Genomic DNA, 57,332 nt, shown 5'->3' with positions numbered 1-57,332 from the left:
TAGATCAAGCTGTAATTAATGACCGTACTTCCTATGGTGGCGTGGTTTTGACCTCTTCTATAAATGCTGATAAAGACAATTCAACTCCAGCAATTCCGCTGAGCAATTTATTTAGAACAATTACTGGTAACTCTGCAAATGAAAATTTACTTTCTAGAAGTGCTTTGCATGATTCAAATGTAGAGTGTGCTTTAGATTCTGAAGGGTGTGATCTTGGTGATGACTTAATGAGTGATCAATTAGTGATCCAATATAGACCTCAATATATAGAAGTGGATGGTGAATGGTTTGGTGGTTTTGATTGTGAGGGAAACCCTATTCAGTTTGCTATAAATTTACCTAAAAGAATTATTGTACAGCGTTATTTTTTGCGGACAGACACGAATGCTTCTGCAGATGAGCCGAACCAAACTTTGGCGTTAGCTTGTGATGCTGGTTGGTATGCTGAGCCACATGTGAATGCGAGTGGCACACGAGTAAACCCAACAACTGTAACGGGTTTTGGCGGAGATGGTGAAATTATTATGAAGCGAGTGGATCATTTTCGTGTATTGCTAGGAATAGAAAACAATAGTCGTTATCAATATATTCCAGTAGATGAGTATATGGCACTCGCTGCACCTAAGCCACGTATTCTATCGTTACAGATAGGCGCGTTAGTGCGTTCTGCACAAACGGTTGGGCGTGATAATTTAATTAGAGATGACCAGCAATTTAGAGTGTTAGACCAAACAGTTTCGGTCACAGTGCCTACAAATACTAATGCAAGATATGTTCGTCAGGTTGTTTCTCAGACTGTTGCATTGCGCAACACTTTTGGAGGGCGTGGGCAATGAAGTTTAGACAACAGGGCTCTACCCTAATTATTGTTCTGATTTTTTTGGTGGCAATTACCATTATTGGAACTTTAGCGATTCGTCAAAGTATGGTTGGGCTGAATATCGCAACCAATAGTCAGGTGCAACAATTACTTGTACAAAACTCTGATGCAGCTTTTTTTAATGTAGAGGAAGAGCGTAATTTACTTCGCAGTTTAGCTTCTAACGGCATGTTTGGATTTATAGATACGCCTAATAGAAAGGATGTGGAGATGGTGTTTTGTTTTAGGGGAACAAACACTGATTTCTTTAACTTAAATCAGGCAAGTTTAATGCAGTGGCGCGAAGGTGATACGACGCCAACCAACGATATGATGGGGACTAATGGTTATTGTGATGTTGAGAAAACAGGTAATTTCTTTACCAGTGGTCGTAGAGTAACAATGACTCAGGTTGCGGTTAAGTTTCCAAGTAGTATGCCTGACACAGATCCTTTTTTTGGTGCACTTTATAACACTGATGAGGAGGTATTAAAGCGTCTGGAGGCGGTGAAAGTTGTAAAAGTATTTGCTGTGTCTATTACGCCTGGCATTAGCAATGTAGATCGCACTCGTATTAACGAATGCTTACAACAGCGTATGAATGAAGTGACGATTCCTGATGGTACAACAGTGAATGAAAATGCACCTGAGAGATTAAGTGTAACCGAGTGTCTAGACAGTTTAAATATTCCTTTTGCCTCACATGTCAATGAGTATGTTATTGCTCAAGACTTTAGTTAATATTGGAGTAAGAAAATGAATAAAATGAAGAAAAATGCTTTGCACAAAGCTTATATTCGGACTCTACTTGCCACCAGTATTAGCGCCGTGGTGACGGGTACAACTTTAAGTGGTATTGCACAGGCAAGTGATATTGATATTTATCAGACTGCCAAGTCTGGGGATATTACCCTAATGTTTATGTTGGATATTTCTGGGAGTATGACATCTCAGCATAGTTCCAATACATTTGCTAGACCCGCCTGTGAGTTGGCAACGAATCAGAGTATGACGCCAAGATCAGCACTGGAAACGCCTATTGTAGGTGGCCCAACATATCGACGCCAATGGTGTGAGCGAAATGGAAGGCGGTATGATGACCGAATTACACGTGTAAAGGATGGGATGATGGATTTACTTTTTGGTAATCCAGCGAAAGGTATTTCTAGACTTTCAGATGATAAAATTATTGGTTTATCAACTTTAGGTGCTAATAATGGTCGTCGCATTGGAACCTCTGGAGCCCAAAGTTATCAAAATGGCGCCATAGTAGTACCAGCTAGACGCTTAGATGATAATGTTGGCGGGAAAACGCAACGACAAATTCTAATAGATACTATTGTTGAGCTAGAAGCAAACTCAGCAACACCTACTGCGCGTTCGTATGCAGAAGCTGTTGCATATATGATGGGGAGGAACACGGCAGGGCAAACAGGAAATGGCTGGCAATACTCTGATGCTAGTACAAAAAAAGGTGTAACAACTAATACTAATGGAGCATATAATCCACCAGCATCTTTGACACAAACTGCACAAGCAAGACAATGTAGCGGACAAGGAATATATGTTTTAACTGATGGTGAGCCGACTATTTATGATAATACGCAAGGATTAATCAGAACAGCCTTAGGTAATACTGGTTTTTCATGTAGTGGAGATTGGGACTGTATTCATAAATTAAGCATTGACCTATTAGATCCGACAAAGAATGCTCAAGGTTTAAAGTTTAAAACGGCCGTGGTAGGTTTTGGTGGTGATTTTAATGATGTAACTTCTTTTGATAAAAATAAAACACAAGCTGACAATTTAGCGGCTTTAGGAGTGATAAATACAAATGTTAAAAGAGCAGCCTATTGGGGAATTATTGGAGAAGGCGGTTGGTATTCAGGTAATGAGTCACAAGATGTCGTAAATAGCGTAAATGATTTTATTAGCAGCTTAAGTACAGAAATCCCTTCGGTTACCACAGGTTCACCTACAATTCCTGCGGATGCGCTGAATCCGTCCGTATTGCAAAACAATGCTTATTTCCCACAATTTCAACCTACACCAGAAAAACCAACTCAATCATGGTTGGGGAATTTGAAAAAATACTTGGTACATAGCTCAGGGAAATTGGTGGGTAAAAGTGGAGCAAGCATTTTTGATGATCGTGGAGCGATTAAAAAAGATGTAAGTGATTATTGGACTTCAGATGTTACGACCTCAGGAGGTGTGTTAGAACAGCTTAAATTACGTAGTAATCCGACAGCACCAGCAATAGCTTCTCGTAAATTACTCACAAACCGTACTTTTAATACAACGACTTCTGCGTTTGAAAGCGGTACGAATCTACAACGTGTCAATTTAGATTATTTAACTCAGGCAGACACAAAAAATGATCCATATAGAGGATATTTAATGTCTCTCTTAGGGTATAAGCTGTCTGAAAGTCAACTCAATAATCCAAGCACGATAAGTAATTTGGGTGCCGTGGAAGAGCTTCGACAATTAGGTGCTGTAATGCATTCATCTCCTGTTTTATTAACAACAGAGGGTGAAATTAAGTTTATAGATAACAAGCTTGATACAACCCAACGTAAAGACTTTGTCTTATTTGGTACAACGCAAGGTTTATTACATGTTGTAGATGCCAAAACAGGTGATGAAAAATTTGCTTTTGTACCAAATGAAATGCTTGAGAGTCAAAAAGAAGCTTTTTCAATACCAGAGTTATCTAATGGTGGTTTGAGCAAGCTCTATTATGGGGTTGATGGTCCTTGGACGGCTTATACTGAATATGCTGTCAATTCAACAGGTAAATTGGTTGTAGGAAAAGGTGCATATAGCCAAGAAGGTAGATTGAATGTATATGGCGGCTTACGCATGGGTGGGCGTAGCTATTATGCACTCGATTTACAAGATATGAATAATCCTAAACTCAAGTTTCATATTAATCCTGATGCTGTAACCTCAGGGCCTTTAAGCTACATGGGACAAAGTTGGTCTAAACCACGTTTGGCGTGGGTAAATTGGAAAGGAAAAAGAACACAAGTAATGTTCGTTGGTGGCGGCTATGATGCTGGCGGAGTGGATGGTAATGCTAAAGATGCCGCTGGTCTGAAAGGCATCTATGCTGGTTATGAAAATGATGAATATGTGCAGAACAATAAACGCGGTGCTGGTGTTTATATGTTTGATGCCGACGATGGAGAACTCTTGTGGTGGGCGAGTGCTAATGCAGGATCCAGTAGCAGTGCTTCAACAGATTCGGGCGTGATAAGAACACATCATGATGATTTAAAATATAGTGTAGTCAGTGAAATTAGAACGGTCGACCGTGACAGTGATGGTTTAACTGATCATTTATATTTTGGTGATCTGGGTGGGCAGGTATTCCGTATTGATTTAGACAATAAAACGAAGACTTTAGGTGCTTTTGCAAAAAGTCCTGTGCGTCTGTTGGATTTAACAGTCACAGGTGGGAAGAAAACACGTTTTTATGATATGCCTGCTTTTTCCTTATATAAGTCAACGACTGGGGAAACTTTTGCAGTGATATCTATAGGCAGTGGTAATAGAAGCTCACCTTTAGCTGAATATACCAACGGCTTAGGATATAGCGAAGACGCAATATTTAATATTTATGATAAAGATGTTGCTAATCGAGATCTATATAAGACAGGTTATAGCCATACCACGCAAAATATACGCAAAAATAACTTGGGTTTAATTACTGAAAGTGATCGTAAAAATAATTCGACTTTAAAAGCACCATATACGAGTAGCAACGGTTGGTATTATCCATTCCAATCTTTTAAAGTACAAAGTGAAAAAGTATATGGTACGCCAGTGGCGATGAAGTCGGTGTTGCATGTTTCTACTTTTGATGGATCTAAACCTGGTATTTCGGGTGACTGTGGGGCAGGTGTGAAAGGAGAAAGTTTTGTAACTCGTTTTTGTCTACCTTACGGACAATGTGAACCAAGTAAATTTGGCAATGATTGGTTTAGTAAAGATAATCAGGGCCCTGGTATTCATACTATTGCAGTAATTGGTGGTGGTACAGGTGGTGGCACTGGTGGCGGTACTGGTGGTGGTACTGGTGGTGGTACTGGTGGTGGAAGTGAGAAAAATTATTGCTTGAATGCAGATTCAGTGAGGGTTTATAACCAGTCTGGAAGTAGTGATGGGGAGCCAACTCAAGTTTGTCTAATTCCTCAACGCTGGTATGAAAAAATTAGTTCGATTAGGTAGGGGCAGATATATGAATAATGCATTATCTATTCAGAAAGGTTTTACCTTAATTGAGCTGATGGTTGTAGTTGTGATTGTTGCAATTATTGCAGCAATCGCTATTCCAAGTTATCAGGAATATGTGCGTAGAGCAAATGCTGCACAAGCACAGCAAGAGGTGCAGCGCTTAGCAAGTGAACTTGAACGTTGGAAATCACGTAATTTTAATTATTTAGGCTTTAATCTTACTCCCAATGCTGTTCAAAACTACACTTTTGAGGTTCGAGATGGTGCTGCCGGAAATCCAGCTCTTACAGCAACAGCAGCAAGCGGGACGAGTTGGGTGATACGTGCTGTGCACAATGATGGTCGAAACTTTAGCTACTTAATGAGTAGTAATGGAATTCGTTGTAAAAATAAAACCAGCAGCAATGTGACGTTTACAGAATGTGGGACAGATACAACAGGGAGTGAGGCATGGTAAAAAAACACTTCTCTGGATTTACGTTGATTGAACTTATGATTGTGGTGGCAATCGTTGCTATTTTGGCAGCAATAGCTTATCCCTCTTATCAGGAATATGTACGTAAAACAAAACGTGTTGAAGCTCAAGCAGAGCTTATGGAGCTTGCTAGTAAATTACAGCGCTACAAAGTTGCCAATTTTACGTTTATACAAGCTGATGGAAATCCAATTACATTGGCAAATATTGGAGAAACAGTTCCATTAACAATTCCACGCCAAGGACAAGCACTTTATACAGTTACTCTAACCGGAGTAACTGCAAACACGTGGACTTTAAATGCAATCCCTATCTCCGGAACTTCTCAACAAACAGACGGTCATAATCGACTCAACCACCGTGGTGAAAAATGTTGGACTAAGGGGGGTACTTGCACACCATCTGCAACTTCCAACTGGGACGGCAAATAAATAAATTCAAACCTGCGGATAAATACGTTTAGATCTTTCATTCAGGGCAAATTTCGCGTAAAATATTGCCCTCTATGAAAGGGGTTTGAAATGTATCGATGGTCGGTACAGGGATAATCCGTAAAAACTATAAGGTTGTATCATGGTAGTTATTCGTCTTACTCGTGGTGGTGCTAAAAAGCGTCCATTCTATCAAATCGTTGTAACTGACAGCCGCAATGCGCGTGACGGTCGTTTCATCGAACGTATCGGTTTCTTCAACCCAACAGCTCAGGGTAAAGCAGAAAAACTTCGTTTAGATGCTGACCGTTTTGCTCACTGGGTTTCTCAAGGTGCTCAACCATCTGAACGTGTTGCTTCTTTAGCTGCTCAAGCGAAGAAAGCTGCAGCTGCTGCATAATTTTTACAAATTAAGTCGTAGGTAGCCCATGACACCAACACAGAATGTGCCCGAAGATCGTATTCAGATTGGACAGCTACGTTCAGCTTATGGATTAAATGGGTGGCTCTGGGTCTATTCCAATACAGAACCCATGAGCAACATATTTGACTACCTGCCTTGGTACATTGAAACCAAAGCAGGTTGGCAAATGGTCGATGTAAAACGTTGGAAACCACATGGCAAAGGCTTGGTGGTCAGCTTAAAAGGTGTGAGTGATCGTACCGCAGCAGACAACTTGGTTGGCGCAAATATCTGGATTTCAAAAGCGCAACTGCCTCAACCGGGCGTGGACGAGTATTATTGGTCTGATTTAAAAGGTCTAACAGTGTTAGGTCTGGACGATGACGAACAAGAAGTGAACCTCGGTCAAATCCATGAACTGTTTGAAACAGGTGCCAATGACGTGATGGTGGTTCGCGCAACTGCCGATAGCGTCGATGGCGAAGAGCGTATGATTCCATGGCATAAAGATGTGGTACAACGCGTTGATCTCGAAGCGGGTCGCATCTACGTGAATTGGGGCGTAGATTATTAATCCTTTTAGGATTCGCAGAGCAGGAAAATAGAGGAGTCTGCGGTGTTTTTTGCAGTCATTACGCTTTTTCCTGAAATGTTTGAAGCGATTACAGCTTACGGTATTAGCGGACGTGCAGCACAACGTGACTTGATGCAAATTCATTGTATTAATCCACGTGATTATGCACAGGGCAACTACAAACGGGTGGATGAACGTCCATTTGGTGGTGGTCCAGGTATGGTGATGATGGCAGAGCCTTTGGCGCAAGCAATCCAGCATGCCAAACAGCTTGCACAGCAAGCAGGAGCAGTTCATGTACCTGTGGTGTATATGTCGCCACAAGGTAAAACCTTAAACGAAACTGCAGTACAACAATTCGTTGAATATGATGGCTTAATTGTATTGTGCGGTCGCTATGAAGGGGTCGATGAGCGTTTAATCCAAAACTATGTTGATCAGGAATGGTCGATTGGGGATTACGTGTTGTCGGGTGGTGAACTACCTGCGATGGTGTTATTAGACAGTATTATTCGGAGACTTCCGGGTGCTATGTCTGATGAGCAATCTCATGTGCAAGACTCATTTGTGGATGGTCTTTTAGATTGCCCACAATATACCAAGCCAGACCATTTTGAAGGTTTGGATGTCCCTGAAGTACTAAAGTCGGGACATCATGCCAATATTGAAAAATGGCGGTTTTTGCAGCGTTATCAACGGACTTTAGAGCGTCGACCTGAGTTGATTGAAAAAGTTGAGTTGAGCAAGCAGCAAAAAAAATGGCTAAAAGATTCGCAAGGACAGACCAAGTAATCGGTTTGTCTAAGCAAAATTGCTACAGACAGTGTGTTTGTAGTTTTTAAATAGGCTCTTTATGCATTGAAGCGGTCAGGCATAAAGGGAAAGTCAATCGGGTCTATGCGCTTTAGCCTCTATACCCAGTGGAAATCAGACCTCTTCTGACCCACACATATTGGAGATACCCCATGAGTGGTAAGCATCCTTTAGTACAAGCTGTTGAGAATGCACAGCTTAAGCAAGACATCCCAGCTTTTGCACCAGGCGATACAGTTATCGTTCAAGTAAAAGTTAAAGAAGGTGATCGTGAGCGTCTACAAGCGTTCGAAGGCGTTGTCATTGCGAAGAAAAACCGTGGTTTGAACTCTGCGTTCACAGTACGTAAAATTTCTAGCGGTATTGGTGTTGAGCGTGTTTTCCAAACTCACTCTCCAATCGTTGCGAAAATCGAAGTGAAACGTCGTGGTGACGTTCGTCGTGCTAAACTTTACTACCTACGCGAATTGTCTGGTAAAGCTGCACGTATTCGTGAAAAATTACCAGCACGTAAACAAGGTTAATTTTAACTTTGCGTTACAGCTAAAAAATGCGCCGCTTAGGCGCATTTTTTTATGTCTGGTATTTGAGTTTATAAACCTTGCATTTTTAAGCGATTGGCATGTTGACGATATACATCAACAGGATCAGGCGCAAAAATATCTTTCATGCCCAAGAGTTGATTGACTTCGTCCAAGTGGTTCCAATAGTAATTATCACGAATGGTTTTACCAAATTTGGCGCTGCAGCGTGATACCAAACCATCATTATCACGACCATTATCAATCAACAAACTGGTCGCCAACATGGCTGAGTCTGGATCAAGTAAATTAGTGACAGCCGTATTGCCCGTAAATGAATAGAACTGGATGCCTTTTTCTTGATAAGCGCCCTCACCACAACTTGTCGTTGGCATACCCATTGGGAATTTGCTGTTAAATTGTGCAGAACCAGCCAAAGTTAAGCTTTTTGCACTCGCCAACGAATCATGTGGATAGCTGTTTGGATCTAAACCTTGTGCCCAAGTGATGGTTTTGGAAACTAAATTGACCATGTCGATTAATGGCTTTTCAAGTGGTGTGCCTTGTACTTTTAAAATAAAGTCAGCTACAGGCGAGCCTTTGTTAGGTGAACCGACCGCAGTCAGCGATGCGACTTTAGACGGCATCACGCCTGCAACATAACGAATAGTGGGCCCACCATGTGAGTGACCAATTAAGTTGACTTTGCTTGCACCTGTAATTGCAAGAATTTCATCGACCTGTTGTGCCAGTTGTTCCCCACGAACTTCGGATGAGTTAAAAGGAGATACACGGGTTGCCCAAGCGTTTGCACCGTTACGTGCTAAATTGGGTAAAATTTGGTACCAATAATCGACACCTAACTGATCTCCACCAATATTGATAAAGCCTGCCATACCGTGAGTAAACACAATCGGATATTTGGTTTTGGCATAACTGGAGATCACGAAGTTAGATTTGACCTGTTCTGCATTGGATGCGTGCGCGGTACTGAAGGTACTAGCCGCAATTAAGCCTGCAATGAATAATCCATATTTCATATAACATCCTCTATTTTATTGTGCTTTCCTAGCATGACAATATCTATTGTCAAATATCATTATTCAGGAAATTTGCTAGATTGCAAGTTCTGAATGATTCATGGTTATTGAACTTCTTGCACTTGAGTTTCAAGCACAGGAAGATGGTTTTGCCAAGATTGAAATGAGCTTTACTATTACAAACCTTGTAATTTCAATCGGTTGGTATGTTGTCGATACAGTGCAACTGGGTCAGGTGCAAACAAGCCCGTTAAGCCAAACATCATGTTGGCAAGGTCGGTATGATTCAGTCGGTAGTTGTCACGAATGACGTGTCCAATGTGGGTACTACAACGTGCGACCATGCCATCGTTATCTAAATTGCCATAAGACAGTGGGCCGAGTTGCATTAAAACAGTGTCAATATCTAGTAAATTGGTGGCTTGTGCTACACCTGTCCATGAATAGTAATGAATCCCGCGATCTACTTTGGCACCGCTGCTGCTACAATTTGCGGCCAAGGCTGTGGTTGGAAAACGACGGTTAAAATCTGCAGACGCTGTTTCGGTTAAAGAAGCCATCGATGCATCAAAATCGACAGGCATGTCTGGCTGTTGCTGCGCCCAAGTAATGAGAGGCGCCACCATATAGTCGCCTAAAATATTAAACGCGGTGCGTGATAAACGATTATTTTGAATATCATCGGCAACTTTGGAGCCACGGAATGTACCTGCAACGCCCGTAATTGATGCCACATATTCAGGTTTGGTCGCAGCTACATAACGTACTGTTGGGCCACCATGTGAGTGACCAATTAAATTGACTTTGGATTTGCCAGTGATTGCCATGACTTCTTCGACTTGGGCAATCAGTTGCTCACCTCGAAATTCAGTACGGTGTGCAGGGGAGAGTTGTGCGGCAAATACGGTTGCGCCATTACGTGCCATATCTGGCAAAATTTGATACCAATAATCCATATTAAAGGTTTCATTGCCAATGCGTGACCATCCGAGCCAGCCGTGTACCATGAGCAATGGATATTTGGTTTTGGCATAGTCAGATTTGGCCTGTTCCTGAATAGGCAACACGCTTGGAGCAGCTTGAGCGACACCCATTGAACCGAGCAAGCAGCCAGTGACAGCCAATGTAATTGCCCGTATGTTAGAGATGATGGTCATAAAACAATCCTGTGTTCTTTATTTTTATTACAAGTGAAGTGGTGGCTTCGCTTCCCTCCTGAAAGCTCAGATATGTAAATTGCCGTTGCTTGCGGCACGGTGTTGTGAGTCATCCTCGACTATTTTTTGTACGCTCAGGTATTTTTTCATGCGTAATTTAGAAAAAACATATCATTTGGGGACAGTTATTGCGCATTGCCCAAGAGATTTGTAAATCTACATGCATCTTGATATCTATTTAATATTTATAGACATTTGTATATTAAATCGTTGTGGTGGGTTTGTACTAAAACAGCTTTTCAGGCATAAAAATGGGGCATGTTGCATGCCCCAGTTGTTCTATGCAATATGTTAGTCAGCAAAGGGTAATTTTCCACCTTGATCATGTACCTGTTCAAAGGTTTCTAAACGCAATTGCTCTTGTGGATTTTGAAAATGCTGTCCGCGTAATTGTTTCACGGCTTGTTGCTTGGCTTGATCATTCATTCCACTTTGCATGATTTGATCACGCGCACTTAAATAATCCTCTACTCGTGATTTCCACTGACTGCGTTGCCCATCTAATTGTTCTAAACGTTGGGTTGCTTCTGGACCAACCAGCTTTAAACGCATTTGGCGGATTTCAGCAGCAGAACCACCACGTGCTTTAATTGCCGCAGTCAAGCTGCGTAAATCTTGCAAGGTGTTCAGCTGTTCTAAATTTTCTTGCCAATCTTGAGGTAATTGTTTAAATAATTCCTGCAATTGTCGTGCTTTTTCAGCTTCAGATAATTTTTTATCATCCATGACTGCCATGCGCTTTAGGGTATATTCGTGATAGGCATCTTCCGTACCAAATAAACCTTCAATTTCATAATCAGAAAAATATTGTTTACGCAGATTTTGCATGCTGCTAAAAATGCTGCGGTAATATTGCGGATCTTCCTGATTTAAATTCGGTGCTTGCAGTTGTCCAAGCGCATTGCGATAGTCCAAATAACGCTGCCATAAATCTAAAATTTGCGACAAGGCAGGCTCTTTATGTCCTTGTTGAATATACCTTTTAAAATCACCACGAATTTGTTCAATGCTTTTTTCGCCATATTGGGTAATAAAATATTCAAAACAGTTACGGGTTTGCTCATTCACAATCAGACGATTACTTGCATCCAGTTTAAGCTGACAATTGACTTCGGTGTCCTGCTGACTTGGGCTTAAAAAATTTGCAGCAGGGTTATTTTGCATTGCTCGCTGCAGCTTTAACGCTTGAGCTGTTTCATTATTTGAGCTTGGCTGAGGCGATGTATGGGCAGAGGTTGATGGTGGCATCAGCCAATACACCAAAGCCGCAATCAGCAGTATCACTACGCCTAAAACAATCCATATTTTATGTTTCTGCATTGCAATGCACCTGTTTATCCATTTTATTTTTTTAATCCTAAGCGCTCAAATATGCCATAAAAGTAAGTCGCTGTTCTAGAAATGTTGTCATTTATCGCGGCAGATTGTTACCATGACGCAGTTTTGGTTTGACCTATGTGTGCTATGAAATCATCTGCGGCTAAAATCCAGCGTCGTGCCATTAGTGGTGTATTTTTATTGAATAAGCCTTTGGGCATCAGTTCCAATGCAGCGTTACAAAAAGTGCGTTGGTTATATCGGGCGCAAAAAGCAGGGCATACAGGAGCATTAGATCCATTGGCTTCGGGTTTGCTGCCGATTTGTTTGGGTGAAGCGACCAAGTTTTCGCACTACTTACTCGATTCGGTGAAACGCTACCAAACTACCATTCAATTGGGACACAGCACCACCACAGGAGATGTTGAGGGTGAAGTGCTGTTGCAGCAGGCTGTACCTGCATTGAGCCAAGAGCGCATTGAACAGGTATTGGCACAATTTCAGGGCGATATTATGCAAGTTCCGCCCATGTATTCTGCCTTAAAAAAAGAAGGCCGTCCGTTGTATGAATTGGCACGACAGGGCATTGAAATTGAACGTGAAGCGCGTCCAGTCACAATTTATGCCATTGAGTTACTGTCTTTTACTGAACAGAGCATCACTTTGGATGTAACTTGTTCTAAAGGCACGTATATTCGTGTTTTAGGTGAAGACATTGCCAAAGCCTTGGGTACTTATGGACATTTGACCTATTTGCATCGGATTAAAACGGGACATTTTGACCTGATTCCAAGTTATAGCATTGAATATTTGGAAAGTTTAAGTGAAGCAGAACGTGAGGCTTTATTGCTGCCTGCGTATGCACCTGTGCAGCATTTTCTACACATTCAAGTCCCTGAAGGACGCGCTGAATATTTTAGTCGTGGCATGGAAAGTAATATTGACCATCCTGCAGCAGCGCAAGTGTTGGTCTTTGATGGTGAAAAGTGTTTAGGTTTGGCTGAAATTACAGATAAAAAGCGCTTGGTACCGAAACGGGTTTTAAATCTCTAAATTTTGCTCAGATACATAACTTGAATAAAGTGGGTAAGTGAATTAAAGCTTTCTATACAAATAGTTGCAGGAATTCGGATTGATCCTCTATACAGTAGCTAGAGGATTAAAAAACGAAATCAAAACTGACTCCAAAACCGATGTGGATGTGCGAGTAGATTTTTATCAATCTGTTCGCCGCGCATGGGTTAAAAATAGAGGGCTGCACATGAATATTTTTGAAGCTTTACGCCAAAGTCACGACATTCAACGAAATTTAGCCCGCCAACTGACGCAAACTTCAGGTGATAGCCCTGAACGTAGAGCGATATTTGAACAACTTAAAAATGAATTATTTGCGCATGCAGTGGCAGAAGATCGCTATTTTTATATTCCCTTAATGATGACTGATGCGGGTTTAAATATCACTCGCCATGCTTTGGCAGAGCATCATCAAATGGATGAATTACTCGAACAATTAACCGAAACTGAAATGAGCAACACAGGTTGGTTGGCAATTGCAAAGCAACTGTCAGATAAAGTGCATCATCATTTAAAAGAAGAAGAACATGGCTTTTTTCAGCAGGCAGGCAAAATTTTGTCTGAACAGCAAAAACAAAGTCTAGCCAAGCAATATTTGGCAGAGTATGAAAAATACCAACAGATGTCTAAAGACAGTTTGGTTTAAGCATTATTCTGATTTAAACATTCTGCGGCTGTTTGGATTTTTTTACTGCTCTAAAAGTAACACCGACCGAAGCTAACATAATGCAGCATAAGGCGAGCCATTGCAGTGCAGTGATTTTCTCACCCAACAATACCAAGCCTGTCAGTGCGGCTAAAGCAGGCGATAAACTGGAAAGTGTGCCATAACTCATTTTGCTGAGTTGTTTTAAGGCTTGTAAATCCAGCGCATAAGGAATGGCCGTGGCAAGCACTGCAATGGCAAGCGCCTTGCCCCAATACTGGGTTTCAAACAGTGCGGGGGCATTGTTATACAGTCCGAATGGAATCAAAGCCAAAGCCGAAATACTGATGGCGATGGTCAGCGCGTGCATGCCAATATTTTGTTGCACCACTTTTTGCCCAAAATAAATATAAAAAGCCCAGCACAATCCTGCACCTAAGGCACATGCTGCACCAAACAGACTAAAATGATCTCCCTGCGCTTGTCCCCAAGGCACCATAAGAATAATGCCTAAAATCGCCAACAATACCCAGACATAATCTTTACGGTTTTGAATGGACAATAAAGCTAAGCCCAAAGGCCCGACAAACTCTAAACCCACCGCAATACCTTGCGGCAACTTGCCCAAAGACAGATAAAACAGAATATTCATTAAGCCCAAGGCTGCGCTATAGCACAATAAATCACGCCATTTTAAATGTGCGAGCCGCGACAGAATTTGCCATGAGCGAAACATGATTGCCACAATTACACTGGCAAAGCACAGTCGCAAAATCGTCACAGTAAGCGGGTCAAGCACCTGAAACAATTGTTTGGCAAAAGAAGCACTGATTTGATAGGAGATCATGGATAAAACCATGAACAACACCGCAGTGAGTTGGGCGTTTGGCATGGGGCAGAAAAATACTCAACAGTGTGGAAATGGGAAGGTCAGGCAGATTATAGCAAGTTTAAAAATACAGGGCTGTGGCAACTCAAGGTTACTCATAGATCAGGCATAAAAAACCACAGTGCTAAGACTGTGGTTTTTTGTAGCATCAGCGTGTGGTCTTAGAACAAGACACGTACGCGAATTGTGCCTTCAACTTCGTGTAAAGTATCTAGTGCTTCTTTAGATGCAGTCGCATCAACATCCATCACTAAATAACCGACATCACCTTTGGTCATAAGTGATTGACCAGAGATGTTGATGCCGTGTTCAGCAAACAAGTTGTTGATTTTAGACAATACACCTGGAATGTTTTGGTGAATATGCAATAAACGGTGCTTGCCTTCAGTCAATGGCAGTGCAATTTCAGGGAAGTTCACTGCAGACAAAGTCATACCTTTATCTGAATATGCAACAAATTTCTCTGCCACTTCTAAACCAATGTTCGCTTGCGCTTCCATGGTCGAACCACCCACGTGCGGTGTTAAAATCACGTTTGGTAGGTTACGTAGTGGGGAAACAAATTCTTCACCATTGGCTTTTGGTTCTTTCGGGAATACGTCAACTGCAGCACCTGCAATATGACCAGACTTGATGGCATCTGCCAAATCTTCAATCACCACACAAGTACCACGTGCCGCGTTAATGAAAATTGCGCCTTCTTTCATTTGTGCAAATTGTTCTTTTGCCATGAAATTGCGGGTAGAGGGTACATCTGGAACGTGTAAAGAAACCACGTCAGCATTTGCCAATAATTCGCCCATAGAGCCAACTTGACGTGCATTACCTAACGGTAACTTGGTCACAGCATCATAATAAATGACCTGCATACCCAAGCTTTCAGCCAATACTGAAAGTTGAGAACCGATTGAACCGTAACCCACGATACCTAAAGTTTTACCACGTGTTTCAAATGAACCTACAGCAGACTTGTTCCAGCCACCTGCATGTGTATCGGTTGATTTTTCAGGTACGCGACGTAGCAATAAAATTGCTTCAGCCAATACCAATTCTGCAACCGAACGGGTGTTTGAATAAGGGGCATTGAAAACTGGAATACCACGTTCCATTGCTGCAGTTAAGTTCACTTGGTTTGTACCAATACAGAAACAACCTACCGCAATTAGTTTGTTCGCAGCTTCAAAAACTTCTTCAGTTAGCTGTGTACGTGAACGAATTCCGATGAAATGCGCATCTTTAATCGCTTCTTTTAACGCATCGCCCTCAAGCGCCGTTTTGCGATAATCGATGTTGGTATAACCCGCTGCATTTAACACGTCGATTGCGTTCTGGTGTACGCCTTCTAACAACAAGAAACGAATTTTATCTTTAGGTAGTGAAAGATGTTGGCTCATTACGGCTCCGCTACAAAGGCCAAATTTAGTGGCTGTATGATAACATAGGAGACGGGTCGATATACATTTCCTTTATGACCAAGAGTGCAGGTATTTTTTGTCAGATATAATCTCTTTCAGAAATATTGCCCAAAATTGCCCTGTTCTGACCACGTTATATTATCGGAATTGCCAATATTCACAGGTTTTTCAAAAAAATCGCTTATAATAAGCGGCACACATGAAAGCCAACCCACGCTGTTGCTTTGATGCACATATTTAGTCTGCAGTATCTTCAAATTGATCAAGATATGCAGACAGTCGCTTTTCTTCCTGTTTAATTCTTGCTAGGTCTGCAAACGATGAATGCTCCAGTCGCTTTAACCCCTGAGTTATTGACCCAATTAACGGCAATAGTCGGTGAAAACCGTATTAAAACGGATGCCGATAGCCTCCAAAACTGGGGTCGTGACCATACAAAGCATTTTGATCCGAACCCATCGGTCATCGTTTTCCCATCAAGCACAGAGCAAGTACAAGCCATTGTAAAACTGGCGAATCAGTTTAATGTGGCCATTACTCCATCGGGCGGACGTACAGGTTTATCTGCGGGTGCGGTGGCAGCCAATGGTGAAATTGTAGTCAGCATGGACAAGATGAACCAAATCTTGGAATTTTTCCCTGCAGACCGTATGGTACGTGTGCAAGCGGGTGTGGTGACTGAGCAACTACAAAACTATGCCGAAGAACAAGGCATGTATTATCCAGTCGATTTTGCATCTTCAGGTTCTTCACAAATTGGCGGTAATATTGGTACCAATGCGGGCGGTATTAAAGTCATTAAATACGGCATGACCCGTAACTGGGTGTTGGGTCTGACTGTGGTAACAGGCAAAGGAGATATCCTGCGTCTGAACAAAGGCATGATCAAAAACGCAACAGGTTATGCGCTGCAACATTTATTTATTGGCGGTGAAGGCACACTTGGCTTAGTGACCGAAGCTGAAATTAAGCTAGAACGCCAACCGCAAGATTTGCAAGTGATGGTGTTGGGCGTACCTGATTTTAATTCGGTGATGCCTGTATTACATGCTTTCCAAGCTAAAATTGATCTGACTGCATTTGAATTCTTTGGTGAATTGGCGATGCAAAAGGTCTTGGATCATGGTCATGTGCAACGTCCATTTGAAACCCAATGTCCATTCTACGTGTTACTTGAATTTGAAGCGCCATTTGAGCCAATTATGGACAAGGCGATGGAAATTTTTGAACACTGTATGGAACAAGGCTGGGTGATGGATGGCGTATTGAGCCAAAGCCTAGACCAAGTTGAAAGTTTATGGCGTTTGCGTGAAGACATTTCTGAGTCGATTGCACCGTTTATTCCATATAAAAACGATATTTCAGTATTGATTACTCATGTTCCTGCATTTATTCAGGAAATTGATGCAATTGTGGCAGAAAACTATCCTGACTTTGAAATTTGCTGGTTCGGCCATATTGGTGATGGTAACTTGCACCTGAACATTCTTAAACCTGCCGATTTAAGCAAAGACGAATTCTTTGCCAAATGTCAGGTGGTAAATAAGTATGTATTTGATACTGTGAAGAAATATGATGGTTCTATTTCTGCAGAACACGGTGTAGGCATGACCAAAAAACCATATTTGGAATATTCACGTTCAGCTGAAGAAATTGAATATATGAAAGCGTTGAAAAAGGTTTTTGACCCTCAAGGCATTATGAACCCAGGCAAATTATTTGATTTGTAATTCCTTTCGCCTTTCATTTATTTAAGTGAATTGAAAAACGCATCCTCGTGATGCGTTTTTTTATGCCGCTGTTTTAATTTTACATTTCTGTTCTAGCGTTTCTGCGCTAACAGGGCATCATAGAAGCATAAATAATAATCAACATTTTGGAGGAGTTATGTTGCGTTTAATCACGGTTTCCGCATTGGGTGTTGCGTTATTGTCAGGCTGTGCGACTACACAGAATATTATTTCACAAGTTACGCCTGCAGAAACACCTTTGGCGCAGGTACTCAAACAACGTCCAGATTTGCGTAAAGAATTGGCTACCGTTGAAATTCGTCAATACTTTAACCGTGTCGAAGCACCAACTGCGGCAGAAGTAAAAATTACCGAAACAGGCTTAATGGATGATTCGGTACGTTCAATTCGTAGTATTTATCACTTTAAAAATATTAATGGACAATGGCAGCAGGGTGATGTGCAAACCGCTTACTTATGCGCACGTGGTAAAAATACCAAGACTTTCCAAAGCAAAAAATGTCCTTAAATTGCTGTAGGGCTTAGGTAAATCTTGCATGATGTTCTAAAAATGCAACAAAGCGTCTGTGGATAATACTCGTGTTATCCACAGCTTTTATTTAGGATGACTTCATTCGATTCAAAAACGTGTGAGCGCAGCATGTCCATCAAAACGCTAGCATTTCTACACTGTAATGATCGCCTCATTGCCGTGGGTAGTTTTATCCTGTACTTTCGGTATTTTCATATTATGAATTGGGCAATACCGTATCGCCTTAACCCGCTGAAGGAGGTGATGCCTAACTTGGTCTGATGTCACATCAAGTGCCGCAATTTATTTAACGGACTTAAAAAATGCGCCATAAATTTGCCATTCAACTCTGTTAAACTGCAGCTCAATTTTCTATTTTTATGGGCTAAACGCGGCTGACTTGCATCGTTTTGTCCTTTATAACTCATGCCACAGCAGCAAAAAAATACCATTCAACGTGCCACACTCATGTTTCCCTTGGCTTTGGTCTTGTTTGAGTTCGCGGTTTATATTGGCAATGACTTGGTTCAACCCGCAATGTTGGCCGTCACACAAGATTTTGGTGTCAGTAGTGCATGGGCAGCTTCGTCCATGTCATTTTATTTGCTGGGGGGTGCTTGTGTGGCGTGGTTATTGGGGCCACTCTCTGACCGTTTGGGACGCAAAAAAGTATTATTGGGCGGCGTGGCATTTTTTACCCTAACCTGTTTATTGATTTTATTGACTCAGAACATTGAAAGCTTCCTTGTTCTTCGTTTTTTTCAAGGTTTTGGTTTGTCAGTCATTAGTGCAGTCGGTTATGCGGCTATTCAGGAAAACTTTGCAGAACGTGATGCAATTAAAGTCATGGCGCTCATGGCGAACGTCTCTTTACTTGCTCCCTTGCTCGGCCCAGTCTTAGGTGCATTTATGATTGAGCATGTTTCTTGGCATTGGGGTTTTATCGGCATAGCACTGTTGGCATTTTTGAGTTGGTTTGGACTGAAAGCCAAAATGCCTGAAAATCAGCAGCGTATTCCCAAACCTCCATTTCGAGATGTATGGGATGATTTTAAACAAGTTTTTCAAAATACCAGATTCTTAGGTTTGACATTGGCGCTGCCCTTATTGAGCATGCCTTTAATGTTGTGGATTGCGTTATCTCCTGTGATGTTGGTGGAAGAGTTAGGCTTTAGTAGTCTGCAATACGGTTTGGCGCAGTTTCCTGTTTTGGGTGGTTTGATTTTAGGCAATCTGGTACTGATGAAAGTCATTGACCGTTTACCTTTAGGAAAAACAGTCTTGATTGGTTTACCTTTAATGTTGTTGGGTAGTGTGCTGATCGTATTGGGGGCAATTTGGCAAAGCTATTTTGTTTGGTGTTTGGTGATTGGTATGAGCTTGATTAGTTTTGGTGAGGGAATGAGCTTCTCAGTCTTATACCGTTTCGCCTTAATGTCATCGGAAGTGTCTAAAGGTACTGTTGCTGCTAGTGTTTCAATGATATTGATGCTGTGCTTTTTTATTGTGATTGAACTGGTGCGTGTTTTATATATGCGGTTTGATATTTGGGCGTATAGTTTGGCTTGTTTGGTGCTGATAACGCTCTGGTTTAGTTTGCCACGCATGATGCTTAAACAGGTGATGCAGGAGCGAGTTGCTGCAGGGCAGTTTTAAGGGGTTAAATTTTTCAGCTGCATCATAAAACAAGGTGATGTGGCATCACCTTGCAAACATTTGATTTATAAATTAAAGTTGAGAAAATGTGTAATATGATGAAAGCTGAAAAGGACTTGCAGATTAAGCTTGTACTGGTTGTTCCATCTTTTTCAATTTAGCATCAAAAACAAATGGGCCAAAAGGTAAAATTGAAGCAATTAAGCCCAAAATAAACATTTTAAGAGACCATTTTTGTTTTTCACAAACCACAAAAAGCACCACTAAAAATGCGATAAACAATACGCCGTGTCCCATACCTACATATTTCACTAAAATTGGGTTATCGAACATATATTTCATGGGCATAGCAATAAATAACAACAATAAGAATGAAATACCTTCTAGGAACCCAACCCAACGTAATGTTTTAATGTTCATGCCCAAATCTTTTTCATGTCGATAAAACAGCAGTGTAGCGCAAATAGTGACAATCGCAAAGACGAGCTGTTGGGAGCTCTGCACATTGATGAGCTAGATACGATGGCTGCAAAATTGAGCTAATTTTTTGCAAATTAGTAGCAAGTTATTCAAAAACGAGTAAGTGTGGTTATGAAAGACGACCGATATAAAGCAAGAAGACCTGCATTGAGCGTCGTTTGAGAATAATCCTCAAAAAGATAAATTTTACTTTTTGCGGATAAGTCGAAAGGCATGTGTATAACCCTTAACTTATCCACAATTGGTAATAAATGTTTTATTGAAAATGCATCATGCTAGCTTAAATAATCCCACAGGCAATTCGCTCACCGCCGCCGCCCAATGGTTTTGGATGGTCGGCATAGTTATCACCGCCTGCATGAATCATCAAGGCCAATCCTTCAACTTGTGCCAATGTTAAACGGGGTGCAATCACGGTCACTTTGGCTGTCCCGTCGTTTGCAACACTTAAAGCCGGTAAGTCCCCTAAATGTCCTGTCAGCGGTGTACCATGATTCGGGATATTTTTGGGATTAAAATGTCCGCCCGCTGCCAAAGCAGCAACCATTTTTCCATCTTTTTCTGCTGCTGCACATGAACCTTTTTCATGGATATGAAAACCTCGTTCCCCTGCAGGGAGTTGTTGGAGTTGGGTGTGAATGACTAAGCCTGCTGCACTGTCACGCAGTTCAACCGTACCTAATTCCTTGCCAATCCCTTGTGCTGAAACAGCATGCATTTTTAAGATTTTAGATTTTTGTTGTGTGGTCGCGGTGGTGCTGCAACCCATGAGTACTAGGCCACTAAAAGCAGCAAGACTGGCAAATTTGAGTATTGAGCGCATAAAAGACATCCTGTTTGTTGTGCATAATATTTAGGGATGTCTTGATTGAAGCAAAGTTAGCTCCGTTACAATACAACGTTTGCGTAGTAGTATGTATGTACTGTGTTGAGCTGATTTATTCAGATCAACACAGCCATGTGAGCAATATGATCAGTAAAACAGCTTAATCAAGCTTTGAATTGGATGATGAATCGTCTTCAGGGAGATCATGCGCAAGCGTGGCTTTGGGCAACATTAAAGCTTCGGGCTGGTTGTTTTCATGCAACCATTCACGCCAAATGGCCAGTAACACGGCCAAAATCACAGGGCCAATAAATAGACCAATTAGACCAAAACTGGCAATTCCACCTAAAACTCCAAACATGATTAACAGGAATGGAATTTGAGTTGCACCTGAAATCACCAAAGGACGAATCACGTTATCGGCAGTGCTGACCACACATACGCCCCATGCCATCACGCCAATCGCTTCCATCGTATGCCCTTGGCTAAATAACCACAGCGAAACCGAACCATAAGCTAAAGGTGGGCCAAACGGAATTAAGGCAAATAAGAAAGTCACAATGGTTAGCACCATTGGGTTAGGTACCCCAGCGACAAAATAGCTCACGCCTGCGAGTAAAGCCTGCGCAATTGCAGTGAGTCCAACGCCATAAACCACAGCACGTGTGGTTTCAGAAATAGTATCTAAATAGTGATGAATACGTGGCCCAATCACCATTTCTAGCGCTTTGCTGACTTGATGCAAGATGGTGTGACCATCGCGGTAGAAAAAGAATAATGACAGCAGGGCAAAACCCAGTTTGATCAGGTTTTTGCTGACTTCATTAATCACCACTTTACCGTAATTCAAATGCCCTTGAATCCATAAGGAAATGGATTGCACAATGCTGTTCGGATCGTGATTAATTTCTTTAAGGGTGCGGGTGACTTCTTTACCAATAATAGGTAAATTGCGAATGAAATCAGGGACATTTAAGTGTCCGGAAAAGACCTGTTTTTGTAATTCGTAATATAAGTTGCGACCTTCATGTTGCAGGATAAAAATGGCAAAAGTGAGTGGAATGCCGACCACCAACGTGACCATCAGCATCATTAAGGCTGCGCTAAGCGTAGGACGATGACCGCATAAACGTAGCACCGACTGATATAGTGGCCAGCTCATATAGGCAATGATTGCTGCCCAAACAACAGGAACAATAAAATATTTGAGTATGTGAAAACCCAAAAAGATCAGGACAAAAAACAGTCCAAACAATAAAATTTTTTGTAATGTTGGCGCGTACTGTTGCACTGAATTCACTGAAACATTCCTAAGGTCATGTGCCATATTAACTGAAAAAAAAGCTCCCGAAAACGAGAGCTTGGTAAGTTCTGGTGAATAAGTTCTAAACGGTGGCGATTCTAGGCTTTAAAACCATTGAGCAGGGTCATCTACAATGGCATTCAGTACAGGCTGCCATTGATCTTGCATTTGCAGATAAGTTTTTTGGGTTTTATCAAAAATACTTAAACCTTGCATTGCCAATTGTCCATAGGCTGCACGTTCTGAAATCCATGCCACAGGCTGTTGCTCGATTTTCTGGAAAAAATCCTGAATATCTTTAGAGCTGGCAGAGTTGGGTTTGACCCGATTGGCCAACAGCAAAATTTGGACTTTGCCTTTACGAATCCGCTTAATGTCTTGTAAGTGTTTTAAGAAGCGACGGGTGGAGTCAATGTCAAAAAATGAAGGCTGTAGAGGTGTGATAATGGCATGTGCTTCGCTAATCAGCTGCTCGGCATGCTCACCCGATAACGCACCAGGTGCATCAATAATTAAATATTCAATGTTTTTGGGTGCATCGCCAATCGACTTTTCATGACGCCAATCTAAACTTTGAATTGGAGCGGCTGTTTCTGGTCGTTGTTTTAACCATTGCAGCGCAGATTTTTGATTGTCGGCATCCGCCAAAGCAACTTTATAGCCTTTTTGTGCAAGCGCAGATGCTAAACTAATAGCCGTAATGGTTTTTCCACAGCCACCTTTTTGGTTGGCAATTAATATAGTTTTCATGACCCTCGAATCGATTTTAATCTGCTCATCCCTAGCATATCATTGTTTTGTGCTCGGAATATGACAGTTGACAAAAGTCGTATCGAGTTCTGCAAAAAAGGTTTAGGAAGGTTTTATGTCAATCTGGATGGCGATGCTGATTGGTGCCTGTATAGGCGTGGTGCTGACCACCTTAATTTTAAGCAATAGCCGCAATGGACGGATTAAAGCCGAGTATGAACAATATATTGCAGAAATTGAACTGTCACATCAGCAGGCATTATTGCAGGCACAAAAGCGCAGTGTAAATACCAGTCGTGCGGTACTGAAAGGCAAAATGGCAGAGCAATTAGCACCGATTATGCCTGAATTTCAGTATTTACCGAGCGATGCCAAATTTTTAGGTGATCCTGTTGATTATATCGTGTTTGATGGCTATACCGATTATCGGGATGGCAATGGGCATGCCGAAGATATTGCAATCGTCCTAATTGATATTAAAAGTGGTGGCGCACGTTTGACCAAAGGTCAGCAAGCAATTGCGCAGGCCATTCAGCAGGGCAGACTGCGTTTTGAAACCATTCGGATTGATTTTGAGGATTGTGATTAAAGAGGTTTATGTACTCGCGCCAATAACATGCGCTGTGCAAGACTGGGGATATCTGCAGCATCAACATATTGGATTTCACCCAACTCAAAACCAGTTTCCAGTAGGGCAATTTCAATGTCACGGTTTAAGTGACAGCCATCTGCAACTTTCTTTTGAATTGGTGTGAGCAGATGTTGTAAACGCTGAACATTCAAATTTTGTCGATTTAAAACGTGTTCTACGAGGTGCAAAGTACCGCCTGGTTGCAAGACGCGATAAATCTCTCGCAGGCTTTGTTCTAGGTCTGGAATACTGCACAAGGTCCACGTGGACACCACATGCTGCAATTGATCATTTACAAAAGGCAGTTGTTCTGCACTTGCGGTAATCTGCTCAACCACGAACGGTGCTGCATCAATTCGTTGCTGCGCCAATTTGAAAACTGCTGCATTGGGTTCTAAGGCATACACGGTATCTACACTTTGATAAAAAGGTAAATTTAAACCTGTGCCAAAGCCAATTTCCAAAACTTCGCCCGATACGCCAAATAAAAGCTCACGTCGTAAATCCATTAAGGATGGAGTTTGCATGACCTGATTCAGCAAGTGCGGGAAAATATGTTTTTGATAAAATTTATAGAGCATGTGCAGATCTGATTATTGATTTTTATACCGACAAGCTTAGCTGAAATTACAGGGTTTTTGCCATGTCAGAATGAGCCAATGACTGCATTTTGTTACCAATTTCAACTATTGTATTCATGATCTGTGATTAAGATAAATATAGATACACGAACTTGATAGGCAGATTATAAGATGAACACGCATATTTCGCTAAAACTCACGGCATTGTTACTGACTCTGGCTTTGCCATGTTCCGTCTATGCTGCGGTCGAGCGTAATATTGCCAAAGGCTTGCCTCCTGTATTGAAAAGTCAGTCGATTGAAGTGTTGCAACCCTTTAAAGGTGATTTTCGGATTTTGGGTTCAAAAATCTATCAAGATGATGCCCAAGCCAAATTTTCTCCGATTGATTATGCGGTGAGTTGGGGCTTGTTTGCTGAGCCTGAAATTGCCCGTCATATCACAGTCAATCAATATGACCGCTATTTAAACTGGAAAATAGACCGTTTACCTGTGCCTGCTGAACAAGCCATGCAAATGGTATCTAATATGCACATCATTCCTGCCAACCCAAAAATTGCCAAAGACATTCAAAAAGTAAAACGAGGTGATTTGGTACGTTTAAAAGGTGAGTTGGTTGAAGTGAAAGATCACGACTTGGTTTGGACATCCTCTCTTACACCCACCGATACGGGGGATGGTGCTTGTGAAGTATTTCGCGTTAGTTCAATTCAGTGGATTGAAAAAGTCAAAAGCTGAGTGTGATGTTTAGTTTAGAGTTTGAATTGTAGATAGTTGCCGAAACCGCATCTTATACACGGTAAATAGCTTCAGTATTGCTCCACGTGAAACGTACACATCCCTAATAAAAAACCGCATGATTAGGTTTAACTTTCATGCGGTTTTTGCTTGGTTAAAGTTGTTTTTATTTGGCGCTAAGGGCTAGCGTTTCAAACTGAATACCATCCCAACCGTGCTGCATAAACTGGCGGATATTTTGATGATCAATTCCTTCAGGTGTCGCAAGTACCGAAGCATAATGTTCCGCAAATAGGCTGAGGGTTTGCGCCTGATTTAAGCCATTGAGTTTCGCAAATGAAAAGATTTTGGCACTGCCCTGATTTTCATTGGCGGCGTTGAGCTGTTGCCCATTTTTGAAAGCAGTTGGCGTGTAGGTGTAACGTGCTTCAATAAATGAGAGCACATCGGTAAATATTGCAGTGCCTGCTTCAAGTTGCGCCAATAATTCCTGAGCCATCCTGTCCTCCATTGCGCCTAAAAATAACATGCAGACTAGCGCAATTTTTATGGCAAAGTCTATGTGTTTTTTGAGTGTACATTCGCATTTAAAATCATGATTCTTGTATAGTGTGATCAGGTTTTAATTGTGCGGTGATGGTTCATTCATCTCACTTTTTTTCATTAGGATTCAAAACACAATGAATTGGCTTTTGGTAGCAATGGGCGGTGCAATTGGCGCAAGTTTACGTTATGCCGCAAGCCTGTATTTATTTAAATCGGCACAGCATTTTCCATGGGCAACGTGGTCGGTCAATCTGTTTGGCTGCTTTTTGGCAGGTGTATTTTTTGCATTGAGTCAGAAATATCCTGTGTTGCAGCAGGAAGCCCGCTTATTACTGATGGTAGGTATTTTAGGTGGCTTTACCACTTTTTCCAGTTTTAGTTTGGAAACTTGGCAACTCTTAAGACATGGACAGCAAGGTATGGCGTTTAGTTATGCGCTTTCAAGTGTGGTTTTGGGAGTGATGTTGCTGGGATTGGGTTTTTATGTGATTCAACAGTTTTTAAAACATTAGATTAGGGTCTGTACCAAATCAATCGTTGAGTAGAAAAATCCATTAGATAAAAATTATAAATAAAAAGAAGCCCAAGCTGGAGGAGAGTGCTTGGGCTTTGAAGATAGAGGATATCCCATCGTTTCGATGAGCAATCTTGCTATGTTTAAAATATAAAACAGAAAACTTAACTGAATATGAAGTGATTGTGAGATTTTGCAATAAAACTCAAGCTTAGCGTTTGAAACGTGCAAAGCGTTTGTTGAAGCTCGCGACACGTCCTTCATTACTGGTTTGACGTTGTTCACCTGTGTAGAACGGATGCGATGCGCTTGAAATATCCAAAGTCACATAAGGATATACCTTGCCTTCATATTCTTTACTTTGGCTGCTTTGCAAGGTGCTGCCAATCACAAAATAGGCATTGGCGTTGGTGTCGTGGAATAAAACTTCACGATATTCTGGGTGGATATTCGGACGCATGAGATTTCTCCAAACTAAGTGTGTAATTTGTGAAATGTTATAACATAACAATTAATTTGGCAAATAAAACCCACATGCATTCTTTCTAGTGAGTTTTACATCAAAAATTATCCAATCCCTTTTTAAACCTGTTGTATAAGGGCTGTCATTGAGGGAATAGTGTCTGCACAGATTAAATAATTTTTTCTATTGGAAGTGAAAAGGCATCGTAAGAACAAGTTTGACCCATGCCATTTTAAGGCATAAAATGGCATTCAGTGGTATGTATGGAGTAGATGATGACAACATTGGTAAAAAAACGGGTTCAATACACGGTTGATCAGGCAATTATGGAATCGGCAGAATACATTATGACAAAAGTTGGTCTGACGCCTGCCACTGTAATGAGCATGGTTTACGCTGAAATTGCACGAACTGGAAAAATACCTGTCACGACTCAAGTGAGTGACGAGGATTTGAATACAGCAAGATTAATCGCGATGAGCCATAATGTTCCTAGTGTAAAAGTGTCTAACGCTGCGGATACTGCTGCTTTTTTAGAAGATGATGGCGGCTACTAATGACCCAACAACTCTATTGGGCTTATGTTGGCTTTACAGATATTGCCGAGGGTAAGACCAGACCTGTGTTGTATATTCGCCAAACGGACACCGACTATGTTGTATTCCGTTTAAGTAGTCAGTACGAAAATAAGTCTGCTTTTATTAAAAGCAAATATGTGGAAATTAAAAACTGGCAACAGGCTGGTTTAAAAAAGCCATCGTGGATTGATACAGTACAAACATATCAGCTGCCTATCCAAAAAACACAACTCACTTATATTGGACAACTGTCTGCCGATGATCTGGAATGCTTAATCAAACACCTTGAAATTCAATAATTTGAATTTCATCGTTTCAACTTGAATGAATCGGTTTAGATAACAAAAAATCCTCCTACATTTGGGAGGATTTTTTGTCTGGATTATAATTTTAGTTACGGAGCATAAAACAGATTGGGCTTTATTTTCAGCATCCTTTGCTGAGTCCAAAGTTGAGTCTAAGCTCGCGGTGGAACCAACTCCTCAAAAATATCATTTAAATTATCATGTACTTTTAAATGAATTAAATTCCAATAATGCCCTGAAACAGTTCGATTCACCATTAAGGTATCGGGAGAAGGCTTAAACACATCCCAATATTTCAATGAACTTTTGACCAACTCAACGCCATCATGATGGGCAGAATTTTCAGCAAAATCATAATGTGTGGTTAGCGGACGCATCAGCACTTCTAACCATTGCAAATATAAATCTTCAGGGAATTTACCCAATGCAGAAATTGCCTGCAGTGCATCTAGATGCTGTTCAATTTCGGCAATATCTTGCGCACGCGCAGCATGAATCAGTTGTCGAAAATGATGCACTACATCATTCGATAGAGTTTTGACGCCGCCGTAATCATAAATCACCACAGAACCATCTTGGCGGAACGCAAAGTTGCCCGGATGCGGGTCGCAATGAAAGCGTTTTAAATAAAAGATTTCTTGACCCATGGCACGCAATAAACGTCGTCCCAAAGTGTTGCGGGTACGCTGTGACCATGTGCTTGCCGTTTCTATATTTTCACCTTGTTCCAAACTTAAGGTGAGAATATGCCGCGAAGAATAGTCTTTAAACACTTGTGGGATAATAATTTTATCATCCAAAGCTGCGTGAAAGGTACGCGCTACTTCTAGGTTTTGTGCCTCAATCTGGTAGTTCAGCTCATTGTCTAAACTTTCCTGAATTTCCTGAAATAGACGGTCTTGTAATTTACGGTCTATTTTAAGTACACCCATTAAACGCAGTGCCAAACGGACTTGTTTCAGGTCACTTTCGCAGGCTTCATCGACCCCAGGATATTGCACTTTGACCACCACTTGCTCGCCATTGGGTAAAATGGCTTTATGCACTTGCCCAATAGATGCGGCTGCAAACGGAGTTTCATCAAAGTGTTTAAAAATTTTGTCGAGCGGTTTACCGAGTTCTTTTTCAACTTGTGCCTTAATTTCAGCAAAAGGCATGGCAGGTGCTTGGCGCTGTAATTTACTGATGGCTTTGGCAACTTCAGGCGGAAAAATATCTTTATATTGCGAGGCAATTTGCCCGACTTTCATCACCGCACCTTTCATTTCGCCTAAGGTATCAGCAATTTGGATACCAATATCCTGAAACAATTGGCTGCGTGCCGCATTTTTTTGTTCTTCATCTGCGGTGAGGTTTTTAATCGAGTTCGATACCGTTTTGGTTGCAATACTTGCTGTCATGCTCGCAAGTTTCATAAAGCGACGACCAGGTGTACGCGCCGTTTTTGCCATGCGATGTTCCTCAAGATCATCTTTACTATCTTTTGATCATAAGTGTTCGTGAGCAAAATGCCTACTTTTAATTGTTAAAGTATTTTTTGATCACAAGACCCACGTGCCAAAACGTATTTTGGCATGTAGGTGAGTAGGCTGAGGTTTATGCTGTAAATTGGCGTTCCAGTCGTTGATTGTTGAAATATAAACGGGTCAGAAGTAACACACAGGCAATGCTTAAACCGACAATCAGCCCGACCCAAACCCCTGCAGCGCCCATACTGCTGTAACGAGTTAAATACACGCCAATGGGGAAAGCCACAACCCAATAAGCAAGCATGGTAATCCACATTGGGCCCTGAGTGTCTTGCATGCCACGCAAACAACCTGCTGCGCTAATTTGCCATGCATCCATGAGTTGATAGGCAATCGCAAATAATAATAGAGACATCGTCACTTGCGCCACTTGCGGGTCGCGGGTGTAAATTGAAATGATTTCAGGACGGAAAAACCACATCAGCGTCATTGTAGAAAAGGCAAATACAGTTGCAGTTGCAAAGCCTAAGCCTTGTACTTTACGCATGGCGTGAATATTTTGTTCGCCATAATATGTGCCAATACGAATGGTCAGGGCAATTGCCAAAGACATGGGAATCATAAATAACTGAGATGTGACTGACATGGCAATTTGATGGGCTGCCAGTTTGGTTTCTCCCAAAGGACTGATTACAATGGCGGCAGTACTAAAAATACTCACTTCAAAGAAAATGGCTAAACCAATGGGCAGTCCTAACAGCAAAATACGTTTAATCCAGACCGCATCAATCGCTTCCCATTGGCTAAATACCTGCGTGCTTTGATAGGCGCGACTTTTAAAAATATAAAATGCCAAACTTATGAACATTAACCATTGCAAAATGGCGGTGGCAAAACCGCAACCCGCACTGCCCAGTTCAGGCAGAGGCCCCCAGCCATACATAAACATAAAGTTCAGCGGAACCAATAAAACCAATGCCAACAGACTAATTACAGTCACAGGGCGTGGATAGCCCAGTGCTTCCGAATAACCGCGCAAGGCAGCATACATGGTCACGGCAGGCATCCCAAAACCAATGGCATGTAAAAATAAGCCTGCTTTGGGCTGTAAATTTTCAGGCACACCAAATAATGGCAATAGTGCAGGCATGAGCTGTAAAATCAGCCCTGCAATCACACCTAAAATAAACGCAATCCATAAAGACTGACGGGCGATGGTTGCAATTTTTTCTGGGGTACGCGCGCCTTTAGCCTCGGCGACTAAGGGTGTGGTAGCAATCATAATGCCACTGAACAGCAGCATAATGGGCATCCACAAACCGACCCCAACAGCAATAGCAGCTAAGTCGGTGGCAGACATGTGACCTGCCATAATGGTATCAATCAGACCTAAACCTGCTTGCGCAAATTGTGTGACCAAAATTGGAATCATCAGTTGAAAAAGCTGTTTTAATTCAAAACGGGTCGTGGTCACAGAATGTATATTTGACACAAAAAATCTCAATGCATGAGGTGCTTAGCGTTTGGGTATTAGCGTTGTAAAGTGAGAAGCACACCAATAAAAATCACCACGCTACCTAAAAGACGTTGCCAATTGATACTGACTTTTTCAGTGCCCAAGAACCCAAAATGATCAATCAGCATTGATGTGACCATTTGTCCAAAAATAATCACCCCAGATAAAGTGAGTAAACTTAGTTTTGGAGCACTATAAATACTCATGCTGATGGCATAAACCCCTAGACATCCGCCAATCCATAAATACCATGGGATGTTGAGCAAGGTGCTGAGGTTGGGTTTTTCGACTTGCTGAAAAAATACCAGTATGGCTAAAACTATTGTACCAACCAAAAAAGAGAAAAGGGCAGCTTGTAACGGAGAATATAAATATTCACGCAATTGGCTGTTGATTGCAGTTTGAAAGGCCATTGCAATCCCGATGCCCATCGCCAGTGGCAAAATTAAGAGTAATTGGCTGGATATCTTCATCATTTTCACATTTTTTCTTATTAAACAGATTCTAGTCTAAAGCAAATTCTAGGGAATACATCAGTGTCCTGCTGTAGTCATGTTAAAATCTGTATCACTGTTTTGATTTTGCATTGAGTCTGTCTTTGAATCCACTTCAACCCATTGATATTCCTTTATCTTTATATATTCACATGCCGTGGTGCGTGCGTAAGTGTCCGTATTGTGATTTTAATTCACATGCTGTGCCTGACGGTAAGTTGAGTTTAGATTTAGAACAGGAATATCTACAGGCTTTGCTGGAAGATTTTAAAACCCAGACTCAGTTTGCGCAGGGGCGGAAAATTCACAGTGTTTTTATTGGCGGTGGCACACCTTCGCTAATTTCAGCACAGGGGTATCAATGGTTATTTACACAGCTGAAAGCCGTGCTAGCTTTTGAAGATGACTGCGAAATTACGTTGGAAGCTAATCCGGGAACAGTGGAGCATGATCCCTTTGCAGATTATTTGGCTGCAGGCATTAACCGTTTGTCGATTGGCGTGCAGAGTTTTAATACTGAGCATTTAAAAAAATTAGGGCGTATTCATTCTAATGATGATGCGATTGCCGCAATTGGCTTGGCGCGTGAAGCGGGCTTTCAGCGAATTAATGTCGATTTAATGCATGGCTTGCCTGAACAGACTTTGCAGCAAGCACTGCAGGATTTAAAACTGGCAGTGGAACATGGTGCAACGCATATTTCATGGTATCAATTGACTATTGAGCCTAATACTGTTTTTTTCCGCACTCAGCCAATTTTACCTGTAGATGATGTCTTGGAAGAAATTCAAGCGCAGGGTGAAGCCTATTTAACTGCGCAAGGTTTTGTGAATTATGAAGTGTCTGCATGGCGTAAAGAGTTACCGTCTGCACATAATTTAAATTATTGGCAGTTTGGCGATTATTTGGCGATAGGTGCGGGGGCGCATGGCAAAGTGACTTTGCATGATGGTGTGTATCGCTTCCAAAAAACCCGTTTGCCGAAAGATTACTTAGCCAAAGTACCTGCGGAAAACTTGCAGTTTAAAGCAATTGCAGCCGATGAGTTGCCATTTGAATTTATGATGAATGCACTGCGCCTGAATGATGGGGTTGAGGCAAACTTGTATACTGCCCGCACAGGTTTAAACTTGGATGATTTGCAGGATATTTTAAATACATTGCGTCAGCGGCAATTGTTGCAGGATGATCCGAAGCGATTGGCATGTACCGCGCAAGGGCATGTATTTTTAAATTCGGTGTTGGAAGCATTTTTGTGATTTGAGTTCAGCTCAGGCATCTGTCCTAACGCTTATCGAATATTGTGCTAGAGCGACAGCTTGTGTCTTGCACTGCATGCTATTTAAGGTAAATTTTGTTATTGTAATGGCTTTGTTATTGTATCGCCTTGAAGGTTTGAGATGAACTCTACTAGTCCAAAAGTTTTAAAGGCTCATGGTGAATTAGTGGTAAACAAAGAGGAAAACCTTTCCCTCTTTGAATCAATCCCTTTTTATCCAGAATACCCAAGTAAATTTAAATTTATTGACCTATTCGCAGGAATTGGTGGATTTCGGCTAGCGTTACAAAATCTTGGTGGCGAGTGCGTATTTTCATCAGAAATAGACCTATATGCCCAAAAAACATATTCCGTCAATTTTGGTGAAACGCCTTATGGTGATATCACTTTAGAGTCTACTAAAAATGCGATACCTGATCATTTCGATATTTTATGTGGAGGCTTCCCTTGTCAGGCTTTTTCAATTGCAGGTAAAAGATCTGGATTTGAAGATACACGCGGTACGCTATTTTTTGACGTTGCGGATATTATAAAACGGAAACAACCTAAAGCTTTCTTTTTAGAAAATGTTAAAGGCTTAATTAGTCATGATAAGGGAAATACACTTAAAACTATTTTAAAAACATTAAGAGATGATTTAGGTTACTACGTTGCTGAGCCTCAAATTATAAATGCTAAAGATTTTGGTGTTCCCCAAAATAGAGAGCGAATTTTTATTGTAGGCTTCCATAAAGATACTGGAATTCAAAATTTCTCTTATCCACAACCATTAAATAAAAAAACCTGTTTTGCCGATATAAAGGAAACTCAGGTTGTACCTACTAAATATTACTTATCTACACAGTATTTAGATACCTTGGAAAAGCATAAAGCTCGACATGAAAATAAAGGAAATGGTTTTGGTTACGCTATTATTCCAGATCACGCAATTGCCAATGCCATAGTTGTAGGTGGAATGGGGAGAGAGCGTAATTTAGTTATAGATCATAGAATTACAGACTTTACTCCAACTACTAGAATTAAAGGAGAGGTAAATCGGAAAGGTATTCGGAAAATGACGCCAAGAGAATGGGCACGGTTGCAGGGGTTTCCAGATCATTTCAAAATCGTGGTTTCAGATGCCTCAGCCTATAAACAATTTGGAAATTCTGTTGCTATTCCAGCGATACAGGCAACTGCAAAAGAAATATTAAAAGCATTGAAGATTGGTGAGTATGATTACAGCAAATAAGGGGGAATGGAGTGAACTCTATGCCCTTTTTAAATTACTATGTGATGGGGAGTTAAGTGCGGGTGATGAAAACTTAAATAAAATAAATAATTTAATTTATCCTGTAATTAGAATTTTACGTCAAGAACATCATCATTTATTCACTTATGTACCGCATAAATCAGAGGGTATAGTAGAGATTTTGCGGGGTGAAGATGTTTTTCAGATACCATTACAGGAACTCAGAGATATTACTCAGTTTTTGCTGGCAGAATTACAGAAAAAGCAAACGGCATCATTTACTATTCCAGATGTGGAAAACTTTATATCCAGATACCAATCAAATAAGATTAAAGCAAAATCTAGTGCGAAAAGTGATATTAGAATCGTAATTTATGATGCAAAAATTGGAACAATGCCTGAATTGGGATTTAGCATAAAGTCAAAATTAGGTAAACCATCCACATTGTTAAATGCAGGAAAGACAACAAATTTTATTTTTGAAATAAAAAATATTTGCCTAACCGAAAAAGAGATTGAAGATTTTAATCAGCTTGCATTGCCACAACCAATTATTAAATCTCGTATAGCACATTTAAAAATGTTGGGAGCCGATATTAAATTTTCCCATTTAAATAATGCTGTATTTGAGAATAATTTAATTTTGTTGGATAGTTTACTACCAAAAATTATGGCAGAAGCTATATTTAAATATTACACATCAACTCTTAATTCAGTTAAAGATATTTTTAATGAAATTTCTTATGAAAATCCAATGAAATATTCTTTTGAACATCAGCATCCTTTTTATCAGTTTAAAATTAAAAAATTATTGTGTGAAATAGCAATTGGAATGATGCCTGGTACAGTTTGGACAGGTAACGAAATTGATTCTACAGGTGGATATTTAGTAATTAAAGAAGATGGCGAGATCATTTGCTATCATCTGTATCATCGCCATGAATTTGAAGAGTATTTATACAATAATACAAAGTTTGAGATGGCAAGTAAAACCAAGCATGATTTTGGTCAATTATTTCTAAAGGACAATAAATTGTATCTGTCTTTAAATCTACAAATTCGCTTTAAATGATTAAAAATATATCTTTTATCTTAATATAGTTTGAACTTTTGATTCAATTTTCATAATAAAACTCAAATAGGATAATTTTAAATGGATTTAAAAACGTTTGAGTTACTTGCCCGCTATAATCTTTGGGCAACTCAAAAACTAAATCAGACTTTGCTATTGGTTTCAGATGATGATTTTTTCTTGGATCAGGGCTTATATTTTAAAAGTATTTTTGGCACTCTGAATCACTTGTTGGTCGGTGAGCATCATTTGTGGTTTCCACGTTTTGCTTTGCACCACTCACCAATTTTGCCATTAGATAGTATTGTGGAAACCAACAGAACACAGCTTGTTGAGCAACTTGAAAAGAAGGCTGAAAACTGGATTTATTTTTTAAATCAGGTGGATGAGAATGTTTTTCATCAAGAGCTGCACTATAAAACATCAACTGGCGTGGAGATGCACTTACCCTATGCTGCAACCCTAATGCATGTGTTCAATCATGCAACTCATCATCGTGGGCAAATTACCGCGGCTTTAACCGCAATGGGATATGTCTGTCCTGAGCTTGATTTAATTTATATGTTGCTAGAAGACAAGGCTAAGAAGCGAATTGAATGAAACGACTAGAAATTTTATGTCTAGTGATTTTAATTTTTCTGATTTTATATCTGATTCAGTGGGTATTTCATGGTTTTCCAACAGCACATTAAAAGTAATTTTAATTGATGTGTAGATTCGAGTACTGACTTTCTGAAGTAAACACCAAAAGAGCGCATTACGCGCTCTTTTGATTTACATCTGCTGAGAATATTTTAGTAGTCAAAACTAAAATGTTCTGGTGCTAATGCAGTCATGGTTTTAGATGGATTGACCATTGCTTCTGCATGACCTTGGGTACGTGGCAATAAACGCTCAAAGTAGAAATCTGCAACTTTGATTTTGGCTTTATAGAACTCAGGTGTTTCCTGACCATTGCCTTCAGCCAATTTGGTCGAAGCCACAGCCGCTTGTTGCGCCCAGAAATAAGCCATCATCACATAACCAGAGAACATCAAGAAGTCTACTGAAGCACTGGATACGATGTCACGGTCTTTACGTGCTGCCAACATAATGCGCACGGTTAATGCGTTCCATTGAGCACATAGCTTGGTTAAGTCCCATGCAAAACGACGCATGTATTTGTTACGTGCATGCTGACCACAGAATTTCAAAATTTCAGCGGTGTAGTCACGAATCACTTTACCTTTAGAGCTTAACAACACTTTACGACCAATCAAGTCGAGCGCCTGAACGCCAGTTGTACCTTCATATAAGGTAGAAATACGTGAATCACGTACAATTTGCTCCATGCCCCATTCTTTAATATAGCCGTGACCGCCGTACACTTGCATGCCGTGGTTGGCAGCTTCATAACCCATTTCAGTTAAGAAGCCTTTTAAGATTGGGGTATAGAAACCTAAATGGTCATCATGCGCTTCAAAAGCTGCAGTATCACCACGCATTAAAGCGTCGTTCATTTTATCTGCCAATTGTGCAGCATGATAAATCATGGCACGACCACCTTCTGCTACGGCTTTTTGCGTTAAGAGCATACGACGTACATCGGCGTGGTGAATGATTGCATCAGCTACTTTTTCAGGGTCTTTTTTACCTGACAGCGCACGCATTGACATACGTTCTTTGGCATACGGCAATGCACCTTGGAATGCCAATTCTGCATGGCAAATCCCCTGAATTGCTGTACCAATACGTGCAGTATTCATAAAGGTAAACATGGCATGTAAGCCTTTGTTTGGTTCACCAATCAAATAACCCACGGCATTGTCAAAGTTCAGGACTGCAGTTGCAGACGCGCGAATCCCCATTTTGTGTTCAATAGAGCCACAAGTGACAGGATTACGCTCACCCACCGTACCTTCTGCTGTTGGCAAGAATTTCGGTACGATAAATAATGAAATACCTTTTGTGCCTGCAGGCGCATCTGGGAGGCGTGCTAACACAATATGAATGATGTTTTCAGTCAGGTCATGTTCGCCTGCAGAAATAAAGATTTTGGTACCTGAAATCGCATACGTACCATCGGCTTGTGGTTCTGCTTTGGTTTTTACCTGACCTAAGTCGGTACCACATTGTGGTTCAGTCAAACACATGGTGCCTGACCAAGTACCTGCAACCAAGTGCGGTAAATAGGTATCTTTTTGCGCGTCTGTACCAAATTGCATAATGGTGTTGATACAACCCACGCTTAAACCTGGATACATTTGGAATGACCAGTTTGCTGTACCCATCATTTCAGATTTGATGAGGTTTAGCGACATTGGCAGGTTTTGACCGCCGTATTGTTCAGGGTAAGACAGACCTTGCCAGCCACCTTGCACAAATTGGTCATAGGCTTCTTTAAAGCCTTTCGGTGTGGTCACATTGCCATTTTCAAAATGACAGCCTTCTTCATCGCCTGATTGATTGAGTGGAGAAAGTACATTTTCACAGAAATCTGCTGCACCTTCCAAAATCATATCGACTGTATCTGCGTCCGCAAGTTCACCGTTAGAAAGATTTTTGTAATGGGTCGGGTAATCAAGCACTTCGTTCATTAAGAAACGAATATCGTGTAATGGGGCTTTATATGCTGGCATAGTCTTAATCCTAATTTAGAAATAGTTTTGGATTATCTGTATCGATATGTTGATTATTCACACTCATGATCAAAAAACATTGATAAGAATAGCGAATAAAAATGTCAGAAATGCGAATACTGAAAATTATTCACCTTACAAAAACGAATGAAGTGTTATGTTACAATGTATCATAATCTGTACGTTTGAACAGACCAATCTATAATGAATATAAGGTGTTTAGCAATGAAGATACAATTAAAATATTTATCTTTATGTCTTTTTAGTTTAGCTGCTACAGGTTGTTCGCAGCATGTCATTAAGACCAATTCCAATCAGACGGTAAGTATAGAACAAAAGGCAATTACGGGGTTAAATGCCATCTTTGAAACACCTAGTTATGATTTTCAGGGCAAATTACGGGTACAGAGCAATTTAGTTGAAGCAACACCAAAAGTAACGGATATTGCTCCTACCACACTTGATCCTGTACTTAAAAAGCAATTAGATCAGTATTTAAAACAGCAAAAAGTCCGTTTAAGTACACAAGAAAAACAAAACTTATATACGGCAATGGCTAAGGAACAAAACTCTGCTTCCTATGCTGCAGGGGCAATCGAAAAATCGAGTCCTTTTAATTTTCTGTTGAATGTATTGAATGATACTGAGTTTAGCTACGATGGCTCGGTGCATTATCGGCAAAAAATTGCTGCTTTGAATGTGGCAGCACGCTATGAAAAACCGACACTTTTGGTGCAAATGAAAGTACCGATGGTGGTCGATTTTAATGAATATAAGTTCTATACCAACTATTTTTCTTTGTTGCCTTATTTGGTGAATAAAGACAGTCAAAATGACTTTGCCTATATCGACTTTTCTAAATACAAAGCCGATTTTGAGCGGATTAAAGTGGCACAATTTGCCGAATACTTAAAAGCCATGAATGCGGTGCCGTATGTATTGGCAGATTCTAAACATATTCAAAAGTTATCTTTAACTGCACAAGAACGTCAGCAAAAAATTAGTGAAAAAATTCGTTTGAACAGTAGTTTGGAAGATATGTTGCTGCAGCTTGCCATGTTTGATCAGGTCAATGCACCGTATTTGCAACAGACTGTATTGGGGCAGGCGACCACAACCGAAGATGCTGCTGAACAAGCTGAAATTACGCAAGATACATCGGCCAAAGAAAGTGTTGAAGACTACTTGAAACACAATGAAACTGCTGAAGATTATGGCATGAGCCAAGAGGCTTTTGTGGCGTATCAAGCCACCCTTGCTTTACGTGATTTGGTCAGTCAGAAATTTTATGCAACTGAAACGACAGTGAGTAATGTGGCAGATTATTCAGCAGATGCCAGTGAAGATGCCATGATCGCAGCTGAACAAGCCGTTGAAGCGGCTGCTGAGCAGGCAGAAGATTCAGCAAGCACCGCAAGTATGCTAAGCGAACAAGACTGTCAGCGTTTGATCGAAACAGCAAAAACAGCCAAAGTTGGAGATTTAACCTACTGTGCTTATGCCTATGAATTAGAAGCATTTAGCCCAAGTCGTGCTGAGCAGGCACAATCGGTTTTAGATGAGCACTTTGCTTCACCGCAAGAAAAGCTAGCTAAAGTTTTTGAACCATACCGTTCGGAACAATTGGTCGATGCCGCCGCTTTTGCAGCTTTGTGGCAAAAACATCAGGCTGAAATTCAGCAGATTATGAACGCTACACCTAAAGATAAAAAAACACCGATTCAAATTGATGTGGCTTTAGATGATCAGGGGCGTGCTGCAAAAATTGATTATGCGTTGCAATTTAAACGCGAAAATTACGGCACAATTCATGTGTATAACGATGTCAGCATTGCGAATTATGGGCAAGCCAGCAAAATTGACCGTAGTGCGCTGCGTCAAGCCAAATCCATTCAAGAGGTCAGCAAAGACTCAATTTTAGAAAAATGGGTGACAAATTTAGGGCGGACTTTGGAGCAGGAAACTGCAGAAAATAAAGATAAGACCACTGTAAAACCTGCCTTAAGTTATGATGAAGAATTGGCGCAGTTGGCGCAAAAAACCTATCAACAAACAGAATCTTTTAGTCAGACTTATCAGACTTTATTTTTAGTGCACATGGCAGCAGAGCAAAGTACGTGGGTAAAAAATCTTAGTCCACAAACCTTGCAGGAAATGGCAGAAGTGTATGCCTATTGGTTCAGTGATGAGCGCTACTATGACCCGAAAGATGCCGCGCTAAAACGGATTGAAGCTTTACAAGCCAAGCATCATTTAGAAGAAGATGAGCAATTCAATAATGCAATTGGTCGTCGTATCAATAATTTGACTGAAGATGCAGTCGATGAAAATAAAGTCGCACTTGAATGGCGTAAGCTGAAACAGCAATACAAGCAACCACAACAGATATTCGCTCAGCAATATTTAAAAGCCTATGAAGCAGCTTATGATTGGGATGTGCCTGACTTGGAGAATTTAAAGAAAACGGCACACATTTTGGGGCAGACGTATGTTGATCGTCAGCAGGGCAAATTGAGCCAAAATTCAATTCGCACTTTAACTGAAGATCAGGCTGAACAGATTGATTATGAGTTATATATGGATGTGTATGAAGATATGCAGAAATTTGTAAAATAAACCGTGGGTGAAAAATGGGCAATCAGCGTTCAACAAGATTGCCCAGTTTAAATAAAAAAATAGCCCTTTGCTGCTCAAGGGCTATTTTTATTTGGTGATGATTTAGAGGAAATCTTTTAATTCAGGTTTCACGCCATTCCAAATATAAAAAGATTCAATCGCCTGTCCGACCAGCATGCCAAAACCTTCTGAGGTCGGTACGCCACGCGCTTTGGCTTGTTCTAAAAAGCTCGAAGGTTTGCCATAAGCCATTTCATAAGCAAAATTAAACTGCAAACACTCAGGCAAGGTGAGGGCATCTCCCGTTAAGCTGGCAGACGTCGCATTAATGGCTAAATCAAATTGACCTGTTAAATCGGTAAGTGCCATGGCTTGTAATTCTGCTTGCGGTACGGCAGCTTGTAGGTCAGCAACCAGTTGTTCAGCACGGGCAAGGGTGCGGTTGGCAATCACAATTTTTTTTGCGCCTGCTTGTACCAACGGATAAATTACCCCGCGGGTTGCACCACCAGCGCCAATAATCAAAATATCACTGTGCTCTAAATTCCAGCCCAAAGCACGAATGGCATCAACCAAACCCTGACCATCGGTATTGTCGCCATGCAAAACACCATCTTGCATCCACAAGGTATTGACTGCTTTGGCAATTTTGGCACGTTCGGTTAATACGCCACATTGGGCAAATGCTTGCTCTTTAAAAGGCACGGTTACATTCATGCCTACACCGCCCTGATTAAAAAAGTCTGCAACACTGTCTCTAAAACCATCAAGAGGGGCAAGGCGTTTGCTGTATTGCAGGTCAATGCCTGTTTTTTCTGCAAAGGCATGATGCAGTTCAGGAGAACGTGATTGTTCAATTGGGTTGCCAATCACGGCAAATTGTTTGCGCATTTGCCAAAATCCATGTGCTGAAATGTGCATCAATATACGTCAAATTCAGCGCGGACTAAAGCCTATGGCGGTATAAAACGGTGGGAGTCTTTGGACTTAAGGATTACAAATCTCTAAAACGGTTTCTAATACCAAAATAGTGGCAATCACGAACATGGCAATGCCCGCTAAAATGCTGCTACTAATGGCTAAGCCATCTGAAAGATGACTTTCAAAAATAAAGGTCATGCAAATTGAGCCAAGTAACATGGCAAAGGTTGCCCAAAATAAAAAGATTTTGTGTTTGAACAGCGGGCTAAACATGCGGATCTCCTGACAGATGTGGCGCAGTGTGACATAAGGCTTTGACAGTTTGATGAATTCGCCTTTGACTCATGGTTTGATGTATGGATAGTTAAATCCTATTTGTGCATGGTCGAATAGGGTGCGCGGTCACATCATCTATTAAAATCCATCCGCACTATCATGACAGTTAATTCATGCTGTGCATATTTATTGATTTGAAAATAAGCAATAAAGTTTGTAAGTAAAAAAGCGATTCGTGGAAGAATCGCTTTTTTGAACCTTGAATGTGATCTTTTTTACACTGCGATGTAGCAAGGTTTCACCAGTCGCGAGCTTTAACTCGTCTTGAGATTTAACCAATCGCGTGGTTTTAAATAATAGTCAGTGAGTTTTTTCTCTGCGGAATCTTCTGCCCATTCAGGACGGTACGACCATCCCGCCAAGTTCGGTAAGCTGACTAAAATGGACTCAATCCGTCCACCTGTCTGCAAGCCAAATAAAGTGCCACGGTCATAGACCAGATTGTATTCCACATAACGTCCACGACGGTAAAGCTGGAACTCACGTTGTGCTTCGGTATAGGCTTTGTCACGATTACGCTCAAAAATAGGCAGAATTGCAGCCAAATAACCGTTACCCACCGCCTGAATATAGTTGAAACAGGTGTCAAAGTCCCATTGATTCAGATCATCAAAAAATAAACCACCCACGCCACGCTGTTCATCACGGTGCTTTAAATAAAAATAGTCATCACACCATTGTTTATGTTCTGCATAGACTTGATCGCCAAAAGGCGCACATAAGTCATGTGCTGTTTGGTGCCATGCCAACACATCTTCATCATTTGGATAAAATGGTGTCAGGTCAAAACCACCACCAAACCACCAAATTGGCGGTTGTCCTTCAGGTTCAGCGACAAATAAACGCACATTGGCGTGCGAGGTGGGTACATGCGGGTTTTTCGGGTGAATTACCAATGATACACCCATCGCTTGCGCAGGTGCGCCTGCAATATTGGGATGACGCTCAGTTGCAGAAGCAGGCAGTTTGGAAATATTGATATGCGAAAACATCACCCCGCCTTTTTCAATGACTGTACCGTTTTGTAAGACACGGGAACGACCACCGCCACCTTCAGGACGTTGCCAGTCATCAATTTCAAACTGTGCGCTTCCGCCACCTGCCTGTTCTTGTTGTTCTAAAGCCGCACAAATTCGCGCCTGCAAATCGAGAAGAAATTCACGTACACGTTGAATATCCGCGTGAGTAGGATGCGACATGGCCACCTCAGGATAAAAATAAAATGGCTTACATCAAAACATAAAACTGTCTAAAAATTAAGGGGTTTATCCAGTTTGCTGCAAATCGCTCAGGCAATTGCGCAAGGTGCTTTGTATTTCAGCATGTATTCCGAGCAAAAGACTAGGTTGATTTCCATGCCTAAGCTCAGCACAATAGTTTTTACAATCTAAATTTTAGTCAGCAGCAATTAACTGAATGGGGCAGAGTGGATGACACAGCAGGCAAATTCTTTAATTCAAAAATACAATGTGCCTGGACCACGTTATACCAGTTATCCAACCGTACCTTATTGGGATGATGCTACTTTTTCAGCCGAGGCATGGCAGCAGACGCTGAAGCGTTCTTTTGATGAATCTAATGCCAGCGAAGGCATTAGTCTGTATATTCATTTGCCATTTTGCGAAAGTCTATGCACTTTTTGTGGCTGTCATAAACGTGTCACCAAACGCCATGAAGTTGAACAGCCATACATTCAGGCGTTATTAAAAGAGTGGGACTTATATTGCCAATTGCTCGAAAGCACTCCCATCATTAAAGAAATTCACTTGGGCGGTGGCACACCAACTTTCTTTTCTGTCGAACATTTGACGCAGCTCATTCAAGGCATTCTGGCAAAAGCCAAAGTGGCAGAACAGCACGAATTTAGTTTTGAAGGTCATCCCAATAACACCACCCGCGAACATTTACAGGCCTTATATGACTTGGGTTTTCGTCGGGTCAGTTATGGCGTGCAGGATTATAATGAAAAAGTGCAGCGCGCCATTCATCGGATGCAGCCTTTTGAGCATGTGCAACGTGTGACCGAGTGGGCGCGTGAAATTGGCTATGATTCTATTTCACATGATTTGGTTTTTGGTTTGCCCTTTCAAAATCTAGACGATGTACTGAATACCATTGAGCAGACCCAACGTTTAATGCCAGACCGTTTGGCATTTTACAGTTATGCGCATGTGCCATGGATTAAAGGCAATGGGCAGCGTGGTTTTAAAGATGAAGATGTACCTAAAGATGAATTAAAACGTCAGTGCTATGAAGAAGGCAAACAGCGTCTTTTGGCCTATGGTTATCATGAAATTGGGATGGATCACTTTGCCTTAGAACGTGATGGTATGTATCAGTCGTTTAAAAATGGTACCTTGCACCGTAATTTTATGGGCTATACCGCATCTAAAACGCAGCTTATGATTGGCTTGGGTGTTTCATCTATTAGCGACAGTTGGTATAGCTTTGCGCAAAATGAAAAAAGCATTGAAGATTATTATGCCCGTTTAGCCTGCAATGAAATTCCTGTGTTTAAAGGGCATGTGCTGGATCGGGAAGATTTGGTAATACGTCAGCATATTTTAAATTTAATGTGCAGCTTTGAAACGTCGTGGGCCAGTCCAGAATTGGCATTTCCTGAAATTGAGCAAGTGCTGCAACAGTTACAGGAAATGCAGGAAGATGAATTACTGCTCATTCAAGATCAGCACATTCAGATTTTGGAAAAAGGTAAACCTTTTGTGCGCAATATTTGTATGGCCTTTGATTTGCGTTTAAAACGCCGTATGCCGAATAATCGTATTTTTTCGATGACGATTTAAGTAAGTTGAGTAGAAATTATTTAATTCAAAAATTAAAAGGTGACTCAGAAGTCACCTTTATCATACATGTGCGCCATGCGTTCGTGTTTGGTTTGCAAATATTCTTCATTGAATGGATTTAGACCCACAGTTAAAGGCACACGGTCTACCACCGTAATCCCTTGTTCCTGTAATGCTTGAATTTTCAAAGGGTTGTTGGTGATTAAGCGCACAGCTTTAACCTGCAAATGATCTAGCATAATGCTGCACATATCATAGCGACGTGCATCGGCAGGTAAATTCAGCATTAAATTGGCATCCACCGTGTCATGTCCTTGATCTTGCAGGGCATAAGCACGAATTTTATTGGTCAAGCCAATCCCGCGACCTTCTTGGCGTAAATATAAAATCACACCTTGTCCTGCGTCATTAATCAGACGTTGAGTGGCTTGAAGCTGTGGGCCACAGTCGCATTTTAAAGACGCGAAAGCATCGCCAGTTAAACATTCTGAGTGAATCCGTACCAGAACGGGCTGGGTTGGCGCAGTGTCCAAACCTTTGGATAATGCCACGTGTTCTTCGCCAGTTTCAGGATCTTGAAATACCGTAATGTTGAATTCACCAAATGCGGTCGGTAATCGTGAGGTTGCGACAAACTTAATCGGCACTGTTTAACTCGTGAAATAGTCGATAAATTGTTTAAAGTATAGCGTAATGCTCAGACATTAGTAGAATAGCGAACACGAATTTATACAGAAGATTTTCTTTTTTGTATAAAGCGCACGATAATGGTTGATAAATAGTTAGATTATTCAGGATAATCTACCCACCCAACGTGTGCCCAACTGAAATCACTGCTCAAAACTACATCGCTAGAAATGTGGCTGATTGAAGGTAATACCATTCGGTTATATGATCGAGTAATTCCCATTGACCTCGCTTAGGATTTGCCAGGCTTTAGAAGGCTTTGCCACATATGCTGTATACAGAAATTCCAACTCAACGCCCTGTAACACCATTGCTCGATGAGATTGACCATCCGCAGCAATTACGTTTACTCGCGCAAAGCCAGCTTCCACAGGTGGCAGATGAGTTACGTCAATTCATTTTGTATGCCGCAGGTCAAAGTGGAGGACACTTTGGCGCAAACTTAGGCGTGATCGAACTGACCGTTGCGCTGCATTATTGCTTTAATACCCCACACGATCGCTTAATTTGGGATGTCGGTCATCAGGCTTATCCGCATAAAGCCCTAACAGGACGCCGCGAGCAACTCACCACCATTCGCGCCAAAGATGGTTTGGCTGCATTCCCTGCGCGTGAAGAATCTATTTTTGATACCTTTGGCGTTGGTCACTCCTCAACAGCAATTTCTGCAGGATTGGGGATGGCGTTGGCACGACGTTATCAACAAAACCCGTGTGAAGTTGTTGCCATTATTGGCGATGGTGCCATGACGGCAGGTATGGCTTTTGAAGCCATGAATGATGCAGTGGCCCACCAAGCCGATATGATGGTGGTGCTGAATGACAACGATATGTCAATTTCATGTAGCACAGGCGGCTTTGCCAAACATCTTGCTGCCATTTGGGAGCGTGGTGAATCGGTTTATGTCAGTGAAACAGGTGAAGCTTACGTGCAGCCACATCCAAAGTGGACGTATAACTCGCGTTTGCACTGTGCTGCTACTGAAGCTGCTGACAACTTATTTAAAGCGATTGGGTTTGATTATTTCGGCCCTTTCGATGGACATGATGTTGAACAACTCACACACGTGTTTAATGCGCTGAAAAAACGTAAAGGCCCACGTTTAATTCACGTTTACACTAAAAAAGGCAAAGGCTTTGCGCCTGCAGAAGCTGATCAAATTAAATATCATGCCATTGGTAAAATTCATGCCAAAGCTGCACCAGTTAGCGCACCTAAATATTCTGATGTATTTGGGCAGTGGTTATGTGATCAGGCAGAACAAGATTCGCGTTTATTGGCAATTACGCCAGCCATGTGCGAAGGTTCGGGCATGGTGCAATTTGCCAAACAATTTCCTGAACGCTATTTTGACGTCGCGATTGCCGAACAGCATGCCGTGACTTTGGCTGCGGGCATGGCCTGCGAAGGTTTAAAGCCTGTGGTGGCGATTTACTCTACCTTCTTGCAGCGCGGTTATGACCAACTGATTCATGATGTCGCTTTGCAAAACTTAGATGTCACTTTTGGCATCGATCGTGCAGGTTTGGTGGGTGAAGATGGTCCAACCCATGCAGGTGCTTACGACTACGCCTATATGCGTACCGTACCGAATATCGTGATTATGGCGCCAAAAGACGAAAATGAATGTCGTCAAATGCTGCACACCGCTTATTTATATAACGGTCCTGCAGCAGTGCGTTATCCACGCGGGCATGGTTTGGGTGTCGAAATTCAGCAGCAAATGACAGCAATTCCATTAGGACAAGCTGAAATTGTGGCGCAGTTCAATCCACAATATGATGACTATATTTCAGTGCTGGCTTTTGGTAGCCGTGTGCAAGCGGCAGTTGAGGCGGCAGAAGCATTTGCTCAGCAGCATGATGTCGCAGTACGTGTGGTGAATATGCGTTTTGTGAAGCCATTGGATGAAAAACTGTTAGCTGAGATTGCAGACAGCACTGCATTATTCGTCACTGTAGAAGAGCATGCGATTATGGGTGGTGCAGGCAGTGCCGTGAGTGAATACTTGGCGAAGGCCCAGATTGTCAAACCGATTATTCATTTAGGTTTAGAAGATAGCTTTATGCAACAAGCGACACATGGTCAAATGCTGCAACAGGCAGGTTTAGATGCACAAGGCATTGAAAAATCAATGCAAAATGCTTGGCAAAAACTGCATCAATCTATATTGAATTAATTTTTAGCAACACTTCTTCCCCAAAAGCCTCAATATTTGCTAAAATATTGGGGCTTTCATGCATTATTCTTTATCAAACTCTTCAAATTTGTAGTGGGTGTTCAATGGAACCTATGGTGGTGATGGCTGCGCGTGCGGCTCAAACAGTTGGTCAAGAGCTTTTAAAAGCGCATCAGAATCGTCATAAACTCGATCTACAAGTCGAAGAAAAAGGCATTGATGGTCCTGTAACGCGCGTAGATCGTTACCTCGAGCAATTGACCATTGATACATTACGCAAAAGTTATAAAAATCACAGCTTCCTGGGCGAAGAATTTGGCATGCAGGAAGGCAAAGGTCACGATGCCGACTGGTGTTGGGTGATTGATCCTTTAGATGGCACGCTAAACTTTGTTCACGGTTTCCCTCATTTCTGTATTTCGATTGCAGTGCAACACAAAGGTGTGACACAGCACGGTGTTATTTACGACCCTGTAAAAGATGAATTATTCTCTGCGAGCCGTGGCCGTGGTGCGATGATGAATCAACGTCGTATTCGTGTAAATGTAAAAGACAGTTTAGACAACACCTTCTTGGCAGTGGGTCATGCTTATCGTGCTAAGCGCGATGGCGAAATTGTTTCTTATGCCAAAAACCATTTTGAAAGTTTATTGAATGTGACAGAAGCAGGCGCTCAATACCGCCGTGCAGGTTCTGCTGCATTAGACTTGGCTTATGTGGCTGCAGGTCGTTTAGATGGTTATTTTGAACTTGGCTTAAAACCGTGGGATATTGCTGCGGGTGAGTTAATTGTGAAAGAAGCGGGCGGTACTGTGGTCGATGCACGTGGTGGCAGCGACTCTATGGAAAATGGGCAAGTTTTGGCATGTTCAATGAAAATGTTAAAACCACTTATGAAAGCGGTTGTGCCTGCTTGGGGAGAAGCAGCGAAATAATCAGCTGATCATATTTATACTTAAATAAGACACTTAGCAAAGCTCTCATCCTGAGGGCTTTTCTTTTACCTAACGGTCTAAAACTGCTGGTTTTAAATCTGTTGTTATCGTCCATATACTAGCCATAAAAGCAGAATCTATCACTGTTTACACAAAAAACTGCAAAAGTCGATTAAATAAGGTGACTTTTAAAATAATCCTGCTATAATCCGCGCACGCACTTAATTTCTGTTCATTACCTGAACATTTCTCTTCTAATCATTGTGTATGCGCGTGCGGTCCAAAGAGAGGACGATATCTCGCGCCCCAATCGCTAAAGCGATTCCTTCAGGTTAAGCCGTAATCATGCGTGCGTTATATCACATCGTCGTTACTCGGATCGCCGCTGAATCTTAAATTGTCAGCGATAATTGCTGTACCGCTTTTTGCCGATGTCCATCTGACTTTATTTAATGGAGCACCCATTTTCAGGGTGAAAATCTCTATGAGCAAAACTTTTGCTGATTTTTCTTTACATGAATCTTTACAACAAGCTTTAGAAGGCTTGAACTTTACTACGCCGACTCCTGTTCAAGAACAATCGATCCCAGCGGCACTTGAAGGTAAAGACTTATTGGTATCTAGCCAAACAGGTTCTGGTAAAACTGCTGCATTTTTACTCCCAACTTTAAACGCGCTTGCTAATCAAGATACTTTCGTACCATTTAAAGAGCGTATGAAAGCTATTACTCAGCCGTCAATTTTAGTGCTTTGCCCAACACGTGAATTGGCTCAACAAGTTAGCCAAGACGCGATTGCATTTGTACGTCACATGAAAGGTGTACGTATTGCAGCAATCATGGGTGGTATGCCTTTTGGTAAGCAAATCCAACAATTAAAAGGTGCGCAAGTGGTTGTAGCGACTCCAGGTCGTTTACTTGACTTGGTGAACCGTCGTCAAATCAAACTTGATAAAGTTGATGCCTTAATTGTAGACGAAGCTGACCGTATGCTCGATTTAGGCTTCTCTGAAGACCTAGAAGCGATTAGCGATTTAGCTGCTAACCGTAAGCAAACCTTGATGTTCTCTGCAACTTTTGCCAGCCGTATTATCACACTTGCAGAACGCATGATGAATGAGCCTGTACGTATTGCGATTGAAACAGGTCACTCAACGAACATGGACATCACCCAGACTTTACACTGGACTGATGGTTTCGAGCACAAGAAAAAATTATTGTCACACTGGTTATCTGATGAAGGTGTAGATCAAGCGGTTGTATTCGCATCTACTCAAGAAGATACCGATATGTTGGCTGAAGAATTGGCTGAAGCGGGTCACTCGGTTGTTGCACTACACGGTGCAATGCCACAAACCGTTCGTAACCGTCGTTTACGCAGCATTCGCGAAGGCCGTGCAAAAATCTTGGTTGCAACAGACGTTGCAGCACGTGGTTTAGACGTACCAACTATTTCTCACGTGATTAACTTCGGTTTACCAATGAAAAATGAAGACTATGTACACCGTATTGGTCGTACAGGTCGTGCGGGTCGTACTGGTAACGCGATTACTTTGGCAACTTACCGTGAGCGCGGCAAAATCCGTGCGTTGGAAGATTTCTTAGATGCACGTTTAAGCGTTTCTGAAATTGAAGGCTTAGAGCCATCTCCACCTCCAGCACGTTCTGGTCGTGACGGTGGTCGTGGTCGTCGTGATGGCGGTCGCGGTGGTCGTGGCGGTTTTGGTGGCGGTCGTCGTTTTGAAGGCGAAAGCAACTTTAAACGTCGTGAAGGCGGTGATGAACGTCCACGTCGCAGCTTTGATGACAAACCACGTGGTGAACGTCCTGCATTTGGTGAAGATCGTCCGCGTCGTGAGTTCAACTCAGACCGTCCACGCCGTGAAGGTGGTTTCGGTGACCGTCCACAACGTTCATTTGAAGATCGTCCGCGTCGCGAGTTCAACTCAGACCGTCCGCGCCGCGAAGGTGGTTTTGGTGATCGTCCACAGCGTTCATTTGATGATCGTCCACGTCGTGAATTTAATTCAGATCGTCCGCGTCGCGAAGGTGGCTTCAACGATAAGCCGCGTTTTGATGCGAATGATGACAACCGTGGCAACCGCGTAGATTACAAACCACGTCGTGAAGGTAGCTTCGGTGATCGTCCAAAACGTGATTTTGGTGATCGTCGTGAGGGTGGTTTTGGTGACCGTCAACCACGTTCGTTTGATGATCGTCCTAAGCGTTCTTTTGGTGGCGAAGATCGTCCACGTCGCGAGTTCAATTCAGATCGTCCACGCCGTGAAGGTGGTTTTGATCGCCCACGTCGTAAATTTAACGACTAAAACCGCGATAGTCATTTGTATAAAGAAAAACCAGTGCTCAGCACTGGTTTTTTTATGTTAAATATTTTTGCTTTAGATAAATAAAATGTATAATAGGTCACGTTTTTAACTCTATTTGCTAATTATGAACATCAATAGCTTACGATTGCTCATGCAGACGAGAGAGGGAATGATGCCGTATATTGGTTTAGCACTCATCTTATGCAATTTAATGTATTATATTATTTCTTCTTACTTTTAAATTGTTGCTGTCCTAAAAGTGATTTAAATAACAATAATAAGACTGCTTGAACAATACGTGCACAGTTTTTAAAAATTTGCTAGATAACATTTTGCGCTTCAATCCTTTATAGTATGCGTGCTGAAAAAATGCAGGAAGACCCTCAGCTATGAATAATCCAATGCCTCAACATGAGCCGTCATTGATTGAAGTCAATGAACTGAGCTTTAAACGAGGGAAACGTGTCATTTTCGAAAATGTCAGTTTAAAGATTCGCCGTGGTCAAATTACTGCCATTATGGGACCTTCAGGTACTGGTAAAACCACGTTATTACGTTTGATTGGTGGTCAGTTGACTCCCGATCATGGTGATATTTTTCTGGATGGAAAAAATCTTGCGCAAATGTCGCGTCAGGAGTTATTTGCTGCGCGCGCACGTATGGGCATGTTATTCCAAAGCGGTGCGTTATTTACCGATATGAGCGTATATGAAAACGTCGCGTTTCCATTGCGTGCACATACCCAGTTGCCTGAACATTTAATTGCAGAATTGGTGGCTTTAAAACTTGAAGCAGTCGGTTTGCGTGGTACAGAACAACTTATGCCTGCAGAACTCTCAGGCGGGATGAACCGTCGTGTGGCATTGGCACGTGCGATTGCGTTAGACCCTGAATTGATCATGTACGATGAGCCGTTTGCAGGGCAAGACCCGATTGTAAAAGGTGTGTTGACCCGTTTAATCCGTTCCTTGCGTGAAGCGTTGGATTTAACCACCATCATCGTCTCGCATGATGTTGGTGAAACTTTATCAATTGCCGACTACATTTATATTATCGCGGAAGGCGTGATTCAGGGCGAAGGTACACCTGCAGAATTAAAACAGCATGAATCGGCATTTGTACGTCAGTTCTTAACAGGCGCTGCCGAAGGGCCAGTCGATTATCAATTTAGCCATCGGGCTTATTTAAGTGATGAGGTGCGTTCATGAATGCTATTGCCGCATTAGGTCAACGCGTCATTGAGCGTGTTCGTGGCATTGGTGTCGCCACCCAAATGTTGTTGCAAATTCTATTTTCCATGCCAACCCTGCTTGGGGTGAAGCTGTTCCTGTACCAAATGTACCGTGTTGGCGTGATGTCGTTATTGATTATTGCGGTGTCGGGTTTATTTATTGGTTTGGTCTTGGGCTTACAAGGCTACTCCATTTTGGTCAATATCGGTTCAGAAGCCATGTTAGGCACCATGGTGTCTTTGACTTTATTGCGTGAGTTGGCGCCTGTCGTGGCTGCACTGTTATTTGCAGGACGTGCAGGCTCTGCCTTAACAGCAGAAATTGGTCTGATGAAAGCCACAGAACAATTGGCCAGTATGGAAATGATTGGGGTAGACCCACTCAAGCGTATTGTGTCACCACGTTTATGGGCAGGAATTGTCAGCCTGCCAATGCTCTCCATTATTTTTGCTGCGATTGGCATTATGGGCGGCAAAATGGTTGGGGTCGATTTTCTAGGTGTCGATGAAGGCTCTTTCTGGGGCGGTATGCAAAGCAGCGTGCAGTTCTATAAAGATATTTTTAACGGCACAATTATTAAAAGTTTTGTTTTTGCATTAATTTGTACTTGGATTGCAGTATATCAAGGCTATGCCTGTGTCCCAACATCGGAAGGCATTGCGACGTCAACCACACGAACCGTGGTGTATTCTTCATTATGTGTTTTAGGTTTTGATTTTGTGTTGACTGCGGTCATGTTCGGAGGTGTTTAATGAAATCACGTACAAGTGAGCTGGCCGTAGGTGTATTTGTCATTTTGACAGGCATTGCATTATTTTTCTTGGCTATGAAAGTCAGTGGATTGGTGGGTACCAATTTGCGCGACAGTTACAATATGACCGCAACTTTTGACAACGTGAATGGTTTAAAACCACGCGCCAAAGTCACTATGAGCGGTGTCACCATTGGTCGCGTCAATGATATTACCCTAGACCCTGTATCGCGTTTGGCTACAGTTGAATTTGAACTGGATGGCAAGTTGACCAGTTTTAATCCTGAACAACTAAAAACAGTGCAAAATTATGCGCTTGAAGAATTGCGTTACAGTGCAGAATACCAAGAAGCAAGCCCTCAGCAACAAAAAGAAATGGAACAACAACTGTTGGGTAACATGAAATCCATCACCAGTATTGATGAGGATGCTTACATAATGGTAGCAACCAATGGTCTATTGGGTGAGAAATATCTCAAAGTGGTTCCAGGTGGTGGTTTGAACTTTGTGAAGCGTGGCGAAAGTATTGCCAACACGCAAGGCACCATGGATTTAGAAGATTTAATCAGTAAGTTTATTACTGGCGGTGCAGCGAAAACATCCAACGCAGCGTCAGACGCAGATAAAGACACAGCGACAGCTGAAACAACAGATGCAGAAGTGTCATTTGTTGAGTAATGAAGGAGATTGTCCGTGAAAACACTTTTAAAGCAAACTCTGGCGGTAAGTGTACTTTCAACCATGTTGGCAGGAACTGCATTTGCTGCACCTGCAGAAGCGCCACCAGCTTTTGTGAAAAAAGTTGCCGATAGCTTGATTGCACGTTTAAAAGCAGATCATGCTAAATTGCAGAACAATCCAGCATTGGTCAAAACGATTGTGCGTCAAAACCTTGATCCGTATGTAGATGCGCAAGCATTTACCCGTATTGTGATGGGTACTTATGCGACGAACCAATACAGTTCAGCAGCACAGCGTGCGCAGTTTGAGAAAAACTTCCGTGAAACCTTAATTGAGAATTATGGCACAGCGTTTGCGAAATTTAGCAACCAAAGCTACACCATGCGTCCTTATAAGGCGACCAACAGCAAGAACCCAGTGGTGACCATTGACTTCTTGCATAATGGTGAAAAAATTCCTGTGTCATTCCAGTTGGCAGACAAAGGCAGCCAATGGAAAATCCGTAACATTAACGTGTCGGGTATTGATTTAGGTTTGCAATTCCGTAACCAGTTTGCAGCGAACGTGAAGCGTAATGGTGGCAATATTGATAAAGCCATTGCAACCTTTAAGCCAGATGCAGAAGCTGCGGTTGAAAAGAAAAAATAGGTTAGGTGTGGCGTGATTGAATTATCAAATCAGGAATTATGCGTTTCTGGAAAAATAGATTTCAGTAATGCAGAGCAATATTACCAAAAAGGTCTGCAGTTGATTCGTCAGCAGCAGTTGCCTTTGGTGGTCAATTTGGCGCAGCTGGAACACGGGAGTACTTTAGCTTTGGCTGTTTTGGTGCAATGGTTGCGTCAGACGCCTGAAGCCAAAGGCTTACAGTTTAAAGCGGTTCCTGAAAAAATGATGAAGATCATTCAAGCCTGTCATTTGCAAGATGATTTGCAGCTAATCGTCTAAAACTGAAAAAACCATCAAAAAAGCACCTTCTTGTAAGGTGCTTTTTTATTGCGTTTAGTTTCCCGCTTTATTCGTAAGCATCCGGTGAAGCTTATTTGAGTCAGGCAGGCTTCCACTTATGCGGTAGTAATTCTTCAACCTGGATTATTTTCTGTGTCGGCAGTCTTTTCAACACATCACTTAAATAGGCATAAGGGTCCAGTCCATTCAGTTTTGCTGACTGGATTAAGGTGCTGCAATTGAGGCTAGACTGATTATTGCGGTGGTTAAAGATATTAATGAAAAGACAGTTGCAAGATGGTCATTGATCAGCAATGTACCAACCGAGATTACCGCAGTGGAATTGACGACTTGGTATTACTGGCGTTGGTCAATCGAATGTTATTTCAAACTTCTCAAGCAAGCAGGCCATGATATTGAGTCATGGCTTCAGACTACGCCAGAAGCGATTTTAAGGCGTTTGCTGATCAGTTGCATGGCTTGTGTGTTGACGTGGAGAGTGCAGCGTTGTACAGATGAACAAAATCAGAAAGTCCGTGCATTTCTGACTAGGCTCTCAGGTAGACAACAGAAAAGAGGCAAGATAGAGAGTGCGCCTGCCATATTGGCAGGACTCTCGATTTTACTAAATACTCTTCAACTGCTCTCAGAATATTCAATAGATGAACTGAATGAAATCGCAACCATTGCACTAGGTACCTAAAGATGTGTAGATACCTATGCCTAAAAGGAGAGGGAATAAAAGGCATCAAATCCATTTTTTCCATCTAAAGTAAATTAATGGGCCAATAAAGAAGCCAATTAAAATAATACTGACCACTATAAAACTGGTGGTACCTTTGGCAAAAGGTAACACGTCGGTGTTCATACCATAAACACTGGCAACCAACATCGGTGGTGCTAACATACTCGGTAAAATCGAGAATCGACGAATCGTATCGTTCTGTTCGGTGTTAATGAAGCCTGAAGTGGTATCGAGCAAGAAGCGCACTTTCTGGAATAAGAAGGCATCGTGTTCGACTAGTGAGCGTACATCTTCACTGAGTTCTCGAATGTCGGCATCGTAAATATGACTGCCCAACGCGCGAGGACGTGCTAAAAAAGTCAGGACACGACGTAAATCAATCAAACACAGTTGTGCTTTTCCAAGCATGTCTTCTAATTGTGCTAGTCGGGTAATCATGTCATCGAGGTCTAAAATTTGCTCACGATGGCGGTTATTCAGAACTTCTGTGGAATACTTTTCCAAGTCCTTGTGGATATCTTCCAAGATATCCGCAAGTTCGTCTAGTTTGGCTTCAAGCAAACCCAAAAGCACCCAAGTCGGGTCTTTATAATCAATTTCGTAGTCGTTACGTCGTGCACGCGCCCGAAATGCCCGAAACGCCACTAATTTTTCACCACGCAGGGTAAACAGGCGTTCTTTATGTAAAATAAAGGCAACGGTTTGCACTGTGGCTAAAATACTGGAATTGTCTTCAGTTTCACCATCGACTTGATAGTTTTTATTTTTAGTTAAAAAATAGGTACTAATGTGTAAAATACCGTCATCATCACGGTAGAATCGCGCTGAAGATGAAATATCTTCCAAAGATTTTAAGGTTGGTAAATTTTGTGAGTATGCGTCTAGTACCCATTGCTGTTCTTCTTGTGAAGGGGCAATCAGGTCAATCCAGACCAGATCTGGATGCAAATCAAAACCACCGTTAATGGTGGCATCTTCCAGACTACCGCGCTCTGTGGCATAAAAGGCTTCAAGCATTCGTCTTTTCTCCTTGCGCAGTATGGGTTTTGTGGATGGGTGTATTTTAGACAAGGATCTTACTAAATACACTGCTCAGAATGCTATTTTATTTAAAAATCTCCCTGAAGTTTAATTTTATGGCATGACAGCCAGATAACATGGTGAAAAAATGATGTCGTCAATTGCTATTTTCTGTGGTTCTGCCCCAGGAAAAGATTCAGTTTTTGTTGAAAATGCACGAAAAGTGGGTGAAACACTGGCTGCACAAGGCAAAACTTTAATTTATGGCGGTGGGCGCTCAGGCTTAATGGGTGTGGTGGCAGACAGTACTTTGGCAGCAGGCGGGCGTGCAATTGGCGTCATGCCTGAAAGTTTGGCAGAGCATGAATTGGCGCATCCGCATTTGACCGAATTACACATTGTTGAAAACATGCATGCCCGCAAAATAAAAATGTCAGAATTGGCTGAGGGTTTTATTGCTTTGCCGGGTGGTTCGGGAACTTTAGAAGAAATTTTTGAGCAATGGACGTGGGCACAATTAGGAATTCACTCTAAACCCTGTGCTTTTTTAAATGTAGATGGCTTTTATGATGATTTGCTGAAGTTTTTAAGACAGACCTCTGAAAAAGGTTTTACTCAGCCACGTTTTTGTGAGGCATTGATTGTATCGAATTGTATTGACAATATTTTGCAGCAATTTGAACAATACCGTGTTCCAGAAATGAAATGGGAAGTGCCTGAGCTAGAGTGGGTACAGCAGGAATTGGCGAAATAAAATGGCTGAGATCGACAGCAACATCATTACCGTTGCAGCCGCAATTATTTTAAATGCCAAACAGCAGTTATTGGTGGTGCGTAAACAGCACACTGCGTGTTTTATGCAAGTCGGTGGCAAATTAGAACCCAATGAAGCACCTGAAACGACCATGTTGCGAGAAATTGCTGAAGAAATTGGCTGTCAGGCGCAAATACAACAATTTATTGGACGCTATGAAACAGCAACAGCCAATGAACCCGACTGCCATTTGGTTAGTTATGTGTATTGGGTGCAGCTGGATCAAGCACCACAAATTGCTGCTGAAATTGCCGAAATGAAGTGGGTGGATCTGGATGATCAAGATACTTTGTTGGCACCGCTGACTCGTGAAGTGGTGATGCCGTGGCTAAGACAATATTTACAACTCGATTAGGGGTTGTTGATCATTCGTCTATATTTCAAGTTCAACTTTTTAATGCATTGAGCATATTCACCTGAATAGTTTTTTATTCAGCACTGGCCAGACAAACCGCTTCGACTTTTTGACAGCCGAGTTTGAGCAACTGTTGTTTGAGTGCATGAATTGAACTGCCTGTCGTGACCACATCATCCACAATTAAAACTCGACGATAACGGATTTTAGGCGCAGTCTGAATTTGAAATTGCTGTTGGATATCTTCTAGTCGTTCTAAGCGACTTAAGCCTTTTTGCGCATGTTGTTGCAAGCGGGTCACAGGTTGCCAAATCGGGACATTTAAATGCCGCGCCAGTCCTTTTGCTAACAATAAAGATTGATTGTAGCCGCGTTCAGTCAAGCGGGCAGTGGAAATGGGCATCGGTACAATGGCTTGAATTTTAGGATAAGACAGTTGTTTTAGCGCACCTGCCAAAAGCAGTTGGTAGTGTAACTGCTGTTCATATTTAAATTGTTGAATGATGCGATTGATTGGATAGTGGTAATCAAAGGCAACATGAATCTGCATTTCTTGTCGCTGTACTGCTTGGCTACGCCACGGTAATTGTTGCAAACAGGTTTGACAGACGGAATGTTGCCATTGCGTGTCGCTATGGCAGAGCTGACACGGTTGCAGTTGGCGCAGCCATTGTATGCCGCATTGTAGTAGATTGATCGGCTGAGTCATCTTAGGACTGCAATCCGTTTAAACATAGGCATAACGTGGTGCCTC

General features: G+C 41.7%; 59 protein-coding genes and 3 pseudogenes (2 of these 62 cut by a window edge). 38 read left to right on the top strand and 24 right to left on the bottom strand.

The window, feature by feature from the left end; genetic code table 11:
• From E0H79_RS00900 to rplS, 9 genes are all read left to right on the top strand, one after another.
• Positions 1-836, top strand: partial view of a PilW family protein gene (locus tag E0H79_RS00900; RefSeq protein ID WP_131260624.1) — the 3' portion only. It extends 202 nt beyond the left edge of the window; only the last 836 of its 1,038 coding nucleotides appear in the window; the start codon falls outside the window, past its left edge; the stop codon is at positions 834-836.
• A complete protein-coding gene (locus E0H79_RS00895) occupies positions 833-1,600 on the top strand; it encodes a pilus assembly PilX family protein (protein WP_131260623.1) in 768 nt (255 codons plus the stop codon). Before E0H79_RS00900 ends, E0H79_RS00895 begins: the two co-directional genes overlap by 4 nt.
• A gap of 15 nt (positions 1,601-1,615) precedes the next feature.
• Positions 1,616-5,095: a pilus assembly protein gene (locus E0H79_RS00890; RefSeq protein ID WP_131260622.1), complete on the top strand. Its 3,480-nt coding sequence runs from the start codon at positions 1,616-1,618 to the stop codon at positions 5,093-5,095.
• Between the two features lie 10 nt (positions 5,096-5,105).
• Complete coding sequence (locus E0H79_RS00885; RefSeq protein WP_131260621.1) at positions 5,106-5,558, top strand: type IV pilin protein; 453 nt, start codon at positions 5,106-5,108, stop codon at positions 5,556-5,558.
• Complete coding sequence (locus E0H79_RS00880; protein WP_131260620.1) at positions 5,552-6,007, top strand: type IV pilin protein; 456 nt, start codon at positions 5,552-5,554, stop codon at positions 6,005-6,007. Before E0H79_RS00885 ends, E0H79_RS00880 begins: the two co-directional genes overlap by 7 nt.
• Positions 6,008-6,149: 142 nt before the next feature.
• The gene (rpsP, locus tag E0H79_RS00875) at positions 6,150-6,407 is read left to right on the top strand and encodes a 30S ribosomal protein S16 (RefSeq protein WP_131260619.1); all 258 of its coding nucleotides are present in this window, start codon (positions 6,150-6,152) and stop codon (positions 6,405-6,407) included.
• Positions 6,408-6,435: 28 nt separating this feature from the next.
• Entirely contained in the window at positions 6,436-6,984 is a 549-nt protein-coding gene (gene rimM / locus E0H79_RS00870) for a ribosome maturation factor RimM (RefSeq protein ID WP_004974527.1), read from the top strand.
• Between the two features lie 42 nt (positions 6,985-7,026).
• Positions 7,027-7,776 (top strand): tRNA (guanosine(37)-N1)-methyltransferase TrmD, encoded by a 750-nt coding sequence (gene trmD / locus E0H79_RS00865; RefSeq protein ID WP_131260618.1) that lies wholly within the window; start codon positions 7,027-7,029, stop codon positions 7,774-7,776.
• A 173-nt stretch (positions 7,777-7,949) separates the two neighbouring features.
• Entirely contained in the window at positions 7,950-8,321 is a 372-nt protein-coding gene (gene rplS / locus E0H79_RS00860; protein ID WP_004809937.1) for a 50S ribosomal protein L19, read from the top strand.
• Positions 8,322-8,389: 68 nt separating this feature from the next.
• On the opposite strand, the gene E0H79_RS00855 is transcribed toward rplS, so the two are convergent.
• From E0H79_RS00855 to E0H79_RS00845, 3 genes are all read right to left on the bottom strand, one after another.
• Complete coding sequence (locus tag E0H79_RS00855) at positions 8,390-9,358, bottom strand: lipase family alpha/beta hydrolase (RefSeq protein ID WP_131260617.1); 969 nt, start codon at positions 9,356-9,358, stop codon at positions 8,390-8,392.
• Between the two features lie 176 nt (positions 9,359-9,534).
• Positions 9,535-10,452, bottom strand: a complete 918-nt coding sequence (locus E0H79_RS00850) for an esterase/lipase family protein (RefSeq protein WP_228258759.1) — start codon at positions 10,450-10,452, stop codon at positions 9,535-9,537.
• A 414-nt stretch (positions 10,453-10,866) separates the two neighbouring features.
• Positions 10,867-11,895 carry a lipase secretion chaperone gene (locus tag E0H79_RS00845; RefSeq protein ID WP_131260615.1) on the bottom strand — a complete coding sequence of 343 codons (1,029 nt, stop codon included), beginning with the start codon at positions 11,893-11,895 and terminating at the stop codon, positions 10,867-10,869.
• 144 nt (positions 11,896-12,039) lie between these two features.
• Between E0H79_RS00845 and truB the strand changes: the two genes are divergently transcribed.
• Together truB and E0H79_RS00835 are read left to right on the top strand one after the other, a co-directional pair.
• On the top strand, positions 12,040-12,945 hold the full coding sequence (gene truB, locus E0H79_RS00840; RefSeq protein WP_131260614.1) for a tRNA pseudouridine(55) synthase TruB: 906 nt from the start codon (positions 12,040-12,042) through the stop codon (positions 12,943-12,945).
• Positions 12,946-13,153: 208 nt separating this feature from the next.
• On the top strand, positions 13,154-13,612 hold the full coding sequence (locus E0H79_RS00835) for a hemerythrin domain-containing protein (protein ID WP_131260613.1): 459 nt from the start codon (positions 13,154-13,156) through the stop codon (positions 13,610-13,612).
• A 13-nt stretch (positions 13,613-13,625) separates the two neighbouring features.
• On the opposite strand, the gene E0H79_RS00830 is transcribed toward E0H79_RS00835, so the two are convergent.
• A complete protein-coding gene (locus E0H79_RS00830) occupies positions 13,626-14,504 on the bottom strand; it encodes an EamA family transporter (protein ID WP_131260612.1) in 879 nt (292 codons plus the stop codon).
• Here E0H79_RS00830 and E0H79_RS15200 point away from each other — a divergent pair.
• Positions 14,458-14,613: a hypothetical protein gene (locus E0H79_RS15200; RefSeq protein ID WP_162164694.1), complete on the top strand. Its 156-nt coding sequence runs from the start codon at positions 14,458-14,460 to the stop codon at positions 14,611-14,613. The two genes, E0H79_RS00830 and E0H79_RS15200, sit on opposite strands and share 47 nt — an antisense overlap.
• Positions 14,614-14,662: 49 nt before the next feature.
• Here the strand turns inward: E0H79_RS15200 and serA are convergent, their stop codons facing one another.
• Positions 14,663-15,895 (bottom strand): phosphoglycerate dehydrogenase, encoded by a 1,233-nt coding sequence (gene serA, locus E0H79_RS00825; protein WP_104852617.1) that lies wholly within the window; start codon positions 15,893-15,895, stop codon positions 14,663-14,665.
• Between the two features lie 341 nt (positions 15,896-16,236).
• Here serA and E0H79_RS00820 point away from each other — a divergent pair, with 341 nt between their 5' ends.
• From E0H79_RS00820 to E0H79_RS00805, 4 genes and pseudogenes are all read left to right on the top strand, one after another.
• Positions 16,237-17,646, top strand: a complete 1,410-nt coding sequence (locus tag E0H79_RS00820) for an FAD-binding oxidoreductase (protein WP_004974544.1) — start codon at positions 16,237-16,239, stop codon at positions 17,644-17,646.
• A 157-nt stretch (positions 17,647-17,803) separates the two neighbouring features.
• On the top strand, positions 17,804-18,175 hold the full coding sequence (locus tag E0H79_RS00815) for a hypothetical protein (RefSeq protein WP_004974545.1): 372 nt from the start codon (positions 17,804-17,806) through the stop codon (positions 18,173-18,175).
• 138 nt (positions 18,176-18,313) lie between these two features.
• A pseudogene (locus E0H79_RS00810) lies at positions 18,314-18,423 on the top strand (pirin family protein); the annotation flags it as partial.
• Between the two features lie 181 nt (positions 18,424-18,604).
• Positions 18,605-19,834: an MFS transporter gene (locus E0H79_RS00805; protein ID WP_096901250.1), complete on the top strand. Its 1,230-nt coding sequence runs from the start codon at positions 18,605-18,607 to the stop codon at positions 19,832-19,834.
• 123 nt (positions 19,835-19,957) lie between these two features.
• On the opposite strand, the gene E0H79_RS00800 is transcribed toward E0H79_RS00805, so the two are convergent.
• From E0H79_RS00800 to E0H79_RS00785, 4 genes are all read right to left on the bottom strand, one after another.
• Positions 19,958-20,254 carry a DUF3817 domain-containing protein gene (locus E0H79_RS00800; RefSeq protein WP_004974548.1) on the bottom strand — a complete coding sequence of 99 codons (297 nt, stop codon included), beginning with the start codon at positions 20,252-20,254 and terminating at the stop codon, positions 19,958-19,960.
• 340 nt (positions 20,255-20,594) lie between these two features.
• Positions 20,595-21,083 carry a superoxide dismutase [Cu-Zn] SodC gene (sodC, locus tag E0H79_RS00795; RefSeq protein WP_249399394.1) on the bottom strand — a complete coding sequence of 163 codons (489 nt, stop codon included), beginning with the start codon at positions 21,081-21,083 and terminating at the stop codon, positions 20,595-20,597.
• Positions 21,084-21,300: 217 nt separating this feature from the next.
• Complete coding sequence (locus tag E0H79_RS00790; RefSeq protein ID WP_131260611.1) at positions 21,301-22,440, bottom strand: AI-2E family transporter; 1,140 nt, start codon at positions 22,438-22,440, stop codon at positions 21,301-21,303.
• Positions 22,441-22,548: 108 nt separating this feature from the next.
• Positions 22,549-23,193: a ParA family protein gene (locus E0H79_RS00785; RefSeq protein WP_004974554.1), complete on the bottom strand. Its 645-nt coding sequence runs from the start codon at positions 23,191-23,193 to the stop codon at positions 22,549-22,551.
• A 115-nt stretch (positions 23,194-23,308) separates the two neighbouring features.
• Between E0H79_RS00785 and E0H79_RS00780 the strand changes: the two genes are divergently transcribed.
• Positions 23,309-23,782: a Holliday junction resolvase-like protein gene (locus E0H79_RS00780; protein WP_004974557.1), complete on the top strand. Its 474-nt coding sequence runs from the start codon at positions 23,309-23,311 to the stop codon at positions 23,780-23,782.
• Here the strand turns inward: E0H79_RS00780 and E0H79_RS00775 are convergent.
• Positions 23,779-24,405 (bottom strand): class I SAM-dependent methyltransferase, encoded by a 627-nt coding sequence (locus tag E0H79_RS00775; RefSeq protein WP_131260610.1) that lies wholly within the window; start codon positions 24,403-24,405, stop codon positions 23,779-23,781. The genes E0H79_RS00780 and E0H79_RS00775 overlap by 4 nt on opposite strands.
• Positions 24,406-24,576: 171 nt before the next feature.
• Between E0H79_RS00775 and E0H79_RS00770 the strand changes: the two genes are divergently transcribed.
• On the top strand, positions 24,577-25,143 hold the full coding sequence (locus E0H79_RS00770) for a hypothetical protein (RefSeq protein WP_131260609.1): 567 nt from the start codon (positions 24,577-24,579) through the stop codon (positions 25,141-25,143).
• 166 nt (positions 25,144-25,309) lie between these two features.
• Here E0H79_RS00770 and E0H79_RS00765 read toward each other — a convergent pair whose 3' ends face one another.
• Positions 25,310-25,642, bottom strand: a complete 333-nt coding sequence (locus E0H79_RS00765; RefSeq protein ID WP_131260608.1) for a HopJ type III effector protein — start codon at positions 25,640-25,642, stop codon at positions 25,310-25,312.
• A gap of 181 nt (positions 25,643-25,823) precedes the next feature.
• On the opposite strand from E0H79_RS00765, the gene crcB reads away from it, so the two are divergent.
• Positions 25,824-26,201: a fluoride efflux transporter CrcB gene (crcB, locus tag E0H79_RS00760; protein WP_131260607.1), complete on the top strand. Its 378-nt coding sequence runs from the start codon at positions 25,824-25,826 to the stop codon at positions 26,199-26,201.
• Between the two features lie 213 nt (positions 26,202-26,414).
• Here the strand turns inward: crcB and E0H79_RS00755 are convergent, their stop codons facing one another.
• On the bottom strand, positions 26,415-26,663 hold the full coding sequence (locus tag E0H79_RS00755; RefSeq protein ID WP_004974599.1) for a type B 50S ribosomal protein L31: 249 nt from the start codon (positions 26,661-26,663) through the stop codon (positions 26,415-26,417).
• A 278-nt stretch (positions 26,664-26,941) separates the two neighbouring features.
• Between E0H79_RS00755 and E0H79_RS00750 the strand changes: the two genes are divergently transcribed.
• Both E0H79_RS00750 and E0H79_RS00745 read left to right on the top strand, forming a co-directional pair.
• Positions 26,942-27,223, top strand: coding sequence for a type II toxin-antitoxin system RelB/DinJ family antitoxin (locus E0H79_RS00750; RefSeq protein ID WP_131260606.1), 282 nt, complete (start codon positions 26,942-26,944; stop codon positions 27,221-27,223).
• Positions 27,223-27,543 (top strand): type II toxin-antitoxin system PemK/MazF family toxin, encoded by a 321-nt coding sequence (locus E0H79_RS00745; RefSeq protein WP_131260605.1) that lies wholly within the window; start codon positions 27,223-27,225, stop codon positions 27,541-27,543. The genes E0H79_RS00750 and E0H79_RS00745 overlap by 1 nt, the downstream gene beginning before the upstream one ends.
• Positions 27,544-27,701: 158 nt before the next feature.
• On the opposite strand, the gene E0H79_RS00740 is transcribed toward E0H79_RS00745, so the two are convergent.
• From E0H79_RS00740 to E0H79_RS00730, 3 genes are all read right to left on the bottom strand, one after another.
• Positions 27,702-29,000 carry an ABC1 kinase family protein gene (locus E0H79_RS00740; protein ID WP_004974602.1) on the bottom strand — a complete coding sequence of 433 codons (1,299 nt, stop codon included), beginning with the start codon at positions 28,998-29,000 and terminating at the stop codon, positions 27,702-27,704.
• A gap of 145 nt (positions 29,001-29,145) precedes the next feature.
• On the bottom strand, positions 29,146-30,510 hold the full coding sequence (locus E0H79_RS00735) for an MATE family efflux transporter (RefSeq protein WP_131260604.1): 1,365 nt from the start codon (positions 30,508-30,510) through the stop codon (positions 29,146-29,148).
• 38 nt (positions 30,511-30,548) lie between these two features.
• Positions 30,549-31,010: a DMT family transporter gene (locus E0H79_RS00730; protein WP_131260603.1), complete on the bottom strand. Its 462-nt coding sequence runs from the start codon at positions 31,008-31,010 to the stop codon at positions 30,549-30,551.
• 122 nt (positions 31,011-31,132) lie between these two features.
• Between E0H79_RS00730 and hemW the strand changes: the two genes are divergently transcribed.
• The 4 genes from hemW (at position 31,133) to E0H79_RS00710 (ending at position 35,210) form a co-directional block, all read left to right on the top strand.
• Positions 31,133-32,287 carry a radical SAM family heme chaperone HemW gene (hemW, locus tag E0H79_RS00725; RefSeq protein ID WP_131260602.1) on the top strand — a complete coding sequence of 385 codons (1,155 nt, stop codon included), beginning with the start codon at positions 31,133-31,135 and terminating at the stop codon, positions 32,285-32,287.
• A 141-nt stretch (positions 32,288-32,428) separates the two neighbouring features.
• Positions 32,429-33,538 (top strand): DNA cytosine methyltransferase, encoded by a 1,110-nt coding sequence (locus tag E0H79_RS00720; RefSeq protein ID WP_004974609.1) that lies wholly within the window; start codon positions 32,429-32,431, stop codon positions 33,536-33,538.
• Positions 33,522-34,610: an HpaII family restriction endonuclease gene (locus tag E0H79_RS00715; protein WP_131260601.1), complete on the top strand. Its 1,089-nt coding sequence runs from the start codon at positions 33,522-33,524 to the stop codon at positions 34,608-34,610. The genes E0H79_RS00720 and E0H79_RS00715 overlap by 17 nt, the downstream gene beginning before the upstream one ends.
• 81 nt (positions 34,611-34,691) lie before the next feature.
• Positions 34,692-35,210, top strand: coding sequence for a DinB family protein (locus E0H79_RS00710; RefSeq protein ID WP_004974616.1), 519 nt, complete (start codon positions 34,692-34,694; stop codon positions 35,208-35,210).
• A 194-nt stretch (positions 35,211-35,404) separates the two neighbouring features.
• Here the strand turns inward: E0H79_RS00710 and E0H79_RS00705 are convergent, their stop codons facing one another.
• Positions 35,405-37,228, bottom strand: a complete 1,824-nt coding sequence (locus tag E0H79_RS00705) for an acyl-CoA dehydrogenase C-terminal domain-containing protein (RefSeq protein ID WP_004974621.1) — start codon at positions 37,226-37,228, stop codon at positions 35,405-35,407.
• A 225-nt stretch (positions 37,229-37,453) separates the two neighbouring features.
• Here E0H79_RS00705 and E0H79_RS00700 point away from each other — a divergent pair, with 225 nt between their 5' ends.
• Entirely contained in the window at positions 37,454-39,844 is a 2,391-nt protein-coding gene (locus E0H79_RS00700) for a hypothetical protein (RefSeq protein ID WP_131260600.1), read from the top strand.
• Between the two features lie 102 nt (positions 39,845-39,946).
• Here the strand turns inward: E0H79_RS00700 and aroE are convergent, their stop codons facing one another.
• From aroE to hemF, 3 genes are all read right to left on the bottom strand, one after another.
• Positions 39,947-40,735 (bottom strand): shikimate dehydrogenase, encoded by a 789-nt coding sequence (gene aroE, locus E0H79_RS00695; RefSeq protein ID WP_104852603.1) that lies wholly within the window; start codon positions 40,733-40,735, stop codon positions 39,947-39,949.
• A 96-nt stretch (positions 40,736-40,831) separates the two neighbouring features.
• Positions 40,832-41,038 carry a hypothetical protein gene (locus tag E0H79_RS00690; RefSeq protein WP_004974627.1) on the bottom strand — a complete coding sequence of 69 codons (207 nt, stop codon included), beginning with the start codon at positions 41,036-41,038 and terminating at the stop codon, positions 40,832-40,834.
• Between the two features lie 317 nt (positions 41,039-41,355).
• Positions 41,356-42,300: an oxygen-dependent coproporphyrinogen oxidase gene (gene hemF / locus E0H79_RS00685; RefSeq protein WP_131260599.1), complete on the bottom strand. Its 945-nt coding sequence runs from the start codon at positions 42,298-42,300 to the stop codon at positions 41,356-41,358.
• 231 nt (positions 42,301-42,531) lie between these two features.
• Here hemF and hemN point away from each other — a divergent pair, with 231 nt between their 5' ends.
• A complete protein-coding gene (hemN, locus tag E0H79_RS00680; RefSeq protein ID WP_096901232.1) occupies positions 42,532-43,905 on the top strand; it encodes an oxygen-independent coproporphyrinogen III oxidase in 1,374 nt (457 codons plus the stop codon).
• Positions 43,906-43,949: 44 nt separating this feature from the next.
• Here hemN and ribA read toward each other — a convergent pair whose 3' ends face one another.
• Complete coding sequence (gene ribA / locus E0H79_RS00675) at positions 43,950-44,552, bottom strand: GTP cyclohydrolase II (RefSeq protein WP_004974633.1); 603 nt, start codon at positions 44,550-44,552, stop codon at positions 43,950-43,952.
• A 308-nt stretch (positions 44,553-44,860) separates the two neighbouring features.
• Here ribA and dxs point away from each other — a divergent pair, with 308 nt between their 5' ends.
• The 8 genes from dxs to E0H79_RS00635 all read left to right on the top strand — a co-directional run bounded on the left by dxs (position 44,861) and on the right by E0H79_RS00635 (position 53,644).
• Positions 44,861-46,771 (top strand): 1-deoxy-D-xylulose-5-phosphate synthase, encoded by a 1,911-nt coding sequence (gene dxs / locus E0H79_RS00670; protein WP_004974635.1) that lies wholly within the window; start codon positions 44,861-44,863, stop codon positions 46,769-46,771.
• A gap of 104 nt (positions 46,772-46,875) precedes the next feature.
• Entirely contained in the window at positions 46,876-47,706 is an 831-nt protein-coding gene (locus tag E0H79_RS00665; RefSeq protein ID WP_019836885.1) for an inositol monophosphatase family protein, read from the top strand.
• Between the two features lie 484 nt (positions 47,707-48,190).
• On the top strand, positions 48,191-50,032 hold the full coding sequence (locus tag E0H79_RS00660; RefSeq protein ID WP_096901229.1) for a DEAD/DEAH box helicase: 1,842 nt from the start codon (positions 48,191-48,193) through the stop codon (positions 50,030-50,032).
• A 389-nt stretch (positions 50,033-50,421) separates the two neighbouring features.
• Entirely contained in the window at positions 50,422-51,240 is an 819-nt protein-coding gene (locus E0H79_RS00655; protein ID WP_004974642.1) for an ABC transporter ATP-binding protein, read from the top strand.
• On the top strand, positions 51,237-52,016 hold the full coding sequence (mlaE, locus tag E0H79_RS00650; protein WP_004974646.1) for a lipid asymmetry maintenance ABC transporter permease subunit MlaE: 780 nt from the start codon (positions 51,237-51,239) through the stop codon (positions 52,014-52,016). The genes E0H79_RS00655 and mlaE overlap by 4 nt, the downstream gene beginning before the upstream one ends.
• Complete coding sequence (locus E0H79_RS00645; RefSeq protein ID WP_131260598.1) at positions 52,016-52,693, top strand: outer membrane lipid asymmetry maintenance protein MlaD; 678 nt, start codon at positions 52,016-52,018, stop codon at positions 52,691-52,693. The genes mlaE and E0H79_RS00645 overlap by 1 nt, the downstream gene beginning before the upstream one ends.
• A 15-nt stretch (positions 52,694-52,708) precedes the next feature.
• Positions 52,709-53,344 carry an MlaC/ttg2D family ABC transporter substrate-binding protein gene (locus E0H79_RS00640; RefSeq protein ID WP_004974651.1) on the top strand — a complete coding sequence of 212 codons (636 nt, stop codon included), beginning with the start codon at positions 52,709-52,711 and terminating at the stop codon, positions 53,342-53,344.
• A gap of 12 nt (positions 53,345-53,356) precedes the next feature.
• Complete coding sequence (locus E0H79_RS00635) at positions 53,357-53,644, top strand: STAS domain-containing protein (RefSeq protein ID WP_004974653.1); 288 nt, start codon at positions 53,357-53,359, stop codon at positions 53,642-53,644.
• A 100-nt stretch (positions 53,645-53,744) separates the two neighbouring features.
• Here the strand turns inward: E0H79_RS00635 and E0H79_RS00630 are convergent.
• Positions 53,745-53,885: pseudogene (locus E0H79_RS00630) on the bottom strand (transposase domain-containing protein); the annotation flags it as partial.
• Between E0H79_RS00630 and E0H79_RS00625 the strand changes: the two are divergent.
• Positions 53,874-54,347: pseudogene (locus E0H79_RS00625) on the top strand (transposase); the annotation flags it as partial. The pseudogenes E0H79_RS00630 and E0H79_RS00625 sit on opposite strands and share 12 nt — an antisense overlap.
• Before the next feature lie 45 nt (positions 54,348-54,392).
• Here the strand turns inward: E0H79_RS00625 and E0H79_RS00620 are convergent.
• Positions 54,393-55,406 carry a magnesium and cobalt transport protein CorA gene (locus E0H79_RS00620; protein ID WP_004974662.1) on the bottom strand — a complete coding sequence of 338 codons (1,014 nt, stop codon included), beginning with the start codon at positions 55,404-55,406 and terminating at the stop codon, positions 54,393-54,395.
• Positions 55,407-55,560: 154 nt separating this feature from the next.
• On the opposite strand from E0H79_RS00620, the gene E0H79_RS00615 reads away from it, so the two are divergent.
• Positions 55,561-56,163 (top strand): TIGR00730 family Rossman fold protein, encoded by a 603-nt coding sequence (locus E0H79_RS00615; protein ID WP_096901050.1) that lies wholly within the window; start codon positions 55,561-55,563, stop codon positions 56,161-56,163.
• 1 nt (position 56,164) lies between these two features.
• Positions 56,165-56,578, top strand: a complete 414-nt coding sequence (locus E0H79_RS00610) for an NUDIX hydrolase (protein WP_131260597.1) — start codon at positions 56,165-56,167, stop codon at positions 56,576-56,578.
• Positions 56,579-56,651: 73 nt separating this feature from the next.
• Here the strand turns inward: E0H79_RS00610 and E0H79_RS00605 are convergent, their stop codons facing one another.
• Positions 56,652-57,287: a ComF family protein gene (locus E0H79_RS00605; protein WP_131260596.1), complete on the bottom strand. Its 636-nt coding sequence runs from the start codon at positions 57,285-57,287 to the stop codon at positions 56,652-56,654.
• An 18-nt stretch (positions 57,288-57,305) separates the two neighbouring features.
• A protein-coding gene (gene recG / locus E0H79_RS00600; protein WP_131260595.1) for an ATP-dependent DNA helicase RecG crosses the window boundary here: on the bottom strand, positions 57,306-57,332 show its end. 2,019 nt of this gene lie beyond the right edge of the window; only the last 27 of its 2,046 coding nucleotides appear in the window; its start codon lies beyond the right edge, outside the window — the gene reads right to left on this strand; its stop codon occupies positions 57,306-57,308.

Source organism: Acinetobacter sp. ANC 5045 (assembly GCF_004331005.1).
GTDB classification, from domain to species: domain Bacteria; phylum Pseudomonadota; class Gammaproteobacteria; order Pseudomonadales; family Moraxellaceae; genus Acinetobacter; species Acinetobacter towneri.
This window is presented reverse-complemented; position numbering and strand designations above follow the sequence as displayed.

Coding starts and splice junctions, on each gene's coding strand:
- sodC (WP_249399394.1), bottom strand. CDS start 21,083: ATGGGTTGCAGCACCACCGCGACCACACAACAAAAATCTAAAATCTTA.
- E0H79_RS00755 (WP_004974599.1), bottom strand. CDS start 26,663: ATGCGTCCGAATATCCACCCAGAATATCGTGAAGTTTTATTCCACGAC.
- E0H79_RS00730 (WP_131260603.1), bottom strand. CDS start 31,010: ATGATGAAGATATCCAGCCAATTACTCTTAATTTTGCCACTGGCGATG.
- E0H79_RS00620 (WP_004974662.1), bottom strand. CDS start 55,406: ATGCTTGAAGCCTTTTATGCCACAGAGCGCGGTAGTCTGGAAGATGCC.
- E0H79_RS00665 (WP_019836885.1), top strand. CDS start 46,876: ATGGAACCTATGGTGGTGATGGCTGCGCGTGCGGCTCAAACAGTTGGT.
- E0H79_RS00800 (WP_004974548.1), bottom strand. CDS start 20,254: ATGAACATTAAAACATTACGTTGGGTTGGGTTCCTAGAAGGTATTTCA.
- E0H79_RS00715 (WP_131260601.1), top strand. CDS start 33,522: ATGATTACAGCAAATAAGGGGGAATGGAGTGAACTCTATGCCCTTTTT.
- E0H79_RS00660 (WP_096901229.1), top strand. CDS start 48,191: ATGAGCAAAACTTTTGCTGATTTTTCTTTACATGAATCTTTACAACAA.
- E0H79_RS00705 (WP_004974621.1), bottom strand. CDS start 37,228: ATGCCAGCATATAAAGCCCCATTACACGATATTCGTTTCTTAATGAAC.
- E0H79_RS00765 (WP_131260608.1), bottom strand. CDS start 25,642: ATGGCTCAGGAATTATTGGCGCAACTTGAAGCAGGCACTGCAATATTT.
- E0H79_RS00785 (WP_004974554.1), bottom strand. CDS start 23,193: ATGAAAACTATATTAATTGCCAACCAAAAAGGTGGCTGTGGAAAAACC.
- E0H79_RS00890 (WP_131260622.1), top strand. CDS start 1,616: ATGAATAAAATGAAGAAAAATGCTTTGCACAAAGCTTATATTCGGACT.
- E0H79_RS00855 (WP_131260617.1), bottom strand. CDS start 9,358: ATGAAATATGGATTATTCATTGCAGGCTTAATTGCGGCTAGTACCTTC.
- E0H79_RS00645 (WP_131260598.1), top strand. CDS start 52,016: ATGAAATCACGTACAAGTGAGCTGGCCGTAGGTGTATTTGTCATTTTG.
- hemF (WP_131260599.1), bottom strand. CDS start 42,300: ATGTCGCATCCTACTCACGCGGATATTCAACGTGTACGTGAATTTCTT.
- E0H79_RS00710 (WP_004974616.1), top strand. CDS start 34,692: ATGGATTTAAAAACGTTTGAGTTACTTGCCCGCTATAATCTTTGGGCA.
- E0H79_RS00830 (WP_131260612.1), bottom strand. CDS start 14,504: ATGCCAAACGCCCAACTCACTGCGGTGTTGTTCATGGTTTTATCCATG.
- E0H79_RS00740 (WP_004974602.1), bottom strand. CDS start 29,000: ATGGCAAAAACGGCGCGTACACCTGGTCGTCGCTTTATGAAACTTGCG.
- truB (WP_131260614.1), top strand. CDS start 12,040: ATGAAATCATCTGCGGCTAAAATCCAGCGTCGTGCCATTAGTGGTGTA.
- rplS (WP_004809937.1), top strand. CDS start 7,950: ATGAGTGGTAAGCATCCTTTAGTACAAGCTGTTGAGAATGCACAGCTT.
- E0H79_RS00885 (WP_131260621.1), top strand. CDS start 5,106: ATGAATAATGCATTATCTATTCAGAAAGGTTTTACCTTAATTGAGCTG.
- rpsP (WP_131260619.1), top strand. CDS start 6,150: ATGGTAGTTATTCGTCTTACTCGTGGTGGTGCTAAAAAGCGTCCATTC.
- E0H79_RS00750 (WP_131260606.1), top strand. CDS start 26,942: ATGACAACATTGGTAAAAAAACGGGTTCAATACACGGTTGATCAGGCA.
- E0H79_RS00805 (WP_096901250.1), top strand. CDS start 18,605: ATGCCACAGCAGCAAAAAAATACCATTCAACGTGCCACACTCATGTTT.
- dxs (WP_004974635.1), top strand. CDS start 44,861: ATGCTGTATACAGAAATTCCAACTCAACGCCCTGTAACACCATTGCTC.
- E0H79_RS00775 (WP_131260610.1), bottom strand. CDS start 24,405: ATGCTCTATAAATTTTATCAAAAACATATTTTCCCGCACTTGCTGAAT.
- E0H79_RS00850 (WP_228258759.1), bottom strand. CDS start 10,452: ATGGGTGTCGCTCAAGCTGCTCCAAGCGTGTTGCCTATTCAGGAACAG.
- E0H79_RS00845 (WP_131260615.1), bottom strand. CDS start 11,895: ATGCAGAAACATAAAATATGGATTGTTTTAGGCGTAGTGATACTGCTG.
- aroE (WP_104852603.1), bottom strand. CDS start 40,735: ATGCGCAAACAATTTGCCGTGATTGGCAACCCAATTGAACAATCACGT.
- hemN (WP_096901232.1), top strand. CDS start 42,532: ATGACACAGCAGGCAAATTCTTTAATTCAAAAATACAATGTGCCTGGA.
- E0H79_RS00745 (WP_131260605.1), top strand. CDS start 27,223: ATGACCCAACAACTCTATTGGGCTTATGTTGGCTTTACAGATATTGCC.
- E0H79_RS00605 (WP_131260596.1), bottom strand. CDS start 57,287: ATGACTCAGCCGATCAATCTACTACAATGCGGCATACAATGGCTGCGC.
- E0H79_RS00835 (WP_131260613.1), top strand. CDS start 13,154: ATGAATATTTTTGAAGCTTTACGCCAAAGTCACGACATTCAACGAAAT.
- mlaE (WP_004974646.1), top strand. CDS start 51,237: ATGAATGCTATTGCCGCATTAGGTCAACGCGTCATTGAGCGTGTTCGT.
- E0H79_RS00770 (WP_131260609.1), top strand. CDS start 24,577: ATGAACACGCATATTTCGCTAAAACTCACGGCATTGTTACTGACTCTG.
- E0H79_RS00815 (WP_004974545.1), top strand. CDS start 17,804: ATGTTGCGTTTAATCACGGTTTCCGCATTGGGTGTTGCGTTATTGTCA.
- E0H79_RS00610 (WP_131260597.1), top strand. CDS start 56,165: ATGGCTGAGATCGACAGCAACATCATTACCGTTGCAGCCGCAATTATT.
- E0H79_RS00655 (WP_004974642.1), top strand. CDS start 50,422: ATGAATAATCCAATGCCTCAACATGAGCCGTCATTGATTGAAGTCAAT.
- E0H79_RS00690 (WP_004974627.1), bottom strand. CDS start 41,038: ATGTTTAGCCCGCTGTTCAAACACAAAATCTTTTTATTTTGGGCAACC.
- E0H79_RS00780 (WP_004974557.1), top strand. CDS start 23,309: ATGTCAATCTGGATGGCGATGCTGATTGGTGCCTGTATAGGCGTGGTG.
- E0H79_RS00720 (WP_004974609.1), top strand. CDS start 32,429: ATGAACTCTACTAGTCCAAAAGTTTTAAAGGCTCATGGTGAATTAGTG.
- serA (WP_104852617.1), bottom strand. CDS start 15,895: ATGAGCCAACATCTTTCACTACCTAAAGATAAAATTCGTTTCTTGTTG.
- E0H79_RS15200 (WP_162164694.1), top strand. CDS start 14,458: ATGGATAAAACCATGAACAACACCGCAGTGAGTTGGGCGTTTGGCATG.
- E0H79_RS00895 (WP_131260623.1), top strand. CDS start 833: ATGAAGTTTAGACAACAGGGCTCTACCCTAATTATTGTTCTGATTTTT.
- rimM (WP_004974527.1), top strand. CDS start 6,436: ATGACACCAACACAGAATGTGCCCGAAGATCGTATTCAGATTGGACAG.
- crcB (WP_131260607.1), top strand. CDS start 25,824: ATGAATTGGCTTTTGGTAGCAATGGGCGGTGCAATTGGCGCAAGTTTA.
- E0H79_RS00820 (WP_004974544.1), top strand. CDS start 16,237: ATGAATGCTCCAGTCGCTTTAACCCCTGAGTTATTGACCCAATTAACG.
- E0H79_RS00880 (WP_131260620.1), top strand. CDS start 5,552: ATGGTAAAAAAACACTTCTCTGGATTTACGTTGATTGAACTTATGATT.
- E0H79_RS00700 (WP_131260600.1), top strand. CDS start 37,454: ATGAAGATACAATTAAAATATTTATCTTTATGTCTTTTTAGTTTAGCT.
- E0H79_RS00615 (WP_096901050.1), top strand. CDS start 55,561: ATGTCGTCAATTGCTATTTTCTGTGGTTCTGCCCCAGGAAAAGATTCA.